Genomic DNA, 56936 nt, shown 5'->3' with positions numbered 1-56936 from the left:
TAGTTTCGATAGAGGCGACGTCGGGATGGTCGTTGAGCATAACGCCGCCGCCGCCATTGACCTGCAGGTCGATGAAGCCCGGCGCAAGCATGCCGCCGCCGGTTTCGATACGCTCGACGCCGGACGGAACGGCTCCGGTGGCAACGATGGCCTCGACGAGACCGTCTCGCACGACAAGGGCGGCGTCGTCGTGCCAGTCGTCGCCGTCAAAAATCCGGGCGCCAGTCAGGGCAAAACGGTCGCTCATATGGTTTCCGTCACCTTGTGAAGATTGGGCGGCGTGTCCGGATCGAGACCGCGATGACGGGCAAAGGCCTCGACGAAGCCATAGAAGGACACGATCAGCGCCAGCGGGTCGGTCAGCGGATGGCCAGTGGCGACATGCGGCAGGTGCTGAGCGCTTGTCGCCTTGTCGGAGGTCACAAAAACCGCCGCACCCTTGCCCGCCAGGCCGTCGGCAGCCTCGGCAACCGATGGCTCGGAAGCATCGCGGGCGGCGAGCGCCAGCACCGGAAAATCGGGCCCGACCAGTGCCAGCGGGCCATGCATCACTTCGGCAGCACTATAGGCCTCGGCATGCATGGCGCAGGTTTCCTTGAACTTCAGCGCCGCTTCATTGGCGATCGCAGCGGACGGACCGCGACCGAGGATGAACAGCGATTTCGGCGTCTCCAACGCACCGGCCAACGCCATCCAGTCGCAGGCGATCGCCTTGCGAAAATGCTCCGGCAAGCGGGCAAGTGCTGCCAGAAGCTTATCGTCGCCGGTGCTATGCGCCATCAAGGCGAGGCCGGCGACGGCCGAATTGACGAAGGTCTTCGTCGCCGCAACGCTGCGTTCCGGGCCGGCCAGGATGTCGATCGCATAATCGGAGGCGCGCGCCAGCGGCGAATCGGCGGTGTTGGTGATGGCGACGGTCAGGGCACCGCCGGCTCTGGCGGCTTGCGCCATGGCGACGATGTCCGGGCTCTTGCCCGATTGCGAGATCGCCAGGCAGGCCGAGCCGGCCAGCTTGAGCTTGGCGCCGTAGATCGAAGCGATCGACGGACCGATCGATGCGACGGCGAGGCCAGCGGTCAGCTCGACGGCATATTTCATGAAGGTGGCGGCATGGTCGGAGGAGCCGCGCGCCACGGTGACGATGAAATGCGGATCGCGCTCGCGAATGCCGCGCCCGGCCTCGGTCAGCACCGCCGCCGAACCGTCGAGCAGGCGGGCAGTGGCTTCCGGGATCTCCTCGATCTCGCGCCGCATATGGGTAATCCCCATTTGGGTGTTTACTGCGCTCATGGCCGGCCCTCTTCGCCCGGCCCGCTCAGCCGGAGCTCGGCGACGAAATCATAGGCGTCGCCCCTGTAGATGGAGCGGGTGAATTCGATCACCTTGCCGCTCGCCAGATAGGAAATACGCTCGATGTGCAGGCCGGCAATACCTGGAGGCACTTCGAGCAGCCGCGCGTCGTCGTCGCCGAGATTGGCGGCGGAAATGCGTTGCACCGCCCGCACCGGCCGCAGCCCCGTCGTTTCAAGCGCCGCGTAGAGCGAGGAACCGATCGCCGCCGGGTCGGGCAGCACGCTGGCAGACAGTGCCGCGCGCTCGATCGCCAGCGGCGTATCGTTGGCAATGCGCAGGCGCGCCACCCGCGCCACCAGTTCGTTCGATGACAGGCCGAGCACCATCATCTCGTCCGGCGAGGGCGCATAGAGGCCGCGGTCGAGCCAGGCCGAACGCACCGCCATGCCGCGCCGCGCCATATCCTCGGTGAAGGATGTCAGCCGCGACAGCGACTGCTCGACGCGCTCCATGCGCGGCGCGACGAAGGTGCCGGAGCCGTGGCGCTGGACGAGGATGCCGCCCTTGACCAGATCCTGCACCGCCTTGCGCACGGTGACGCGCGAAATGTCGGCTTTGCTGGCGATGTCGCGCTCGGAAGGCAGCGCGTCGCCCGGCCCGATCAAGCCGCGATTGACCGCGTCCTCGATGCTCTTCCTGAGCTGCAGATAGAGTGGCGCGCCGCTTTGCGACGACTGTTTCAGCGTGGCGAAAATCTGGTCGGCGGCCTCGCTCATCGTGCTGCCTCCGCCGCTTTGGCGAAGACACGGAGCGCCATCTGCACCGCGCCGCCCAGCGCATCGTCGAGCGGCGGCTTCAGCAGCGCCCGGTAGCGCGACGACAGGCGCGGCGCGTAAAACGGCGCCAGCCCGCCGAGCAGGCACAGCGGATCGTCGCCGCCGAGATCGAGGACGCCAAGTGCTGCCTCGACATCGGCGACCGCCTTGTCGAGGATCCAGTTGGCGACCATGTCGCCTTTTTCGGCATGGTCGAAGACCTTCGGCGCGAAGCCGCCGAAATCGCCGGGTTTGGCATTGGTGGTGAACTCGACCAAATCCTCGGGATTGTCGCGGAAGATGGCGAGCATAGCCTGCGTCAGCGGCGATCCCTGGCGGATGCCGTCATAGGCGAGCAGCGTCTGTTCGAGCAGGTCGCGGCCGATGCGGGCGCCGCTGCCCTGGTCGCCGACCTGGAAACCCCAGCCGCCGATGGCGCGCGACTTGCCTTGTCTGCGCGCCATATAGGCGGTGCCGGTGCCGAGGATGGCCATGGCGCCGTCGCCGGAGCCGATCGCGCCTTCCAGGGCGATCTCGGCGTCGGTCTCGACACGGCTGACGCTGAACGGCAGGATTGCTTCGAGCTGCTGCCTGTAGGTGCCGACATTGGCGCCGGCGAGGCCGAGGATGGCCGGGGTCTGCGGGATCAGTTCGGGGTCTTGTCCGGCGGCGACAAAGGCCTGCCGCGCAGCGTCGACGATGTTGGCCCTGGCGCCGGTTAGATCGGTGCGGATGTTGGCGGCGCCGCTCTTGGCGCAGCCAATGACGGTGCCCTCCACTGTTGCAAGGGCCGCCCTGCAGCTGGTGCCGCCGCCATCGATGCCAAGCACGAATTTCACGCGATTTCTCCTCCGGGCGAATAATACCAATAAAATACCAATAGCCAAGGATTAATTTCTGTTTCAAAAAGATTAAGGCGTATTTGATTGAAAAACCACAGCATTTTGCCTGAACAGCGATTTCTTGGCAGGGAAGTCGCTAATGCGTGTGGACAAGTGGTATTTTTTTGGTATTGTTTTCTGGATTGGAGGGAAAGCGGATGGCCGAAACGCGCACCGAAGCGCTTCACCAGAATGCCGAGGGGCTGGACATCCAGGCTCCGGACGCCATCCTTTCCTCTTTGGCCAACGCGCAGATCGAGGCCGCCAAGGCGGTGCGCGGAGCCATTCCCGCCATCGCCAAAGCAGCCGAAATCATCGCCAGCCGGCTGAACAGCGGCGGCAAGCTCGCTTACGCGGCAGCCGGCAGCTCGGGCCTGATGGCGCTGGCCGATGCGCTGGAACTGCCGGGCACCTTCGGCATTCAGCGCGACCGTATCGCCATCCTGATCGCCGGCGGCGACGACGCCTTCAAAACACTGGCCGGCGGGCCGGAGGATGACACCGAGGAAGCCTTGGCAGCGGTCGCCGCTGCCGGCATCGGCGAGGGCGACTGCCTGATCGCGGTCTCGGCCAGCGGCTCGACGCCCTATGCCGTCAGGGCGATCGAGGAAGCCAGGCGCCGGGGTGCGGCGACCATCGCCATCGCCAACAACAAGGATGCGCCGCTGCTTCGGCTGGCCGATATCGCCATCCTGCTCGAAACGCCGCCGGAGCTGATCGCCGGCTCGACGCGTTTGGGTGCCGGCACCGCCCAGAAGATCGCGCTCAACATGCTGTCGACGCTGGCCGCCATCCATCTCGGCCATGTCCATGACGGCTATATGGTCAATCTCATGGCCGACAACGTCAAGCTGCGCGACCGCGCGGCACGCATTGTCGCCGCCATCAGCGGACGCGACAGGGACGATGCGGCGCGCCTGCTCGAGAAGAGCGGCGGCGTCGTCAAGACCGCCATTCTGCTCGCCGCCGGCGCCGCCAACGCCGACGCTGCCGAGAAGATACTGGAAGGGACCGGCCACAAGCTGCGCCCGGCCCTTTCCGCGATCGAGGGGAGCATGAGGCAGAAAGCCTCTGTTCTCAAAACCGAACCTGAAAAAGGTCAACAGGGAGACTGAGCATGACAACGAAACTACTGACGGCACTTCTTCTCGGCACCAGCATTCTCGGCTCTGCCGGGATGGCCTATGCCCAGGACGTAACGCTCAACATCGAGAGCTGGCGCGGCGACGACCTTGCCATCTGGAAGGACAAGCTGATCCCGGCTTTTGAGGCCAAGAACCCCGGCATCAAGGTGGTGTTCGCGCCGTCGGCACCGACCGAATATGACGCCGCACTCGGCGCCAAGCTCGCCGCCGGCTCGGCGGGCGACCTGATCACCTGCCGCCCGTTCGACAAGTCGCTGGAACTTTTCAAGAAGGGCAACCTCGCCGATCTGTCGGCGCTGCCGGGCATGGAGAATTTTTCCGACGTCGCCAAGTCGGCCTGGCAGACCGACGACGGCAAGGCGACATTCTGCGTGCCGATGGCTTCGGTCATCCACGGCTTCATCTACAACAAGGACGCCTTCGACCAGCTCGGCATCAAGGTGCCGACCACCAATGAGGAGTTCTACGCCGCGCTCGACAAGATCAAGGCCGACGGCACCTACATCCCGATGGCGATGGGCACCAAGGATCTGTGGGAAGCCGCGACGATGGGCTACCAGAACATCGGCCCGAACTACTGGAAGGGCGAGGAAGGCCGCACCGCGCTGATCAAGGGCGAGCAAAAACTGACCGACCCGCAGTGGGTCGCGCCCTTTGCCGAACTCGCCAAATGGAAGCCGTATCTCGGCGACGGCTTTGAGGCACAGACCTATCCGGACAGCCAGAACCTGTTCACGCTTGGCCGCGCCGCCATCTACCCTGCCGGCTCGTGGGAGATCGCGCTGTTCAACACCCAAGCCCAGTTCAAGATGGGCGCCTTCCCGCCGCCGGTGCAGAAGGCCGGCGACACTTGCTACATCTCCGACCACACCGACATCGGCATGGGTCTGAATGCGGCGTCGAAGAATGCCGATGCAGCCAAGACCTTCCTGTCCTGGGTCGCCTCGCCGGATTTTGCCACTATCTACGCCAACGCGCTGCCGGGCTTCTTCAGCCTGAACAACACGCCGGTGAAGATGGAAGACCCGCTGGCCCAGGAATTCGTCTCCTGGCGCGACAAGTGCAAGTCGACGATCCGCTCGACTTACCAGATCCTGGGCCGCGGTACGCCGAACCTCGAAAACGAGACATGGGTTGAATCGGCTAACGTCATCAACGGCACCGATACGCCGGAAGCTGCCGCCAAGAAACTGCAGGACGGCCTCGACAGCTGGTACAAGCCGGCGAAGTAAGAGTACGGCGAAGCGCTATCTCCCCCCTCGAGGGGGAGATGTCGCCGAAGGCGACAGAGGGGGTCGGTTGAGGGAGGCCGCGGCTTCGTCGTTGCTGAAAGGCGCGATCGAAAACACGATGGCGCGCTGCCTTGGCCGACCCCACCCGCCTCGCTTCGCGAGGCACCCTCCCCTCGAGGGGGAGGGAGGCGCCGCGCCCTTGGCGGCAATTGCAAGACCTGATCGGCGGAGACCGAACTCATGGCCGCAGCACCGAAACGACCATTCCGCTGGCACATCGGCGTCTTTCTGGCGCCGGCGGTGCTGGTCTATACTGCGATCATGATCCTGCCGCTGGCCGGCACGCTACAGCTCTCGCTGTTCCGCAACATAGACCAGTCCCAGGTCTTCGTGGGACTGGCAAACTTCCGCACGCTGTTCGGCGATCCTAACTGGTCCGTGGGCTTCTGGAACGCTCTCCGGAACAATGTCTGGTTCTTCGTCATCCACATGCTGGTGCAGAACCCGATCGGCGTCCTGCTGGCCGCACTTCTGTCCAGCCCGAGGCTGGGATTCTCCGCCTTCTACCGTACGGCGATCTTCGTGCCGACGATCCTGTCCTTCGTCATCGTCGGCTTCGCCTGGAAGCTGATCCTGTCGCCGCTGTGGGGCGTGGCGCCGAACCTGATGGATCTTGTCGGCCTCAAAAGCCTGTTCACGCCATGGCTGGGCAAGGAGCAATATGCGCTGACCACTCTCAGCCTGATCTCGGTGTGGCAGTTCGTCGGCATCCCGATGATGCTGATCTATGCGGCACTGCTGTCTATCCCCGACGAGGTGATCGAGGCGGCCGAATGCGACGGCATCACCGGCATGTCGCAGTTCTGGAAGATCAAGCTGCCGCTGATCCTGCCGTCGATCGGCATCATCTCGATCCTCACCTTCGTCGGCAATTTCAACGCCTTCGACCTGATCTACACCGCGCAAGGCGCGCTGGCCGGCCCGAACTATTCGACCGATATTCTCGGCACCTTCCTCTACCGCGCCTTCTTCGGTTTCCAGCTGCAGGTCGGCGATCCCAATATGGGCGCGGCGATCGCCACGATGATGTTTCTCATCATCCTTGGCGGCGTCTGCGTCTACCTGTTCCTCGTGCAGACGCGCCTGCGTCGCTATCAGTTCTGAGGCCCGAGATGAGCACGGCAACCCACTCCCTGCCCCGCACCATCGGTGCCCATGCGGTGCTGTTGACCTACACGGTGATCGCGCTGTTTCCGGTGATCATCGTCATCGTCAATTCGTTCAAGTCGCGCGCGGGCATCTTCGGCGCGCCGCTGGCGCCGCCGACGCCGAAAACCTTCGACCTGATCGGCTACACCACGGTGATCGGGCAGGGCGATTTCATCCACTATTTCCAGAACAGCCTTGTCGTCACCGTCGCCTCGCTGTTCTTCGTGCTGCTGTTCGGCGCGATGGCGGCCTTCGCGCTGTCGGAATACCGCTTTCGCGGCAATTCGATGATGGGGCTTTACCTGGCGCTCGGCATCATGATCCCGATCCGCCTCGGCACCGTCGCCATCCTGCAGCTGATGGTGGCGAGCGGGCTGGTCAACACGCTGACGGCGCTGATCCTGGTTTATACGGCGCAAGGCCTGCCACTCGCCGTCTTCATCTTGTCGGAATTCATGAAGCAGGTGTCCGACGATCTGAAGAATGCCGGGCGCATCGACGGTCTGTCCGAATACACCATCTTCTTCCGGCTGGTGCTGCCGCTGGTAAGACCATCGATGGCGACTGTCGCCGTCTTCACCATGATCCCGATCTGGAACGATCTGTGGTTCCCGCTGATCCTGGCGCCGTCGGAGGAAACCAAGACGGTGACGCTTGGCGCGCAGCTGTTCCTCGGCCAGTTCGTCACCAATTGGAACGCGATCCTGGCGGCACTTTCGCTGGCGATCATGCCGGTGCTGATCCTCTACGTCATCTTCTCGCGGCAACTGATCCGCGGCATTACTTCCGGAGCCGTCAAATGAGTGATGGTCGAGAGATTATCGTACAGGCCCTTGTCGAGACAGCGAGCCGCTATGGATTTCGAGGCGTGCGCGCCACGAATTTCTACCGCGAATGGCCGGAGACCGTCTGCTTGCTAAACCTTCAGAAGTCTTCCTGGGGACCGCAGTTCTATCTCAACGCTGCCATCTGGTTGACGCGGTTCGGGGCGGAGCGCCGGCCGAAGGAATACAACTGTCATATTCGTTGGCGCGTCAATTCCCAGATGGAGGACGAGCAGTCGAAGGCGTTCACCCAGGCGCTCAATCTTGAGCATCCCTTGCCTGACGATCATAGGCTTTCGCTGATCAAGGAAGGAGTCGATGCCTATGGCTTCCGACTTTTGTCCCGCTGCGACAGTGAAGAAGCGGCTCTGCGGGTCGCAGATGAATGCGAGCCACAGGTAATGGTGGCTCTCGCAGCTCGCAGGCAAGAAAAGGCAGATTGAGATGGCCGAACCTCTTCGTGTAGTCGTCGCCGGGCTCGGCAACATGGGCCGCAGCCATGCGCTGGCCTATCACACCAATCCGGGCTTCCAGATCGCCGCACTTGTCAACCGCTCGGATGTGCCGCTGCCGGCCGGGCTTCCCGGCTATGGCATCAGGCGCTCCTTCGACGAGGCGCTGCGCGACGAGAGGCCTGATGTCGCCTGTATCGCCACCTATTCCGACAGCCATGCCGACTATGCGGTCAGGGCATTCGAGGCCGGCTGCCATGTCTTTGTCGAAAAGCCGCTGGCGACGACGGTGGCGGATGCGAAACGTGTCGTTGCCGCAGCCAAGGCCAACGGCAAAAAACTGGTGATCGGCTACATCCTGCGCCATCACCCATCCTGGATCAGGCTGATCGCCGAGGCGCGCAAGCTCGGCGGCCCTTACGTGTTCCGCATGAACCTCAACCAGCAATCCTCCGGCCATAGCTGGGAGACGCACAAGCAGTTGATGCAGACGACGTCGCCGATCGTCGATTGCGGCGTGCATTATCTCGACGTGATGCTGCAGATCACCGACGCCAGGCCGGTCGAGGTGCGCGGCATGGGGCTGAGATTGACCGACGAGATTGCGCCCACGATGTACAATTACGGGCACCTGCAGGTGCTGTTCGACGACGGCTCGGTCGGCTGGTACGAGGCCGGCTGGGGGCCGATGATCTCGGAAACCGCCTTCTTCGTGAAGGACGTGATCTCGCCTAAGGGCTGCGTGTCGATCGTCATGAAAGAGGGCGTCAGATCCGACGACATCGACACCCATACCAAGACCTCGATCATCCGCCTGCACAGTGCGGCGACCGGCGCAGACGGCAAGTTCGCCAAAGCGGACGAGATGCTGTCGATGGAAGGCGAACCCGGCCATCAGGGTCTCTGCGACCGCGAACAGGCTTTTCTGCTCAAGGCGATCCGCGAGGATCTCGACTTGACCCGCCACATGGACGACGCAGTGAAGTCGCTCGCCGTCTGCCTTGCCGCCGACGAGAGCGTTCGCAGCGGCGCCCCAATCAGACTCTAGACCAGTCAAACTCTAGAACAGGGACGAAGCCGTGGGCTCGCTGAACATCGAGAATGTGAAGAAGGCCTTTGGGCCGGTCGAGGTGCTGAAGGGCATCAACCTCGAAGTGACCGATGGCGAATTCGTCGTCTTCGTCGGCCCCTCCGGCTGCGGAAAATCGACGCTGCTCAGGGTCATCGCCGGGCTGGAGGATTCGACCTCGGGGCGTGTTGTCATCGACGGGGCAGACGTCTCCGCAACCCCGCCGGCCAAACGCGGCATCGCCATGGTGTTCCAGACCTATGCGCTCTACCCGCATCTGACGGTGAAGAACAATATGGGCCTCGGCCTCAAGCAGGCGGGCACGCCGGCGGCCGAGATCGACCGCCGCATCGGCATCGCCTCCTCGATGCTGTCGCTGGAACCCTATCTCGCAAGGCGCCCGGCCGAGCTGTCCGGCGGCCAGCGCCAGCGCGTCGCCATCGGCCGCGCCGTGGTGCGCGAGCCCAAGCTTTTCCTGTTCGACGAACCGCTGTCCAACCTCGATGCAGCGCTGCGCGTCAACACCAGGCTGGAGATTGCGCAACTGCATCGCCGGCTGAAGGCGACGATGATCTATGTCACCCACGACCAGGTCGAGGCGATGACGCTGGCCGACAAGATCGTCGTGCTCAACGCGGGAAAGATCGAACAGATCGGTGGCCCGATGGAACTCTACAATTCGCCGGCGAATGAATTCGTCGCCGGCTTCATCGGCTCACCGAAGATGAATTTCGTCGACGGCGCCAGGCTTGGCGAGACGGCCAAGACCATCGGCGTCCGCCCCGAGCACCTGACCGTCGATGCGAAATCCGGCGCTTGGAAGGGCACGGTCGTTCATGCCGAGCATCTCGGCGCCGACACCAATCTTTATCTCGACTGCGAGAAGGCCGGCCTGATCACCGTGCGCATCTTCGGCGTCTACAATGCCGAACCCGGTGCTACGCTCTACGCGACGCCGGATCCGGCAAAGACTTATCGGTTTGGGACTGATGGCAAGGTGCTGAAGTAGCGCCTCTCTTTTCCTTCTCCCCTTGTGGGAGAAGGTGGATCGGCGCGCAGCGCCGAGCCGGAAGAGGGGTGTTGGACGGAGTGCTGTCTGTGCCAAGCTGGAGCACCCCTCATCCGACCTCGCTTCGCGAGGCCACCTTCTCCCACAAGGGGAGAAGGCAGAGCGCCGCTACTCGTCCGCCTTGAACGTCTGCTTCTGCATGCCCAGCCCTTCGATGCCGAGCTCGACGACGTCGCCTGGCTTCAGGAACATCGGCGGCTTCATGCCGAGGCCGACGCCGGGCGGTGTGCCGGTCGAGATGATGTCGCCCGGATGCAGCGACATGAACTGGCTGAGATAGGAAACCAGGTAGGCGACGCCGTAGACCATGGTCTTGGTCGAGCCGTTCTGCATCGTCTTGCCGTTGACCTTCAGCCACATCGGGATGTTCTGCGGGTCCTTGACCTCGTCCTTGGTCACCAGCCACGGGCCGATCGGCCCGAAGGTGTCGCAGGACTTGCCCTTGGTCCACTGGCCCTGACGCTCGGCCTGGAAGGCGCGCTCGGAAACGTCATGGGCGACGCAATAGCCGGCGACATAATCCAGCGCCTCGGCCTCGGTGACGTATTTGGCTTTTCTGCCGATGACCACGCCGAGCTCGACTTCCCAGTCGGTCTTGACCGAGCCGCGCGGGATCAGCACATCGTCATCAGGCCCGACGATGGCCGAACTCGCCTTCATGAAGATGATCGGCTCCGGCGGCACGATGGCGCCGGTCTCGGCGGCATGATCGGAGTAGTTCAGGCCGATGCAGATGAATTTGCCGGTGCCGGCGACGCAGGCGCCGATGCGCGGCTTGCCGGAAACCGCCGGCAGCGAGTTCGGATCGAGCTTCGACAACGTCTTGAGCGATGCCGGGTCGAGCGCCTTGCCGGCAATGTCGGTGACATGGGCGGAGAGGTCTCGGATTGTCCCATCCGCATCGAGCAGGCCGGGGCGTTCGCTCCCCGCCTCGCCATAGCGCAGCAATTTCATGCGATTTTTCTCCCAGTTGCGACCAGAGGCCGTTTGCAAATTCGCTCCGCTGAGGCGAATGGCGTGGTTTCGAGAAACCGGAGCGGAGCGTACTTAAAGTACGAGAGCCTGGGCAAGCGCAGAAAACCGCGTCAGCGCCCGACGGAGCAGAGGTTTCAAATGGCCTCTTAGATCGACCAGCCACCGTCGATATTATAAGCCTGCCCCGACGTATAGGTGGCGCCGGCCAGATAGACGGCGAGATCGGCGATTTCCTCGGGCGTGCCGAGGCGGCCCATCGGCTGGCGGGCAATGAAGGCGGCGCGGGCCGCCTCGTAGTCGCCCTGCGCATGCATGCGGTCCTCCAGCGACGGGCTTTCGACCGTGCCCGGGCAGATGGCATTGCAGCGTATGCCCTTGCCGACATAGTCGGCGGCGACCGATTTGGTCAGGCCGATGACGGCAGCTTTGGTCAGCCCATAGACAAAGCGGTTTGGCACACCCTTGGTCGAACCGGCCAGCGACGCCATGTTGATGATCGAGCCATCGCCGCGCTCGAGCATGCCGGGCAGCACGGCGCGGATGGTGCGGATCATCGAGCGAACGTTGAGATCATAGGCAAAGTCGAGGTCGGCGTCCTTCATCTCGAGGATCGAGCCCGAATGGACGAAGCCGGCGCAGTTGAACAGCACATCGACGGCGCCGATCTCGGCAAAGGCGGTTTCAACCGCCTCGTCGTTCAGCACGTCGAGCTTGCGGGTCTTGATGCCGGGCGTCTTGCCGAGTTCGGCGAGCATCACCTCGTTGATGTCGGTGGCGTGGACGACAGCGCCCGCCTTGGCGAAAGCCAGCGCGCTCGCCCGGCCGATGCCTTGCGCCGCCGCTGTGACGACAACGATCTTGCCTGCCAGATCCGCCATGCTTTTCTCCTCTGTGGCCGCCCGGTTTTTACCGGCACGCGGCCAAGGCGCAATGCGCCAGATAGGCACTCCTATGCCGCCTGTATTGCTGTTCGCTTAGGGGCAAATGTTTTTTCTCGGTAAAGAACATCTTTTGGCCCGTCAAGCCCGAACGCTTCTCGTCCGACGCCGCGCGCAAGGCAACGCTCAGTCGCCGTAGGGCACCCAGACGTTCTTGACCTCGACGGCACGGCGCAGGAAGGCATCGCCGGCGGCCTCGGTCGACGTCCAGTCGAGGCTGCGGCCGTTGCCGGTCCAGACGCGCTTGAGATTGCCGATCGAGTCGGCTTCGGCCCTGGCGCAGGTCTCGGCATCGGCGAACACCCAGAGCCCGTCGACATCGTCATGCTTGGCCAAGACGGCGGCGAGCTCGGCGCTGCGGCCGGTGACGATGTTGATGGCGCCGGCCGGAACGTCGGAATATTCGACGACCTGGTAGAGATCGGTGGCAAGCAGCGGATATTTTTCCGACGGCACCGCGACGACGGTGTTGCCCATGGCGAGCGCCGGCGCCACCAGCGAGATCAGGCCGAGCAGGGGCGCATTGTCGGGCGCCACGATGCCGACGACGCCGACCGGCTCGTGCAGCGCCAGCGTGACGGCGCGGGCCGGCGGCTGGTGGACACGGCCCTCGAACTTGTCGGCCAGGCCGGCATAGAGGAACAGCCGCTCGATCGACTGGTCGACCTCTTCGCGCGCGGCCTTGACGGCGGCGCCGGTAAGCTGGGTGAGGCGCGCCGCAAATTCATCGGCACGACCGGACAGGTTCTCGGCCAGATAGTAGAGCACCTGGCTGCGGTTGTAGGCGGTCGCCTCCGGCCAGCCCTTGCAGGCGCGTGCAGCCGCGACGGCATCGCGGATATCCTTGCGGCTGCCGAGACCGACCTCGCCGGCAAGCTTGCCCTTCGCGTTGGCAATGGCAAGCGAATAATTGCCGTCCGGCCTGACCTGCTTGCCGCCGATGAACAGCTTTGCCGTGCGGTCGATGGCGTCGCTTTCGGCGTGCTCGACGGGTTGTGTCGAAGCCGCTGCCGGCTTGACGACCGGGCCGAGCGGCAGTTTGGCCGAGAGGTATTCGAACATGCCCTCGCGCCCGCCTTCGCGGCCAAAACCGCTTTCGCGGTAGCCGCCGAAGCCGCAGGCGGCGTCGAACATGTTGGTGCCGTTGACCCAGACGACGCCGGCCTTCAGTTGCGGCGCGACGTGCAGCGCGAGGTTGATGTTCTCGCTCCACACCGAAGCGGCCAGGCCGTAGCGCGTGTTGTTGGCGAGCTCGACCGCTTCCTCGGTGTTGCGGAAGGTCATGGTCGCCAGCACCGGGCCGAACACCTCCTCCTGCGCCAGGATGTTGGCCGGCGAAACGCCTGTCGCCAGCGTCGGCAGGTGATAATAGCCGGAGGGCGGCAGCGCCACGTCCGGCTGCCAGCAGACGGCGCCCTGCTTGGCGCCTTCGGCGACCAGCCCCTTGACGCGATCGAGCTGGGTCAAGTCGACCAGAGGGCCGATATCGGTGTTCTTGTCGAGCGGGCTGCCGACGCGCAACCGGCTCATCCGTGTCTTGACCTTGGCGATGAAGGCATCGGCGATGCCTTCCTGCACCAAAAGGCGCGAGCCGGCGCAGCAGACCTGGCCCTGGTTGAACCAGATACCGTCGACCAGTCCCTCGACGGCGCTGTCGAGATCGGCGTCCTCGAGGACGACGAAGGCCGACTTGCCGCCGAGCTCAAGCGATAGTTTCTTGCCAGACCCGGCAGTCGCCTTGCGGATGATCTTGCCGACCTCGGACGAGCCGGTGAAGGCGATCTTCTGGACGCCGGGATGGTTGACGATTGCCGCGCCCGCCTCCGGCCCGCCCTGGACGATGTTGACGACACCCTTCGGCACGCCGGCGCGCTCACAAATCTCGGCGAACAGGATGGCGGTGAGCGGCGTGAACTCGGCCGGTTTCAGCACCACAGTGCAGCCTGCGGCGAGCGCCGGCGCGATCTTCCAGGCCAGCATCAGCAGCGGGAAGTTCCACGGGATGATCTGCCCGACGACACCGACGCCCTTCTGATCCGGAAAATCCTTGTCCAGCGCCTGCGCCCAGCCGGCATGGTGGATGAAATGGCGGATGGCCAGCGGCACGTCGATGTCGCGGCTTTCGCGGATCGGCTTGCCGTTGTCGATCGATTCCAGCACCGCAAACAGGCGCTGGTGGCGCTGCATGGCGCGGCCGATGGCATAGAGCACTTTGGCACGGTTGTAGCCGGAGCTGGCGCTCCATCTCGGCAGTGCTTTTGTGGCGGCCGAAACCGCCGCATCGATATCGGCAGCGCCGGCATCCGAGACCTTGGCCAGCAGTTTGCCGGAGGCGGGATCGCTGGTGTCGAAGGTCTTGCCGCCTGCGGCTGCTTTCCAGTCGCCGCCGACGAACAGCGCTTTGGAAAAATCACGCGCGGCAAGCCAGGCATCGGCCTCGTTGCGGGCCTCCGGCGCCGGGCCGTAGTCCATGGCATGATAGCGTTCGAGAATGTTCATCAGGCGCTCCCGATAGTCGTCTTGGTGGGCGCTCCGTCGCGCCCCCCTCTGTCCTGCCCTCTTTGCCACAACTTGGCATCTCCCCCACAAGGGGGGAGATCGGCCTTCATCTTTGATTTCGCCAACGGCCAACCTCGAAAAAAGAGGCGCTGTCGGCGAAACAGCCAATCTCCCCCCATGTGGGGGAGATGTCCGGCAGGACAGAGGGGGGCGCGAAGGAACTCTACGTTCAAAGCCTTCACCCGCCTCACGCCATCGCGTGGCGATGATTGGCCGAATAGTGACCGGTCAGGTGATGTTCGAGCTGGCGCTCGATGTCGGTCAAAAGGCTCGATGCACCGAAGCGGAACAGGTCTGGCTCCAGCCACCGCCGTCCCAGCTCTTCCTTCATCAGCACCAGCCAGTCGAGCGAAGCCTTGGCGGTCGAAATGCCGCCGGCCGGCTTGAAGCCGATGAGATAGCCGGTCTCCTCGAAATAGGCGCGGATGGCGCGCACCATGGCGAGGCCGACCGGCAGCGTCGCGTTGACGCTTTCCTTGCCGGTCGAGGTCTTGATGAAATCGGCGCCCGCCATCATCGCCACCATCGAGGCGAGCATGACGTTGCGCAGTGTGGCGAGGTCGCCGGTGCCGAGGATCACCTTCAGATGCGCCTCGCCGCAGGCGGCGCGCATCGAGACGATTTCGTTATAGAGTTCCTGCCACTTCGCCCCGAAAACCAGCCCGCGCGGAATGACGACGTCGATCTCGTCGGCGCCGTCGCTCACCGAGGCTTCGATCTCCTGCAGACGCGTCGAAAGCGGGGTGAGGCCGTGCGGGAACGCGGTGGATACGGCGGCGACGTGGATGCCGCTGCCGCGCAGCGCATCGACGGCGGTGGCGACGAAGGGATGATAGACGCAGACCGCCGCCGGGCGGATCTTTTCACCTGATATGCCGAGACCTTCGACGATGTCGCGGCGGAACGGATTGACCGCCTTGGCGCAGAGCCGGCGGACGCGCTCTTCGGTATCGTTCGAGTTCAGCGTCGTCAGGTCCATGCAGGCGACGGCGCGCAGCAGCCAGGCTGCCTGGTTGTCGGCCTTGATCGAGCGCCGCTTGGTCAGGCTGGCGACACGCCGTTCCAGCGCCGAGCGGTTGACGCTGCGCATCGATTCCATGAAGCCGAGATCGAGTTTCATGCCGGGATTGCGGGCAATGCCGTGCGCTTGCGGCGCCGGCGCGTTGGCGGCGGAGCGCGCCGGCAGCGGCGTGATCTTGGAAGGTCCCAATCTGTCGGCACTAAGATCGGCTTCGCGGATTGTGCTGCTCATCTCCTGCCCTTTCGTTCGACGACTTATGCCGAAGATAGACCGTGAAGCAGCGCTTCACGAGTCCTTCAGGCGGTCATAGCGGAAAAAGCCTGCGAAAGCAGCTGATTTTGACCGCATGGTCAAAATCAGAGTCTGAATGCAGCAAACGCTGGACTGCGTCTCAGCCGACGAAGGCGCGCTCGACGACGAAGCTTGCCGGATGATGCAGCGAGCCTTCCTCGAACCCGAGGCTTTCGGCCAGCTCCTTGACATCCCTAAGCATGTGCATCGAGCCGCAGATCATGATGCGGTCGGTCTCGGGGTCGAGCTTGTCGATGCCGAGATCGGCATAGAATTTTCCCGAGCCGATCAGCGCGGTGATGCGGCCCATGCGCTCGGAGCTTTCGCGCGTCGTCGAATTGTAGAGCGTGACGCGGCCGCCGGTCAGCTCGCCGATCAGCGGGTCGTTCTCCAGCTCTGCGACCAGTTCCTGGCCGTAGGTGAGTTCGGCATTGTCGCGGCAGGTGTGGGTCAGGATCACCTGGTCGAATTTCTCAAACGTGTCGGGGTCGCGCAGCAGGCTGGCGAACGGTGCTATGCCAGTGCCGGTCGAGATCATGAACAGGCGCTTGGCCGGGGTCAGCGCGTCGACCACCAGCGTGCCGGTCGATTTCTGCCGCATGATGACGGTGTCGCCGATCTCGATTTTTTGCAGCTGCGAGGTCAGCGGGCCGTCCGGCACCTTGATCGAAAAAAATTCCAGCTCGTCGTCCCAGGCAGGGCTGGCGATCGAATAGGCACGGAACACCGGCTTTTCGGCATTGGGCAGGCCGATCATGACGAACTCGCCGGAGCGGAAGCGCAGCGACTGCGGCCGGGTGATGCGGAACGAAAACAGCCGGTCGGTATAGTGCTTCACCGAGACGACGGTTTCGGCATAGACATTGGCCGGTATCGGGAACTGCAGCGGCAGGGCGCCGGCGGTGTTGAGCGTTGATATGGTGTTCATCAAACCTAACCTTCTGGCCCAACCGAGGGCGCTGACGCCAAACCTTCTCCTGCGCGCCCGAACCGATCAGGTCCCGGCGTGCCGTTTGCACACTGCCAAGCGGTAAGCTCTTGTGTCCGGAATTTATTAGTATACAAATGATATTTGCGTCAAGACGCCAGCGTGAAACACCTTTCCAAACTGAGACATATCTGTAGTCCTGACATTTCGGGTTTCGACAATGGAAGAGAATTTTTCGGCGCAGACGCTGGATTCCTCGGGCAGCGTCGTCGCCGGCATCGACGTCGGCGGAACTTTTACCGACCTGCTTCTGATCGACGGCCGTCACAGTGGCAAGGTGCATATCGCCAAGACCCCGACCACCATCGACAACCAGGCCTTCGGCGTCGTTTCGGCGCTCGACGCCACCGGTTTTCCCATCCGCGGCATCGACCTCATCGTGCACGGCACGACGACCACCACCAACGCAGTGCTCGAACGCCGGCTGGCCAAGACCGGCATGATCACCACGCGCGGCTTTCGCGACGTCATCGAGCTGGGCCGGCGCACGCGGCCGCAGGCCTATGGCATGACAGGCAGCTTCGTCCCGATCATTCCGCGCAATCTGCGACTTGAAGTGTCGGAACGCGTCGAAGCCTCGGGCGCGGTGCGCGTCCCGCTCGATGAAGCCGAGATGCGCGCGGCGGTGACGGCACTGATCGACGCCGGCTGCGAATCGCTCGTCATCCATTTCCTGCATTCCTACGCCAATCCAGCGCATGAGCGGCGCGCCGCCGAGATCGCCGCGGAGCTTTGGCCGAACAGCTACATCACGACAGGCCATGCGCTGCTGTCGGAAGCGCGTGAATTCGAGCGCGGCGTCACCGCTTCGGTCAACGCCTCGGTGCAGCCGATCCTCGAACGCTATGTCGAGCGGCTGCGCAAGGAATTGGGAGCAAAAGGCTACGCCCGCGACTTCCTGATCATGAACGGCAATGGCGGCATGATCTCGGCCCGCTTTGTCACACGTGAATCGGCCAAGACTGTGATGTCCGGCCCGGCCTCCGGGGTTATCGCCGCCGCCTATACGGGAAAACGCGCCGGCTTCGAAAACCTGGTCACCTACGACATGGGCGGCACCTCGACCGACGTGGCGCTGATCCGCAATGCCGAACCCGCAGTGTCGAACGAGATCGAGATCGAATATGCAATGCCGATCCATGTGCCGATGGTGGCGGTGCACACGGTCGGCGCCGGCGGCGGCTCGATCGCCCGCGTCGATGCGGCCGGCCTGATCCAGATCGGTCCGGAAAGCGCCGGCGCCAATCCCGGCCCGATCTGCTACGGGCGCGGCGGCAGCGAGCCGACCATCACCGATGCCAATCTGGTGCTCGGCCGGCTGGCGCCGAAAAAGCTGCTCGCGGTCGAAAATCCGGTCACCGTCGAACACGTCACCGGCATATTCGAGGGCAGGATCGGCCGCCCCACCGGCTTGTCAGGCGTCGAGGCGGCTGGCGCGGTGCTGCGGCTCGGCAACATCAAGATGGCTGGCGCCATCCGCATGGTCTCGGTGTCGCGCGGCCACGATCCTCGCGATTTCGCGCTGTTCGCCTTCGGCGGCGCCGGGCCGCTGCATGCGACCGCACTGGCGCGCGAGCTCGGCCTGCCAAAAGTGCTGGTGCCGGCGCGGCCAGGCATCACCAATGCGCTCGGCTGCGTCGTCGCCGATCTCAGGCACGATTTCGTTAACACGGTCAACCAGCCGGTGGCGCGGCTCGATGAAGCCAAGCTCCACGCCGTATTGGAACGGCACCGAAACGAAGGCGAAGAGCTGATCGGCAAGGAAGCGGTGAAGCCGGAGACGATCCGCGTCACGCATTCCGCCGACATGCAGTTCGTCGGCCAGACCCACATCATCAACGTGCCGCTGCCGTCGTCTTCGGTGACGCGCGAGGTGCTGCAGCAGCTGTTCGAAAAGGCCTATTTCGCCCGCTTCAAGGTTGAGCTGCCGGAAATCCGCGCCAATCTGGTCAACCTCAACACCTCGGTGACTGGTGTCAGGCCGGCTATCGACCTGTCGCGGCTGATCGACCCGGCTGGCTGCGCCAGAACGCTTGATGAGGCGCGCCGCGAAATCCGGCCGGTCTGGTATGGCGGGCGCTGGCACGACACGCCGGTCTACAGCAGGGAAAAGCTGCCGCTCGACGCCGTCATCGAGGGGCCGGCGATCCTCGAACAGATGGACGCCACCACCGTGCTCGAGCCCGGCGACCGGGCGCGCTCGGATGGCGACGGCAATATCATCATCGACATCGGTGAGGCCTGATATGGCAAAGCTCGACGCCATCACGCTTTCGGTCATCCAGGCGGCGCTGCAGCAGGTCTGCGACGAGATGGACCTGACCTTTTCGCGCGCCGCCTTCTCGCCTGTCATCGCCGAGGCCAATGACCGCTCCGACGGCATCTATTCGGCCGTCGATGGATCGCTGATCGCGCAAGGCAGCCAGGGCCTGCCGGTGTTCGTCGGCGTCATGCAGTATTCGACCAAAACGGTTATCGAAATGATCGCCGACGGTCGCTGCCTGCCGCCCGAGCCCGGCGATATCTACATCGTCAACGATCCCTATCTCGGCGGCACCCATCTGATGGACGTGCGCTTCGCCATGCCGGTCTACAGGGATGGCAAGATTTTCTGCTGGCTGTCGAACACCGGTCACTGGCCCGACATCGGCGGTTCGGTGCCGGGCGGTTTTTCTGCCTCGGCAACGGCGGTCGAGCAGGAAGGCTTGCGGCTGCCGCCGGTAAAACTGTTCAAGAAGGGCATGCTCGATCCTGAGATCTACGCCATCATCTGCTCGAACATCCGTGTCGCCGACCAGCGCATCGGCGACATTCGCGCGCAAGCGGCGGCACTGCTGATCGGCCAGGACCGGCTCAGTGGAATCCTGGATCGTTACGGACATGAAACGGTTGTCGGGGCGATCGCCGAACTGCGCCGCCGCGCCGCCGAACAGATGCGCGCCAACATATCAGCCATTCCCGACGGCATTTACCATTCCAAGGCCTTTGTCGATTCCGACGGGGTGGTGAACGAGCCGCTGACCATCGCGCTGGCGGTGGAGAAACAGGGCGACACGCTCAGCTTCGATTTTTCAGGCTCGTCAAAACCTTGCGCCGGGCCGATGAACAGCGTGCTGGCGACGACCTTGTCCTCGGTCTACCTCGCTATGCGCCATATTTTCCCTGACGTGCCGATCAGCGCCGGCGCCTTCGAGCCGCTGATCGTCAAGCGGCCGGAAGGCACTTTTCTCGACGCCAAGTATCCGCGCCCGGTCTCCGGCTGCGCGGCCGAGGTTTCGCAGCGCATCGCCGAGGCGGTGTTCGCGGCGATGGTGCAGGCGCTGCCGGACAAGGTGACGGCCGCTCCGGCCGGTTCCAGCGGCAATTTCGCGCTCGGCGGCAACGACCCGGCGCGCGGCCGCGACTACGTCATGTACCAGATCTCCGGCGGCGGCTATGGCGGCAATGCCGGTCATGACGGCCTGACCAATGGCTGCTCGACCATCGGCATTTCAAAATCGCCGCCGGTCGAGATCATGGAGCAGGCCTTTCCGGTGCTCTACCGCCATTACGCCTTGCGCGAAGGCTCGGGCGGCGCCGGCAAGCATCGCGGTGGTTTTGGCCTCGCCTATGAGGTCGAGATCCTGCGTGGCGACGCCCGCGCCTCCTTCGTCATGGACCACGGCCGCTTCGGCCCGCAGGGCGCGCTCGGCGGCAACGACGGCGCGGTCAACACGGTGACCGTGTTCCGCGACGGCAAGGAACATGTGCCGCCGCACCTCTCCAAGGAGCAGGACATCGCGCTGAAGGCCGGCGACCGCGTGCGCGTCGGCACGCCGGGCGGCGGCGGCTATGGCGATCCCCTGGCGCGCGATCCGGAACTGGTGCTGAGAGATGTCGCCTTGGGTTACTACACGCCCGAGGACGCTGGCGAAAAATTTGGTGTCTCCCTGTCGAAGGATGGGCTGGCGATCGACCGGGCGGCGACGGACGAGAAACGCGCCCACCGCTGAGATAGGACGAATTCTCGGCGAGGCCTCTCGCGCAACCAGACGCAACGCGGTCGCTTTCCCCGCTCTCACTTTTCCCGCTTGACTGACCCGCCGTACCGAATACGCTAATGGGGAAAATACCGGCTCCGACCGCCGGGCGGCAAAAATGCCTCGTATGCCTCGCCTTCCGCGGCGGCGGCTGCGGGGCATTATTATTTTTGGGGATTTGCTTGGGACGGCGTATCGAAATCGGCATCCTTTACTCGCGGTCGGGCAACTACCGCCTGCTGTCCGAATCCTGCCGTTCCGGTGCGATGACGGCCATCGCCGACATCAATGCCGATCCCGCCATCCCGATCGAATTCGTTCCGGTGGAGCGCGACCCGCAAGGCAACATCGATGGCTACGCGACGGGCTGCGCCGACATTCTCGCCAACAGCAGTGCGCGCCACATCATTGGCTGCATCACGTCGTGGAGCCGCAAGGAGGTCATTCCGATCCTCGAGCGCGCCGGCGGTACGCTCTGGTACGCCTGCCCTTATGAGGGCTTCGAAGCGAACGAGCATGTCGTCTACATGCACGCTTGCCCGAACCAGCACCTCGTCCCGCTGCTGGCCCATGTCGTGCCGCGCTTCGGTGCCAACGGCTTCCTGCTCGGCTCGAACTATATCTGGGGCTGGGAGACCAACCGTGTCGCCCGCGACCTTATCGCCGACGCCGGCGGCAAGGTTTTGGGCGAACGCTATCTGCCGCTCGGCGAGGTCGATGTCTCCAGGCTGATCGCCGAGATCCAGGCTACCCGACCGGAGTTCGTCCTGAACAACCTGATCGGCTCCTCGTCCTATGCCTTCATCGCGGCCTATGCTGAGCTCGCCGAACGCGACCCGCATTTCAGGCCGGAGCGCTGCCCGATCCTGTCCTGCAATCTCACCGAATGTGAGTTGCCGGCGCTCAACGAGGCGGGCAATGGCCACCTTTCCGTCGGGCCGTACTTTCACGATATCTCGGCAGCGGATCGCCAGGGCGATTCGGCGCCCTCCATCATGCCTGCCTCGTCCTTCGAGGCGGCGGCCTATGCCTCGGTGCGGACGCTTGCCGAGGTTCTCGCCCGAAATCCCGGCGCACAATGGCCGGACCTTCCCCAGGCCTTTGCCGGAACCTCGTTTCGAACCCCGCTCGGCGACATCTCCATCGATCCGCAAACCCAGCACGCCACCTTGCCGGTGCAGATCGGGCGCATCGAGGGGACCGCGTTCAGGACCGTCACGCTGACCAAGGGAGTGGCGCCCGATCCCTATCTGTCCCGCTATGACCGGACCGAGACGTTCGGCCGCCCACGCCTGAGGGTGGTGTCGTGAGCAAGGTCCCGCGCATCCCGAATCTCGGCGGCGCCAGGGCCTTTGTCCTGCATCGTCCGCATCCGACGGTGCAGGCGATCACGCGGCAATTGTCGGCCATCGGCCTCGAGACGGTCGGCTGCTGGCCGGAACTGCCGGCCGAGGCGCTCGTGGCGGACTTCGTCTTCTTCGACGCCGATCTCGGCTTCGACGAACAATTCCCATGGGCGCCGGGTGAGGCGCCGATGCCGCTGGTGGCGCTGATCGGCTCCGAAGCGCCGGGCCGCATCGAATGGGCGCTGTCGCACAAGGCCGACGCCCAGTTGCTGAAGCCGGTCGGCAATGCCGGCGTCTACAGCGCCCTTTTGATCGCGCGGCAGAGTTTCGAGTCACGCAAGCTTTTGGCAAGCGAGATATCGTCGCTTCGCCTGCGCGTCGCGGAGCGCCAGACCATCGTGCGCGCGGTCGAGGCCTTGTCGAAAGGCGCCGAGGACGGCCGCGCCTATGCGCAGCTGCGGTCGCTGGCGATGAGCTGGCAGATCAGTGTCGAGGAGGCCGCGCGCAGGATCGTGGCGATGACGGAAGAAGGCGGCGATGACCAGTCCCATCGCGCCTGATCTTCCGGCAACCGGGCGCATGCCGGTCAAGCCACGCGCCGGCGTCTGGCGGCGCCTGGTCAAGCGTCCTCTGGCATTGATCGGCCTGGTGATCGTTGCCGTCGTCGTGGCCGGCGCCATCCTGGCGCCGTGGCTGACGGGCTACGATCCGAACGAGCAGATGTTTGACGGGCTGACGCTTGAAGGCGCGCCCTTGCCGCCGAACGCCAGCTTCTGGCTGGGCACGGATCTGCTCGGCCGCGATCTGCTGACCCGCATCCTTTTCGGCGCGCGCACCTCGCTGATCATCGGCATCGTCGCCAACGGCGTGGCGCTTCTGATCGGCACGCTGGTCGGCGTCACCGCGGGCTATTTCCGCGGCTGGATCGGCAGCGCGCTGATGCGCTTCACCGATCTGATGATGGCCTTTCCGGCGCTGCTGCTCGCCATCTGCCTGGCGGCGGTGCTCCAGCCGAGCCTGTGGATCGTTGCCATGGTGATCGCACTGGTGAACTGGGTGCAGACCGCGCGGGTCATCTACACCGAGACCAGCTCGCTCGCCGAGCGCGAGTTCATCGACGCCGAGCGTACGATCGGGGCCAGCGCACCACGCATCCTGTTTCGCCATATCCTGCCGCATCTGCTGCCGACGATCATCGTCTGGGGCACGCTCGGCATCTCGACCACCGTGCTGCTCGAAGCGACGCTCAGCTATCTCGGCATCGGCGTGCAGCCGCCGACCGCATCCTGGGGCAACATCATTTTCGAGAACCAGACCTATTTCCAGGCAGCGCCCTGGCTGGTCTTCTTTCCAGGTGCGGCGATCCTGGCGCTGGCGCTGGCCTTCAACCTCATCGGCGATGCGCTGCGCGACATCCTAGATCCGACGCAAAGGGGCCAGGCATGATCGCCTATCTCGGCCGCCGGGTCGTTCAATCGCTGCTCATCCTGCTCGGCGTGTCGCTGATCACCTTTGCGCTGCTCTACCTGCTGCCCGCCGACCCCGTTCGCCAGATCGCCGGCCGCAGCGCCACGCCCGAGACGGTCGAGAACATCCGCCGGCAGCTCGGCCTCGATCAGCCCTTCTTCATCCAGTACTGGCACTATCTGACCAGCCTGCTCAGCGGCGATCTCGGACGCTCCTACATCCAGCGTTCCGAGGTCACTGAGCTCATCGTCTCGCGGCTGCCGGCAAGCCTGCTTTTGATGGTCGGCGCCATCCTTTGCGAGCTGGCGATCGGCCTGACGATGGGCCTGCTTGCCGCCGTCAGGCGCGGAACCGCCACCGACCAGACGCTGATGGTCGCGTCCTTTGTCGGCGTCTCGGCGCCGCAATTCGTCGTCGGCCTGCTGCTCCTTTATGTATTCGCCGTGCGGCTCGGCTGGTTTCCGATCGGCGGCTACGGCACCTGGCGCCATCTGGTGCTGCCCTCGCTGACCATGGGCATACTCGGCGCCGGCTGGTACGCCCGCATGATGCGCTCGTCGATGATCGACGTGCTGCGCCAGGACTATATGCGGACCGCCCGCGCCAAGGGCCTTGCACGCGGCGCCATCATCTTCCGCCACGCACTGCCCAACGCCATCCTGCCGGTCATCGCCATGATCGGCATCGACATCGGCATCTTCATGGGCGGCATCGTGGTGGTCGAAAGCGTGTTTGGCTGGCCCGGCATCGGCCAGCTTGCCTGGCAGGCCATCCAGCGCGTCGACATTCCGATCATCATGGGCGTCACCCTGGTTTCGGCCTTCGCCATCGTGCTCGGCAATCTCCTGGCCGACACCGTCGCACCGTTCATCGACCCGCGCATCAAGCTCAGATGAAAACCAAAAAAAGACCGGTAACAACCAGAGAAAGGGAACATGAGATGAAGAAATTCTTGACCTCCACTGTTGCGGTATCGGCGCTCGCGCTGATGCTCGGCATGGCAAGCGCCCGCGCCGAAGACGCCGTCGATCCGAACGCCAAGCCGGGCGGCGCGATCACCATCACCTACAAGGACGACGTCGCCACGCTCGATCCGGCCATCGGCTATGACTGGCAGAACTGGTCGATGATCAAGAGCCTGTTCGACGGGCTGATGGACTACGAGCCGGGCACCACCAACCTGCGGCCCGACCTCGCCGAGAGCTACGAGATCGCGCCCGACGGCAAGACCTTCACCTTCAAGTTGCGCCAAGGGGTGAAGTTCCACAATGGCCGCGAGATGACTGCCGACGACGTGAAATATTCGCTTGATCGCGTCACCAATCCGAAGACGCAGAGCCCGGGCGCCGGCTTCTTCGGCTCGATCAAGGGCCATGAGGATGTCGCTGCAGGCAAGGCGGAAAGCCTGGCGGGCGTCACCGTCGTCGACCCCTACACGATCAAGTTCGAACTGACCCGGCCCGACGCCACCTTCCTGCATGTCATGGCCATCAACTTCTCGCATGTCGTGCCGAAGGAGGAGGTCGAGAAATACGGCGCGGACTTCGGCAAGCATCCGGTCGGCACCGGGGCTTTCAAGCTCGCCGAATGGACGCTCGGCCAGCGCGTCGTCTTCGAGCGCAACCCGGATTACTGGCACAAGGGCCTGCCGTATCTCGACAAGGTCAGCTTCGAGATCGGGCAGGAGCCGATCGTGGCGCTGCTGCGGCTGCAGAAGGGCGAGATCGACATTCCCGGCGACGGCATCCCGCCAGCCAAGTTCCAGGAGGTGATGGCCGATCCCGAGCAGAAGGCCCGCGTCGTTGAGGGCGGCCAGCTGCACACCGGCTACATCACCATGAATACCACCATGGCGCCCTTCGACAATGTGAAGGTGCGGCAAGCGGTCAACATGGCGATCAACAAGGACCGTATCGTTCAGCTGATCAACAACCGTGCGGTGCCGGCCAACCAGCCGCTGCCGCCGTCGATGCCCGGCTACAACAAGGAATTCAAGGGCTATCCCTATGACGTGGCCAAGGCCAAGGCTTTGCTTGCCGAGGCCGGTCATCCCGATGGTTTCGACACGCAGCTGTTCGCGATGAACACCGATCCAAACCCGCGCATCGCCCAGGCGATCCAGCAGGATCTGGCGGCGGTCGGCATCAAGGCCAGCATCCAGTCGCTCGCGCAGGCCAACGTCATCGCAGCCGGCGGCGACAAGGCCGGCGCGCCGATGATCTGGTCCGGCGGCATGGCCTGGATCGCCGATTTCCCCGATCCGTCGAACTTCTACGGGCCGATCCTCGGCTGCGCCGGCGCGGTTCCGGGCGGCTGGAACTGGTCGTGGTACTGCAACAAGGATCTCGACGCCAAGGCGGCGGAGGCCGACTCGGTCGTCGACCCGGCCAAATCAGGCGAACGTGCCAAGATGTGGAGCGCGATCTACGACAAGATCATGGAAGACGCGCCCTGGGCGCCGGTCTTCAATGAGCAGCGCTTCACCATGAAATCGGCACGGATGGGCGGCGCCGACAATCTCTATGTCGACCCCGTCCATATCCCGATCAACTATGACAATGTGTACGTGACCGATGTGCAATAACTGCGACTACACCATCCATGGGCGCCATCACCATTTCGGCTGGGACAATTCCTTTGTCCCGGCTGAACGGGTGGCGCCCGGTTCGACGATCGAGTTCCAGTGCCTTGATTCGTCGGGTGGCCAGCTTGAGGCCGACAGCACCGTTGCCGATGTCGCCAAGCTCGACTTTGACAGGATCAACCCGGTGACCGGGCCGATCTTCGTCGACGGTGCTGAGCCGGGCGATGCGCTGAAGGTAACGATCGAGATGTTCAAGCCGTCCGGCTTCGGCTGGACGGGGAACATTCCGGGGTTCGGCCTGCTCGCCGACGACTTCCCGGAACCGGCACTGAACATCTGGACATACGACGCCGTCTCGCTCGAGCCGGCGCTGTTCGGCAGACAAGCCCGCGTGCCGCTGAAACCGTTTGCCGGCACCATCGGCAACGCGCCGGCTGAAATGGGCCTTCACTCGGTGGTGCCGCCAAGGCGCGTCGGCGGCAATCTCGACATTCGCGATCTTGCGGCCGGCACCACGCTCTATCTGCCGGTGGAGGTGGCGGGTGCGCTGTTTTCGGTTGGCGACACGCATGCCGCGCAGGGCGACGGCGAAGTGTGCGGCACGGCGATCGAAAGCCCGATGGATGTCGTGCTCAAGCTCGACCTGGTCAAGGATGCGCGGTTGAAGACGCCGCGCTTCACCACGCCAGGGCCAGTGACGCGCCATCTCGATGCCAAGGGTTACGAGGTGACGACCGGCATCGGACCGGACCTGATGACGGGCGCCAGGGAAGCGGTCTCCCAGATGATCGACCTGCTTGCCGGCCGCTACGCAATGGACCCGGTCGAGGCCTACATGCTGGTCTCGGTCTGCGGCGATCTCCGGATCAGCGAGATCGTCGACATGCCGAACTGGGTGGTGTCGTTCTACTTCCCGCGCTGCGTCTTCGAATGAGCAAAGGCGCAGGCAGCAAGCGGGCCGGGGCTGCCGCTCCGGTCGCTTCGACCACGGCCAGACCTGTGCTGGAAATCTCCGGCCTGACCGTCAGCGTGCGTAGCGAAGACGGCGAGCGGCCGGTTGTGTCAGACCTATCGCTGACGCTTGCGCGCGGCGAGACGCTTTGCATTGCCGGTGAATCCGGCTCCGGCAAATCGATGACCGCGCTGGCGATCATGCAGTTGCTTCCGCAGCCCGCCGCCCGGATAGAATCCGGCGCGATCCGGCTTCGCGATATGGATCGGGGCGACATCGATCTGGCTTTGCTCGATGAGCGCCAGATGCGCCACATTCGCGGCGACCGCATCGCGATGATCTTCCAGGAGCCGATGACATCGCTCAATCCGGTGCTGTCGATCGGCCGGCAGCTGGTCGAGTCCATCGAGGCCCATACCGGTCTGTCTCGCGCCGAGGCGCGCCGGCGCGCCATCGAGGCGCTGAAGGCCGTCCGCATCCCGGAAGCCGAAAGCCGGCTAAAACAGTTTCCGCACGAACTGTCCGGCGGCATGCGCCAGCGCGTGATGATCGCCATGGCGCTGGCGCTGAAACCGGATGTGCTGATCGCCGACGAGCCGACGACGGCGCTCGATGTCACCGTGCAAGGCGAGGTGCTGGAACTGCTGCGCGATCTGCAGCGCGAACACGGCACCAGCGTCATGCTCATCACCCACGACATGGGCGTGGTCGCCGAAATGGCCGATCGCGTCGTCATCATGCGGCACGGCCGCATGGTCGAGGAGGGAACAGCCGCCGATATTTTCGCCAGGCCGCAAGCCGACTATACGCGTGAACTGCTCGCTGCCGTGCCGCGCATTGGTACCGGCGTCGGCCGCCAAAAATCCGCCGAACAAAAATCCGTCGAAGCGGAAATGCCCGCAAGCGTGGCGGTGGTCAACGATCTGCATGTCCATTTCGACCTGCGCGGTGGCTTCTTCGGCCAAGTGAACCGCCGTGTCCACGCCGTCGAAGGCATCAGCTTTTCGATCGCGCCGCACGAGACGCTGGCGCTGGTCGGAGAATCCGGCTGCGGCAAGTCGACCACCGCCAAGGCGCTGGCCGGGCTTGTGCCCTACCACGGCGATATCGTGATCGGCGGGCGCAATCTGGCGGGCCTTGGCCGTGACCAGCGCACGGCGGTTCGCCGCGACGTGCAGATGATTTTCCAGGATCCCTATGCCTCGCTTGACCCGCGCATGCGCGTCGGCGACCTCGTTGCCGAGCCGCTGTTGATCCATGGCATCGCCTCGAAGGAAGAGCGCAGCCAGCTTGTGGCGGCGCTGTTCGAGCGCGTCGGCCTGCCGGCCGACCAGATGGAGCTCTATCCACACGAATTCTCGGGCGGCCAGCGCCAGCGCATCTGCATCGCGCGCGCTCTGGCGCTCAGACCCAAACTCATCATCGCCGACGAAAGCGTTTCAGCGCTCGACGTGTCGGTGCAGGCCCGCGTGCTCGACCTGCTGAAGGAACTGCAGCGCGAATTCGGCATCGCCTATCTGTTCATCTCGCACGACATGGCGGTGGTCGAGAACATTTCCGATCGTGTCGCCGTCATGTATCTCGGCCAGATCGTCGAAATGGGCACCCGCGACCAAGTCTTTTCGAACCCGCGCCATCCCTACACGAAGCGCTTGATCGAGGCCGTGCCGGTGCCCGATCCGGCAAAGCGCCGGCCGCGTTTCGCGCGTCTCGATCAGGAGATCCCGAGTCCGACCCGAAAAATCGGCGAAGACCCGCCGAAACTGGCCCTGAAGGATCTTGGCAACGGTCATCTCGTTGCTGTTTCCTAGAGCATTTTGCAGCCAAACGTCTTCGTTTGGCGTCCGACAAAATGCGTTAAAACAAAGAGTTAATGCATGTCGCGCAAAAGTGTGCAGCGGTTTTGCGATAACGACATGCATAAAACAGCAACCTTAAGCGCGTCGCATGAGGCCGGTCGAACGCGACGCGCTTAAGGGCGCCGTTTTGGTTCCACCAAAACGCAAAGCGCTCTAACGCCAGCGAGGGCTGTCACCTCAAACCTGATCTGCGATCAGCCGATATTGGTCGGGCCGACGATATTTGGCGAAATCGAAATTCACCTTGCGGCAGACGGCGATCAGGTCGAGATCGGCGCGATGGACGATCACCTCATCGTCGAGCGATATCGCCTGCGCCGCGATTTCGCCGGTTGGGGCGATGATGCAGGAGCCGCCGATCAAGGCCTGGCCGTCCTCGACGCCGGCCTTGGCCGCTGCCGCGACCCAGACCGTGTTCTGATAGGCGCCGGCCTGCATCGGCAGATGATTGTGGAACATGCGCAGATGCGCCAACGCCGGCGCCTCATCGAGCAGCAGCGGCGTGTTGTAGCCGATCAGGACAATTTCGGCGCCGTTGAGACAGAGCATCCGGTAGGTCTCCGGCCAGCGCCGGTCGTTGCAGATGGCCATGCCGACGCGCACGCCGCGATAGACGAAGACCGGAAAACCGAGATTGCCGGGCTCGAAATAACGTCGCTCGAGATGGACGGTCGTGCCCGGTTCCGGCTCACTTGATCCCGGCACATGGATTTTGCGATAGCGCCCGACAAGCTTGCCGTCCGGCCCGACCAGATCCATCGTGTTGAAGCGGCCCCCGTCGTCACGCGTCAGCTCGGCATAGCCGAGCGCGAAGCCTATCTTGAGCCGCGCCGCGGCGTCGTAAAGGCGCTGCGTCTGCCGACCCGGCATGGCGGGCTCGAAGAACGCCTCGATCTCGGCCTGGTCGTCGATCCGCCAACGCGGAAAGAAGGTCGTCAGCGCCAGTTCGGGAAACACCGCGATTTCCGCGCCGGCGGTAGCCGCTCTTTCCAGAAGCGCGATGAGCCGGTCCACCGTTTCGGCACGTTGCGCGCTTTTCTGTATCGGGCCGGTCTGGCAGACCGCGATGGTCAGGTCTCGAGCCATGGCGTCGTCTCCCCAATAGATCGCAGTTCAGGCTGCGGCGGTCACCATGATCTCGACGCGGTAGCCGTCGCCGGCGAGCCGGGCCTCGACCGTCGCCCGCACCGGCATGGCGCTTTTGTCGATCCAGGCATCCCAGGCGGCGTTCATCTTGTCGAAGTCGGCAATATCGCGCAGCCATACCGTGGCGCTCAGGATCCTGGACTTGTCGCTGCCGGCCTTCGCCAGATAGCTGTCGATCTTGGCGAGCACGTCGCGCGTCTGCTGCGTGGTGTCACCCGACAGATCGTCGGCCGTCATCCCGGCCAGATAGACAATGCTGTTATGGCTGAGCACGCGGCAGAAGCGTGGTCCATTCTCGAAGCGTTCGATTGTCATGCGGTCATCCCTTCCTCACGGTGCTTTCTCCTCCGACGCGGAAGTCGCCCCGATCCGGCCAGGCGCAAGATCGCCCGGCTCGATGCCTTGACGCAACAGGTCATCCGGCAAACGTCCGGTGTGGATCAGGTCGCGACATGCCTTGGCCAGCGCCGGCGATGTCTTGATGCCGTAGCCGCCCTGGCCCGCCAGCCAGAAAAAACCCTCGGCCTTGGCGTCGAAGCCGACCACCGGCGAGGCGTCGCTGACAAAGCTGCGCAGTCCCGCCCATTGATGTTCTATCCGGCGCACGTCGATCGTCGTCGCGCGCTGCAGGCGATCGACGCCGACGGCGACGTCGAAATCGTCGGGATAGGCGTCCATCGGCTCGCTCGGGGTCGCATCCGCCGGCGAGACGAAAATCCGGCCGGCGTCCGGCTTGAAGTAGAATTCCTCGCCGACATCGTTGACCAGCGGCCAGCCGGCAATGGAGACGCCATCCGGTGCCGCGACATGGAACGCGGTGCGTCGCTTCGGCACCAGGCCGATCGGCGCAATTTTGGCCAAAGCGGCGATCCTGTCCGCCCAGGCGCCGGCTGCATTGACGAGGATCGGCGCTGCGAACAGTCCCTGGCTGGTCCGCAGGATCCAGCGATCCTTGTGCCGCTCGATCGCGTCGACGCCTGCATTGGTGACGATCCGGCCGCCACGCTTGCGCGCATTGCGCAGGAAGCCCTGATGAAATTCGTTGACGTCGATCTCGCGACAACCCGGTTCGACGATCGCACCGGCGACATAATCGGCTCGCAGCACCGGCACGCGCGCCAACGCCTGTTCGGGGCTGACCCGATGGATCGACGGCACAAGTTGGCGGGCCTTTTCGAGTTCCTCTTCAAGCCGGCCGAGCTGATCCTGGCGCGCGATGGTCAGCATGCCACGCGGAAGCATCAACGGATGATCGCAAAACCCCTCGGGCGGCGCTTCGAGAAAAGACCGGCTGGCGATCGCCAGCCGTCGGATGACGGCGTTGCCGTAATTCTCGGTATAACTCGCGGCCGACCGGCCGGTGGAATGGTAGCCGCAATGGCTTTCCCGCTCGAGCAGGATGACCGACGAGACGGCCGCCAGTTCGTAGGCCGCACTCGCTCCGGCAATGCCGCCGCCGATGATCGCGATATCGGCTTCCTGTACCGAGGCGCCGTTGGGAAACTTCATCGTCAATAGCCGCGCATTGGATCGACAACGCCGAGCAGCTTTTCGCCGCGCCGATAGCGGCTGAGATTGTCTGCAAACATATCAAGCGCTTTCTCCTCCCAGCCTTCATAGACCGACGAGCAATGCGGGGTGACGATCACGTTCTCATACTCCCAAAGTGGATGATCCGCCGGCAGCGGCTCGGTCGAAAACACATCGAGCGCGGCGCCTTTGATGCGGCCGCCGTCGAGCGCCGACAGCAGCGCTGCCTCATCGACGACGCCGCCGCGCGAAACGTCGATGAGCACCGCTGACGGCTTCATCGCGGCAAACGCCGCAGCGCCGATCAGCCCGCGCGTCGCCTCCAGCAGCGGCACGCAACAGGTGATGAAGTCGGCCCGGCCGCAAAGCCCCGGCAAGGACTCGATGCCGTGAACCTCGTCGACATCGGCGGTTGGCCCGGGATGCGCACGCACGCCGAGCGTCGTCAGCCCCAAGGCTTTGGCACGCCGGGCCAATGCTTGCCCGGTCCTGCCGAGGCCGAGCAGCAGCAAGGTCTTGCCCTGGATCGGCTCGACCGCCCCAGTGATCCATGTCCGGGCGCGCTGATGCCTGGCGAAATTTCGAAGACCCAGCGAGAACGACAGCATCGCCCCCAGCGCGTATTCGGCCATCATGTCGGCCGCGACACCGGCGGCGTTGGTCACCGTCACCTTTTCGGAGTTCCAGGGACCCAGATGATCCGTCCCCGACCCGCCGACCGACACCCATTTCACCGTCGGGCTTTCCAGGAGAGCGGAACGCGGAAAGCGCGCTGTGCCGTCGAAGCGCACCGAGTAGACGATCTCGGCTTTTGTCTCTTCGATCAGGGCGGCCAGACCGGCGTAGCTGTCACAAGGGTAGACCGACAGCCCCGGATGCTTGTCCCGCAACACCTTCATCGCCACGGCCGGCGCGTTGGTGTGGAGGATTACGGCAGGATCGGCTGTCATAGTCACGCTGGGGGGCCGGTGCGCGGCGCTGCTCCTGCCGAGATACGCCGATGCACGCCATCCAGGCTTTCTGCGAAGGCATCAAATACATTCCGCGCCGTAAGCTCGCGCAAAACCTGTTCGTTGAGCCCGCCGCGCGTTGCATAATCTTCCGCCAGATCCATGAAGCCGGTATCCGGCGCTGTTTCCGGTGCGTTGGCCAGCGCCTTGTAAAGCGTGACGACATAGTCGCGCGCTTGCGCGTCCGCGACGCCATGCTCTGTCAGCCAGCCATGGATCGTATCGAGATATTTGAAATAGCTGGCAAATGTCGCGGTGACGACGCTCAGCGCGTCGAACTCGCTCGGATCATCGACCTCGATCACCTTTCCCAGCCTGCCGAACAATGCCGCCATGCGCCGATCGTGCGGGCAGATGATTGTCGCTCCCTGCCTGTGAGCGATCATCGGCATGGGAAGTGCTTTCGTCACGTGCTCCACGGGAGCGATCAACGCGGCTATTTCCTCGCGCGACAGGGTGGCGATCAAGCTGACGACGTGATGGTCACGACGAAACTGCAATCCTGCAAGCACGTCATGCGCAATCTGCGGCCGAACCGCGAGCATGATCGTATCGCAACTGTTGAGGACGGCCTGATTATCGGGTGCAACGCGTACATCCGGGTAGCGAAGCGCCAGGCTGGCAGCGATTTCTTGATTACGGGGCGACAGGAGCACCGATACGGAATTGTCCGCGACTGATTTAAGCCCGGTGACAATCGCGGCTGTGAGCGCGCCTGTGCCGATGAAGCCGAGTTTCATTTGAAATCCCTAAGCGTTGGTTCTGGATCGTCGTCAGCCGACAAAATAGTACCAGCTCGGCGAGGCTTTGGGATCAGAGCAACGCGATCGGCATTCTTGCGACGCTCAGAGCCACCGCCGCACGCTTTGCCTGTAGTCGAGATAGGCATCGCCGAAGCGCCGCTCGAGATAGGCCTCCTCGCGGGCGACGACGCCGTAGCGGATCAGGATTGCAAGCGGCAGCGTGAGGACAAGGATCCAAATATTCTGCGCGGCCACGCCGATGCCGCCGTAGATGAGGAACATGCCGAGGTAGATCGGATTGCGCGTCCAGCCGTGGATGCCGGTCGTCACCAGAACGCGCGTCGGCTCATTCGTCGGCACCGGCGTCGCGGCGCGCGAGAAGTTGCGAATGCCCGCGGCGAAAAGCGCAAAACCGATCAGGATCAGCGAGCCGCCGACGACCCAGGTGACCTGGTCATTCCCCATTCCGGGGAACGGCAAACGCAGCAGGCGATCCAGCACAAAGCCAATCAGAAAAGCGGCGAGAAAGAGCAGGGGCGGTCTCGCGATAACGCCTGCGGTTCCGCTGTCGATTTGCCCAGCCATTTCCATGTCTGCTCCCGCAGGCGCCTAGGCTACGAAGCCCTACAGCCGCCTAGAAAACGACAACTAAGGTGTCATTCTAGAAGTTGACAACGGAAGTGTCAATCGCAGAGATTGGCACAGACAAAAGGAACGGAAGCGATGGCGTCGGCACGACACGGGACTGACCGAACGAAGGGGGCGGACCCCATCGTTGACGGCAAGGCCGAGGCGATCACCGAGCTGATGCTCGAAGTGGCCCAGTGCTTCTTCAGGATACGGGCTCTCGGCCAGAAGACAGGGCTCATCACCAGTTGGGGCGGTGGTGCGTTCGGCTTCATGCGCAGCCTCGCGCTGCTTGGTCCGCTCACCGTGCCGCAGATCGCCCAGATGCGGCCCACCAGCCGCCAGCGCATGCAGCGGCTGGCGGATGAGCTTGCCGCAGAGGGACTGGTCGAATTCATCGACAATCCAAAACACCGGCGCTCGAAGCTTGTGCAGCTGACGCGCAAAGGCGCCGCGCGCTATGGCGAGCTGAACGCCCAGCTGATAGCGATCGCCTCGACCATGGGCGCTGCTCTCGGCGAAGCCGACATCCGCAAGACCGCCGAGGTCGTGCGGCAGCTGAGCGACGATGTGAGAGTGCGGTCGGAGCAGCTGTCGTAGCGCCGATGCGATGGCTGCGGCAGCGCCATTGATGGGAATCCTGCTTGGGCGACGCCCCGAACTCGTGCCGTTCAGCCTGGATGCGCTTGGCTGTTTGCCGCTTCCGTCCGCGCCCGCCGGCGACGATTGCCAACCGGAACCTCTGCGGAGCTGAGGCGTTCGAAGCGCAGAAGCTGAGAGCTGCGCCACCGCAAAAGAGTACTGCAATGGCTCAGAAGATAACGACAGGCACCAACGACCGGCCGCGCAACGAAACTATCGGCCAATCCGGCGAACCCGACGACAGCAGCACGCCGCTTGAAGTCGACGAGACCGCCCGGCTAGGAAAGCAGCTGCAAGGCAAACCCGAGCAATTTCGGGAAGCCAATGCCGACGCGGCAGGCATTGCTGGCGCCGGCGAGCATATGTGTCACCGCTGCGCCGGGACAGGCATGATCGACGGCCGCACCTGCCCCGAATGCGGCGGAACCGGAAAGGTGACGACGCCGGTAGGCTAAGGCGACCAGGAGAGCGATCACGCTTGGCGGCAAAGCGCCAAGGGGCCCATGGCAATTGCGCGGATCAGATCGCCGGCACCCACTTCCAGAACACGCCCTCCATCCGTTCGGGATAGTGCTTGAACTCGCATTCGAAGCGCCATCCGTAAGTCTTGGCGGCCGCCAGCGCTGCCGGGCTGACCGGGTTCATGCCCGTTCCCGGCGCGAACCAGTCTTCCAGCAAGTCGTCGGGTATGTAGGCGCCGATCCTCAAAGGCAGCTTTTCGAGGACGACATCCATTTCCTCAGGTGCGGACAATGGCCTCTCCCTTCAAGAGCTATCAACGAACAAGTCATCTGAAACCGATTGGGTTCCAGACAATGGCAGAGTGGAAGGGAAACGTGATGGGCGACTGTCTCTCGATCTGCACATTTCAGGCGGCCCGCCGCCGCCGGTTGGTCGAACGCCGGCTAGCGTGTTCTCACAAGGTTGCAGATGGAGCTATGGGGCATACTTGACGACCGCTTGTGGGCGCCTTGCCGTCCGGCAGGACCGGGGCCGGAAGCAGACCGGCAACTTCTGGTGTCCGAAAAACGATAGCGGACATTCGGACGGCCGCGATGCGTGCGAACGGCGACCTTGTCGCTTATTGTCGTGAACGGTGTGGAGGTCTGCACAGCATGGCATGGGCTGACCGGCTTCGGGGGCGGCGTTGCACCTCACTTCGGGAGAGGCTAAAGTCGAGACAGGCTGCATAATATGCCGAGGAGCACCTGATATGGCGGAGGGCGCGACGGTCCGCTGGCTGGTTCGTCTCACTCCAGTTGCGGGTCGCAAAGTCGACGATCTCCTGAAGGTTCCACTGAGCCTTGATGTCTGGGAACGGGAAGCTGACGCCGTCGTGGCGGTTGCCTCAGAGCAGACGATTGCCGAGCTCGAGCGCCGACGAATAGCTGGCGTCGAGCGCCTCCGCACGATCGCCGACCTGGAAAGTGGAGCACCCAGCTCCGATCACCTCGACGGGCAATCCGAGGGTCCTTGATCAGGCTCGCTTTATCGAAGGAAGGAGATGGTCGCATGAACCTGATCGCCAAGGTCACGTCTTCGGGACTGCAGAAGCCGCTTGGGGACGTTCTTCGAGTGCCGCTGGGCATCGACGTTTGGGAGGTCAAGCCGGATCACCTGATCCTTCGTGCAACCGAGGCTCAGCTGGACCGCCTGTCCAGCATGGGCTACCTCGTCGAGCAACTCGAGGATGTGGCGCGGCACCTGTCCACCTTCGCCAGCGCCGAGGCGGCGGAGCAGTATCATTCGGCAGCCAGCCTGGAGGAGGAGCTGCGGCAGCTTGCGGAAGCGAAGCCGGACATCGCCCAATTGATCGAGATCGGCCGAAGTATCGAGGGCCGGCCCATCCTTGCCTTGCGGATCGGGGACCGTCGCGGCGGTGTTCCCAAGGTTCTCTTCATGGGCTGCCACCACGCGCGCGAGTGGATCGCCGTGGAAGTGCCCTTCCTGCTCGCCAAGGAACTCGTCGAGCGGGCTGACGAGGCGCCGATCGCAGGTTGGCTTACGAGCGGAGAAGTCTGGGTCGCCCCGCTGGTCAACCCGGACGGCCATGAACACAGCCGGGCACAAGAGCGGCTTTGGCGCAAGAACCGCCGCAGGAACGACGACGGCTCGTTCGGCGTGGACCCGAACCGCAACTATGGCTACATGTGGGGCATTCTTGACGTGCCCACTTCCAGCCACGTGCCGAGCGACGAGACCTATGTCGGCCCGCGCGCTTTCTCCGAGCCGGAGACCCAGGCGGTCCGCGATCTCATAGGCTGCGAACGCTTCGCCGGCGTGATCACCTATCACAGCTACTCTCAGCTCATACTCTACCCCTGGGGCTACACGGAGAAGCCCATACCGGACGTTCAGCATCGGGAGCAGATGGTGGGGATGGCCCAGGAGATGCAAACCCTGATTAAGGGGGTGCATGGCAAGACCTATGTCCCGCAGCAGTCTTCCGAGCTCTACTCAACCGCGGGCGATACAACGGATTGGACCTACGGGACCTACGGCATACCGTCGTTCACGGTCGAACTCAGGCCGCGCACCTTCGAAGAAGGCGGGTTCATCCTGCCGCCAGACCAGATCCTGGCGACCTGGGAGGAGAACCGTCCGGCTGCATTCCGGTTCGTCGAACAGCTCCTGGCGGCGCCTGTGGCAGCATAGGAGGCGGAGGACGACCGGTCCTGGAATTCCGGAACGAGTTCGGAGGAACCGGTTGCGATCATCGAGCTAACCGAAGGAGAACGCGCGTTCCGCGTAAAACGCGCGCGATCAAGATGCTTGGGGTTCGGCCGGTGAGCCCATCTGGGCCGCATTTTCGGTTGCTGCCGAGAGACCGTCTGCCGCCCCTTGCACTGTTCGGCGGCGGCTTGATCGTCCCCGGGTGCTCGCCAGCGAGTTAAGCTTCAGGCCAAAGAAAGGCTCGGGGCACGACTCGCGCAAGGGAGCAAGGGTGGCCATCGCTATAAGCGATGGCTCGTTTGTCCGCACCCCGGTCATTCAGCGCTTTGCTCACGACCCTCTGCTTGCCACCCCTTCTACGACGTTCGCCACTGCTGAAGGCTAAGGCTGTTCAGGGTCAAGGGTTGCCTATCAGGGCCGGAGCGTCAGGGTCCTGATTGGGGTCGTAAGCTGAAATTCAAGCTGACACGATTTCGGACCAGCGCACAAAATGATGTGTACCGATCATGATACGTCACGTCGGCAAAGACCCTCACAAATCTGTCGACCTCGGCGCGCATCCGCTGCCTCGAGAGCCTTGCGGCGAAGCCTGACGATTGGTTGGCCGCCGACAAGGATGCCACGATCGCGCATCGGCGTCGGCTTATCCTGGCGGTACGGCCGTCACCTCGTCAGTGATCTTTGAATCAGATTTCGTCGCCCCGATAGCGCGGTCGCCGGTGAGAAGCGAAACGTGCTCGAAGACGACCGGTTTTGTCGGATAATCGCGGGAAACGGCAGCGAACAGGAGCTTGTCACGGGTTCGTTGCGTCTCCTTTTTGGCGAGGCGCCCGGCCTTGAGCCGCTGCACCACGATCTGGCTTTCGCCCACCCGAATATTGTCAGCCTGGAGCAGAACCCTCCGTGTGCCCACCAGGGCCTCGCGACTTAGATCAAGGTTTTCCCCCATCAACTCGCGCTGAGCCATGCGCAACATCTGCCGAGCCGCCGAACGGTAAACTGGGTTGTGCGGATGATCGACAGGGCCCTGCTCGGCCCACCTCAACTCGAATTGCTCGTCGAACTCGCTGGTGCGTGCCGCCGGCGCCGCCGCGTTCATCCATTTGAGCGTCGACCGGATGACCGAAAGGCCCGGTCGGACCGTGATCGCAACCGCAACACATCCTCATAATAGAAGCGTCTCGGACATTTCTCGTAGCGTTCGATGGCCTCGACTGCGATGCCTTGGGATGAGTCGAACTCGCCAGAGAGTGGCGGATAGGCGGGCTAGTCTTCCGGATGAGTTCGTCCAGAGCGCTGATTGCCGCCTTGTCGACCAGGCTATCGAGAGGGTCCAAGTCGTTCATGGTCGTTGAGGCGCTGGCGACCATGCGCGGCTTGGGTTTGTCTTTGAGCTTTGCACGCTGCTTGGTGGTCTGGCTGGCGATCGAACCACTGAGGTCGATCTCGAGGTATTCCGACATCCGGGTCGGCGTCTCGGTGAGTATCAGCTTCACCAGGTGAGTCCTGACCTCGCCGGCGATTTCGTCGACGTCGGTTGGACTGAACCCGCGGCAGTTCAACGCCACGATCTTGCCGGCGCGGGTCATGACCTCGCGCACCAGGCGACCAGTCGGCTCGCGCCGCTTGCCGCCGTTGCGGGCGAAGTAGACGAGCGTCTGGGTTTTCCATCTCGAGGGCGCCTCAAGCAGCATGGCGCCCGACCTGTCAGACTGGAGGACCTCGGCGATTTCCTCTTCGACGTCGGCAAATCGCGTGTACGGACGGCCGTCTCTCTCCCGTACCGAGGTTAGTGGCACGGGGCGAAGCATGAGTGCATCTGGTGTCGACGAGTCAATCATATCCCCCTCAAGCCGGCATTATGCTGAGTCGGAAAAAGCGCAGGAAGGATTTTTTTGAAGAATTCGCGAAAATCTTTCGGCTAGCAATCAAACAGCGCCCGGCCCGGCTTGGACGGTCACTCAGCCTAGGATTGTCGCGACGAGGCTATCGCGGACGGCGGATGAGCGGGATATGAGCAAAGCCGTTATGGCGCTGTTCGTTGTTTGTTCGCTGAAGGTCGCATAAGATTGCAGAGAGGAATGCGTTCGGAACGGATCTAGCCGTAACGGACCTTTCCATTCGGCCAACCTCAATGACTGAAAACGGGCGAGTTGCAGACGTTCGGCATCAGCCGCCCGAACCCAGATAGCGGAGTGATATTGAGCAACACCCCATCTCGGCCTGTGATCGTCGCAATGCCGGCTGGGAGTAAGGGCGGCGCGCTAACGGTTCTAGGGATCTATCTCGCGGGATTGCCACGTATGTTTTGATCGGCCGCCGTGGGTCTCAGTGGTGCCGGATCGATAGCAATGTTCGGCCGACTACCCTTCAGGTCGCCCTCACGCCAATTCGACATGCCACCGAAAGAAACTATTGGTACGTGTTGGCTCGTGGTTCGATGTTGGCAATCACCTTGAAAGGGTGGGCTTCCTGCCGCGCTTCATCGAGCAGCTTCCCGAGCAACTCCCGCTCCACTTCCGTCACCCGCTCATCGACTTCGAACCGGACGGCTTGCTGGTCGCGCACTATTCCAACACCATGGACGCCGCACTTGCCGAGGTACTTGGCACTCAGCTTTGATTTGGCATCTTCAAGCGATTGCGGCAACATCCGCTCCGTCGACTAACTCGATCTCAAGTTCAGACAGCACATCACTTATTTGGTTTGCGACCCCATAATTTCCAGATGGAGGACCGGCAAAATACAATCCAACACCCCGCTTCTGGCCCAATTCGACCACTAATGAGCCACTGTCGCCGCCAAGCCCGAATGCCGGCGCGCCAGAGACGGATTCAATACGAATTTGATTCTGGAACAATCCTACGATGCTTGCATCACTGTGATCCATCCCAATCAAGGCGTCGTAGGCGATGTCGGTAACGATGCCTTCAGTATAGCCCGTCGTCCGCCCATGCTTGCAAACGCTCATCCCAACAGCTGTAACCGCTGTTCCATTGATGCTTCCGATTGTACATATCTCGGGCCGCCATTGGATATCAGGCGCAAACTTCGCGATCGCCCCGTCCACTCTGTTCGGCGCGCCTGACAGGTCGATGGGAGTAAATCGCACTAAGTCAGCCACATAGGCCTGGCTATCGCCCCCATCCGCTGGGCCAGGCTGATAAATATCGTCGCCCGGATAGCCTTTGTTCACGTTGGCTAAGACGTGATTGTTGCTAAGAATATAAACTTGCTGTGCACTATCGCCTTGTCGACGCGAGCGACAAAAGTAACCGAGTGTCCCTGCAGTGATATCACGGTGGGCCACGCTTATGCCTGCAACGAGAGGCCTCTGTTTCCCTTTCCGTGAGTCAGAACACGTCGGAGCAGCCGACGCTGAAGCAGCCTGTCCCGCTGCCGTTTTGGGTCTGCGCGCCAATGCAAATGCAGGAGCGGATTCAATAATGTCGGTGGGGATACCATCAATTGTTTCGGGAATCCGATCCCTGGGGGACAACAGGCTCGGCGCGATTTTCTGAACAACGTGAACACGCACAACCATATCGTCTGTCGTAGCCTGCCCGTTCACAAACTTGTGCCCTATACCGACTGCGTGGACATTGAGGCGCGCTCCGGCCACCGCCTCATCCACACTCATCGTTTGAACACGTGCAACAACCTTGCTCCGAAAACCCAGCGGAAGATAACGCGCGCTTAAAGACTGTTTAGCCTCGAGTACGTCCATCTAAGCTATCCTTATTCGGGCACGGCTTTGTTTAGAACTGACAACGCGCCAGCGGCGCGGCGGTTTCAGGCTTCGCCCTAAATGGTATCGACCATAGGAAATCTGTCTGAACGTAGAAGGGCTTGCTGTCTTTCTCGAATTTCTTCCCGCGCCAGAGGATGCGTACGCTTCGACAGCCCGGCAACGCGGCGTCGAGGCTACGCAATTCTTCCTCCATTTCCGCCTTGAGCGCGGCGGTGAAGGCGCGGGCATCCATCGACAGACCCAGATCGGCGTAATATTCGGCCCGGCGACGATCGAAATCCTTCGGCAAGTCATCGTCCGGATTGCGGTGACGATCGGCGCCAACCACCCAGATCTCCTTGGCTCGGATGCGCTCGCGCAACGCCTGCAGGACGCAAAGCTCGTAATCGATCAGGTTGATCCGTCTGCCGCCCGCAATCATGAAACCCCGCCATTTAGCCGGAACCACGCCGTCAACTGGAACGCCGTCCCCGATGCTGAGCAACCGGCGGCCCTCGCGTCGCGCCCGACGAATCCATGCCAACGCATTCAAAACGGGCCGGTGCGCCGCATTGTTCGAACGGACCCACCTCGGCGAGAGAAGCGACGGAGGATATCTGAGCCATCCCGGGGACGCATTCGCTCCAGTAATTGTATCCCGTACCGCTCGTGTTTGCAGCGTCGCGCGCGGTTGGCAAAGCAACGCGCGATCCGAGCCGAATTACCGCAATGTTGCTGGCTGGAGCCGTCTATGGATCAAAATTCTGATGTGCCGACCTTATGTCAAGCATTGTTTCCCTGTGGCGTCTGCGAGGCGCTCGATCCGCGGCAACTGGTGGGATTCCCCAAGACATCCTCGAAGGCGCGCCGTCGCTGCGGACGTTCAAGCGAAGGGCGAGACTCCGAACAGCCAGCCGTGCAGCCAGAGCCCGAACAATGCGAAAGCCACCAAGCCGATGCCCACAGCAATCAGGTCGCTACGCGGTCGCACGACCGCGGGTGCCGGATCGCCGCGTGGAATGACGGCAATGAGATCGACAATTGCGTAAACCAGAAATGCTCCGAAGACTAGGAGCGAGGCAAGGTCGCCATTGGCCAGGAGGTGGCCGATGGCCCAAAGGATGATGCCCACCAGCGTCGGGTGCTTCAGCCGATGCTTGATTGAACCCGTGGGCAAGTAAGCGGCTGCCAGAAAGACGAATGCGGCGAGCACCAACACCGACGCGACATGGCGGCCCCAAGAGGGCGGCTCGTAGATCTCAGGCGCATTGGGCCGATAAAGACTCCAGCCCCAGACGATCAGCACGAAGCCGATGATCGATAGGAGCGAATAAAGTCCCTTCCAGCGCCGCTCGTTTGTGGCGATTTGCTCATCACGAAAGCTGCCGGCGGCGATCCGAACAGAATGGATTCCGAAGAAGACCACGAGGCCGAAAACCAGTACTAGCATAACACCTCCGAGGTTCGGCGCGTCGGCGGGAAGGAAGGCTTGCTTACGCTCTCGCTCGAGTTGCCGGCTGCATATGCGCAAAACGGATCCTGCGAACGAGATGGTCAGAGTAATATATCAGGGACCCGCAATCTTGGAATGGGCTAAGCTGCCGATTGGCACGGCACCGCACGTTTGACACCTGCCAGTCGCCGCCTTCGCGCGGCGCCACTCGGCCGTCGGTCTTCAAAGATTCGGCTGTGCGCCACCTTTCGGGTCCTTCGCCCAATACGGGATCAGACCCCACCGCCAGGGCAGTGACAGACACCGCTATGACAATCGTTCTGGCTGGTGGCGAAAGCGTGTGTAAGTCTTGTCCTCCAAGTGGCCGTCGATCTCGGCTACAGTCCCTCGACGGTCTTCCTACACTTGGGCCGGCTGCGAGGAGTTGGACGACGTCGCAGGGATGGCTTCGCCGAACTGCTGGACCACGGCTCGATCGAGATCACATTCGCATCACAATGGCGACGAGGCCATCCTCCAGGCCAAACGTGATCCTTCTTCAACGGCCTGCTAGGGCCTTCCGCCCACTGTTCCCGAGCCAAGGGCGTCATAAGGGAGCCATTCTTGCAATCGGCCTTAGCAATGGGACGCAGTTCGCGTGACGTGCTATGCTTTGAGGCGGGAGATGCGGCGGTCGCCGAAGCGCCCGCACGCCTCCTTGTCTATGGGAGGATAACATGGCTTACTATGTGCTGCTCACCAACTTCACGGATCAAGGGGCTAAGACAGTCAAGGACACCGTTAAGCGTGCTGAAGCATTCAAGGAGATGGCGGCCAAAAGCGGGGTCAAAGTGCATTCGCTTTACTGGACGCTCGGTCAGCACGACGTGGTTGCGATTGCCGAAGCCGACGATGATATTGCCGCGACCGCGCTCAGCTTATCGATAGCTTCGCTCGGCAACGTCCGAACGCAGACCCTAAGGGCTTTCGACGCCAACGATATGGCAAAGATCATTGCCAAGATGGGCTGAAAAAAGAAGCGACAATAAAGATCGCGCCGACCGTTGGCGCAAGCAAACGGCCGACGCGACCGCGCCGATCCACAGTTCCGGGTTTCAGGCACGTGACCTGTGGGCGCGGGCTTCGGAAGAGATGGTTTACGTGGTTTGTGACTCAGTGCTTCCGGGAGGCTTCCCTGGAATGTCTGAGCCGGCGGCGACCGTGTCCTCGACGTCGGCGATCTCACCGTCTTGGCCGTGGCGCCGGGTAGGCGATGCAGCGAGAGCGTTCATCGTTCTTCATCGTTCAATGGAGGGGTGAGGAGGACCGGGCGGGACCAAGGAGAATCATATGTTCAGCCATGTAAAATTCGCCCATCTGCCAGTGCGCGACCAGGATCGCGCGATCGCATTCTATCGCGACAAGGTAGGGCTTAAGGTCGCGACGGATGCTCCCTATCGGGACGGTCTCCGCTGGATCGAGCTGGCCGTCGGGGAGTCGCCCACCCATCTGCTTTTCACAGAGCGGCCCGACGACACGCCCGGCGAGACGCCACCTACAGCGGGGGCTCGACGGCGCTTCCATGCACGCGGCGAGCGGTGAGCGAACCTTTTCGAGTTGACCCCCGACCTCCTGGTTAAGCCGGTCCCAACTTGCCTGGGACGGCCATTCATAGCTGAGCCGGTCGATGATGGCACTGCGAACCTCATGCTCGAAGTCCTCTTGCTGCCGAGTGCAATTCTAATTACACCCGATGTCGGGGCGGCCTATGAACGGCTGACAGAGCGCGGCGTGGAGTTCACGCAACCGCCGTCGCCGGCACCTTGGGAGCCAGGCTCTCCCGCCTTCCAGAGCTCGACGATCTTGTCGGCGAGATCCGCATCTTTGTAGGCTTCACTGTAAGTCCCGAGCGCTTCATTGAGTGGAAACACCGCGACCAGATGATCTGATTTCTCGCAGAAATCCTTCCAGGCCTTGTCCTGGGCGATGCACATGACCAGCTTCTTCCGCTGCTTTGCATAGGCCTCCAGGCACAGTAGTGCGGCTGCGTCGGGAAATTCCTTTTTGCGGGGTTGGTTCTTCGCGAAGGGCGTCTCGACTGCGAAATACCGGCGGAACAGTTCCGTCAGCCCGTCCGGCGTATCGGCGACCTTGATCACCTCCGCCCCCACGGTCGCGACGAAATCATCGAACTCGGACTTTGCGAATTCCGCCGGATCCTTGTCCAGAAACAGGGTCGCTTGTTCACCGCCGGCGCTTTGGCGATGCCATTTGAGATTGTGGTTACGCAGTGCGGTCTTCAGAGCCCGCTGCGTGTCCGCCGCCTCGACCTCGAGGTGAGACATCATCTCGCTCGCAATCACGTCGGTTATCAGGATCGGTGTTTTCCTGGTCTTGATCTGCGCGATCGACCGGAAATCCGTGCGCCTGAAATCTTTTTGTTTGCTGTCGAAGACGGTGGTGTCAATCGTTACTGCGCCGCAATCCGACCCTCACCGATCGCAACAATCAATTCCTCGCGAGACATTGTTGGCATCTAGAGTTCTGCTTTCTTTCCTCATACGAGGGAATCCGCCTATCGCACCATCACTGCGCCGCTCATGGTCTGGAGCCTCGAACCCCGCCTTGGCATCATCCACGGAAAGATGAAGATGCCAATGCCATGCGCCATTCGCGGTCAAGAAATCAGCGCATCGAGCGCAACGGTGGATGCCAACGACTCCTATGGCGCGGAAGGCAACGAGACCTCGTTGCCCAGACGATGTCTACTTTCAAACAGAGGCAACGACTTCCTCTATGACCGACTGTGGGGCGCGAAGTGACCGTTCCGAGTGTCCGGCGCAAAGTCCGTTTCCAGGCGAAGGCAAAGCTCGTCTGAACGACCGAAATGATGGCGCATTGCTGCGTGTGGCTCGTTTGACTCAAGGGTTATCCGATAGACACCCACCGGTTATTTAGTGCGCCGTTTCAAGTCATCCCTCGTCACGCGGACTTCGGCCTCTACATCGTCGCCTCGATAGATGTAACTGGTTTCATGACGTGCATATTGGCCTTCTCGATCGGCACTTAGCCAGTTGAATGACCCTACGCAGAGAAGGTCATCCTCGACGGCGACAATCTTGCTGTGAAGCTTCTCAAGACGGTGCAGCGTGACGCCAATCTGTCTCAGCGCCCCGTCAGCTTCGTCTATCTGCTTGGCGCCACCAGGCGTCAGGTCGGCGTTCAACAAGGGGTCGGCGTAGATGTCGATCTTGGCACCCCGGGCGGCGGCTAACTCCAAGGCCTTCAAAATGCCTGTACGCTCCATCGTTCGCAGCTTGATCCAAGGGCTTACGATCAGATAGCGGCGCGCGTCGGCAGACAACACATCCAACAGGAACGCGTCATGTTGTGCAGCGTCACGCAGACTTTGCAACTCTCTTTGGCTCCCGTGTAGATCGGCGCGCGGCACCGGATCGAAATTGAGCTCTCGACCAGGTTTATCAAGGAAGGCCGACAACAATGCACGAGGCGAACCAGGTACCGCGCTCGCCAGCACATCCATGTCTCCGAATACTAGAAAACTGTCTTTGGCGCGTGACACGGTTACGTTCAGCATGCTGGGAGAAGCGTCGATGAAACCACCATCGGCATGTTTGGAATAGACAGGAGAAAAAATTACCACCAGGCGCTCGGCACCTTGAAGTGCGTGGACGGTGCCGATTGTTATACCCAAGCGCCCCGAGACTAGGATCTTTTGTGCGGAGCAAGCCCGCTGTAACTCGCGGACCTGAGCTCCAAATGGTGTAACAATGCCGACGATTTCCTCTATTGGGCGATTGTACCGCGCCTCCAAAGAGAGACGGTTTTGAGAGATCCAATTCGCGATGGTGTGAGCTTCGGTGGGGTTTGAGCGGCTACTGCTCGCACGAACCGCCTTTCCGTCGATGTGAACGTATCCCATGGCAGGCAAGAGCGCATCGCTTGGCACGGGCCCGCGACGGGGGCGAAGCTTGCCCTGGTAGCAAAGGGCATTGCTGTACTCAATGATCTCATCATAGCAACGGCGGTGTTCAAACAGCCAAAGGCCCGGACCTAGGTCTGGCCAAGGCGAAATGCGACAGGCTTGTTGGGCGAGCCCCATAGCGCTGCCTGATGTGCTGCAAAGGCCCGTGGCACTGATGCTTTGGATGTCTGCATCCGAACGGAGCAAACCAGCCTCGCGTAAATTCCCAACGTCGACGGGGCGAGGTATGGCGGAGATCGGCTCTATCTGCCTCAAATCGCCGATAACCAGGGCGCGCTTGGCCAAAGCGAAGGCAGCGCCCGCGACCTCGGGCAAGGCCTGGCCCGCCTCATCGATGATAAGTAGGTCGATAAAATCGTAAAGGAACTCATTGGACCATTCGCTTCCGTCTCGGCGGCTGTAAGAAAGCTTCGAAGCGAGGCTGGCGAAGGTTGAAACTGCGCAAGGGGTCAGCATCATGCGCCGATGCCAGCGAAGGACCAAAGCGGATCGGCCTCTTTTCGCGGCAGAGCCGACGATCGCTGCCAAGTCGGCTTCCATCGCCATCAACCAGCGGCCTTCCCAATAATGGGTGGCAAGTCGGAAAAGCTCGAAACGTTGGTTGACGTCAATACGATCCTCCAAGCCCTCCTCCAGCCCATCCCCTCCGTGGAGCGACATCAACGCCTGTTTTCGAGCGGATTGGGCGGCGCTGATCTCCGCCAGCACCTTCCTGATGCGAGTCAAAGCTTTATTTGCCGAGGCATGTTCGCCCTCGGCCTTTCGGAGCGTCTGACCTAGGAGTTGGTCAATCTCAGAGACACGCCTCAGCCCCTCAAACCCGGAAAGACCTCCCAGCGTCAAGCGCGCCCTGAGAACTCGCTTTCGTTCAATGCCCGGGAGAAAGCTGAACAGCGCCAGGAGGCTGGATTCCTGGGCTTGTTGGCGGGCGAACGCAGCGCGGTGGCGTTGCATGCTTTCGACCACAAGCGCCCAGTCGCTGACACTTGCCTGTGCACGCGCTTCTGCTACCGCCGGGTCGGCTCCAAGTAGCTGCGCTTTGTCCATCGCCAAAGATTGATGTTCGAGGCTGCGGTCAGCCTCCTCAAGTTTTGCCACCTGATGGGCAATAGCTCGCTGAATGGCAGCGACATAGTCGGCGACCTCTCCCTGAACGTCAGGGAAAGCCGCTCTGGCAGAAACTAGCCACGCATCTTTCCCTGCCTGAAAGCCATCGATGGTTTCAATCCGAGTTTGGAAGTCCTCGGTTTGATATTTCTCTGCCGCCTCCTGCCGTCGAGAATTTGCAGGCAAGAATATACCAAAGCTGCCGACTTCGGGCAGCCAACGCCCCGCGATCGGCCCGTCGCCAGAGGCGAAATCCTTACCAAAAGCGTCGATGATGTTCGTGACTGCTTGATTGTTGGACGACGTAGCCACTATCACAGGTGGATCACCGCCATTCAATGCTGCACGAACCCAAAGTCCGGCCACCGCCGAAAGAAGGAGGGTCGTCTTACCCGTCCCCGGCGGACCGTTGACGGCGACTACATCGCCTGGCGCTGCAGCGTCCAGCCAGGCGAGAACCTGTCGCTGCTGCTCAGCCAATGGGAAATGGGGATTGGAATGACCCAGACGACGGGCAAGTGCTTTCTCTATCTTGCGGTCAGCGAGCGAAGCCTTCGCTGGTGAGACAATCTTGGCGAGGAGCGGCGCGCCCGGACGATCGGCTAGGATTTTGTCGTATAGGTGCAAGATATTACGCACTGTCGCCGAAGCGTCCTCGGCTAGCTCCAGCAAGCCAAAACCGGCTGCGCGGTAATATTGATCTCCTTCTGGCCAGCCCTTGGCCACGGCGTCCACCATTTTGCGACAATGCGCCAAATAGGCCGCCCAATCCGAAGTGTCGCCCGCTTGCAGCGGCTCCGCAGTCAGGAAGCTATCTAAGGCATCTACAGCACCGATAGTGAACTCGTCAGAAGGTAGCGGCGTCAGCAAGTCACGCGCAATCGCGTTGCGTCGCGGCGAGATCTTGCCCTCGCGGTCAAGCAGTGCCTCGGTAACCACAGGCGCGCCCAATTCGGGAAGGCCGTCGATGCTCACCGCACCATGTGACACGCGCCTTGCCACTACTAGCGGCCAAAAGCGGACCCCAACAGTCTTAGCTTTTGCTTCCCCCTTGAATAGTCGATTGACCGACTCCCTAGGCAGCAGGCCATTCCTGAGGGTCTCCGGAGAGAGTTCGATAAACCGTTGGCGATCCCGTTGGCTGAACTTGCCCTCTCCCAGGGCTCCGTCAGCCAAAGAAGTGCGCCAATAACGCAGTACGGCATCCACGCTTCTATTCACAAATGTGGCCCCTTGGTAGCGAGTGATGATTGAAATTGATCGGTCCCCGACACCCGATCGTGTATCCAGATACGGTCAAGCTGTACATGCACTTTCCGAGCGTCTGCACGGCCTTCTCGCGACCAGATCGTGGAGGACTTCGCATGTATTCTGACCTACAATGTTTCAGAACCTTCCGAGTGATTGCGCTTCGCCTTTTGGCACGATGAGGGCGACGCCAGACAATCCGTGTCGGAGTTGAGGATCGCTAAGCTAGCGTTGAGCTCTGAGTAAATTCAGCAACCGGTACTGGCCGAACCCGAAGGTTTGAGCCCACTCCAGGCGCTCCGCGTTGTCCAACACTTTTTCCATGGAGCCTTCCGTCGGCCCCGGCGTCTGCAATCGGTCATGGTGGAGGCGCGCAACCGGAAGATCTCGGATAGTCTCGGGGATAAATGCTCGCGCCCGTGGTCCGTAGCAAACGGATTAGCCGTCGCTAAGCAAGGGGCGGACCGTCAGCTACTAGGAAAGCACCGGCGGTTTTAAATGTCCGAGAGTGGGCGCTAAGCGGTCGCGGCACGAGGAACGAAGGTCACCAACGGATCATTGTCGACTACGAGCTTTTAGAGGTGCAGACTGGCAGGCCGGCGACAAGTTAGTTCATGAGGTCCTTCTCCAAGGCTCGCACGGTAGCAATTGGTCCGATTCAATATTCGGTTCGGCTGAGCATGGCGCGGAAGGCGGCCGCGGAGAGATGGCGGCATAGTCGCTTTAACTCGGGAGGTCGCCCAGCCAGCTTTTATTTATTTATTTGGTTGCGAAGAGTCCAATGATCTGTGTCGTTGTCCAAACTTCTGTGTCGTCCGACATTAATGGCGCACCCGACAGGATTCGAACCTGTGACCTCTGCCTTCGGAGGGCAGCGCTCTATCCAGCTGAGCTACGGGTGCTTTCAGAATCGACGATCCGGAAAACGAACCAGCCGGGTAACCGGCCAGCCACGGCTTCTTAGCGGAAGCAGGCGCAGGCTTCAACGGGCAAGTGGCGGGCGGCAGGCTGCGAACTCGGAATAACGCATTTTTCGGATTCCACGGAGGGCCACGATCTGGGAGCCTGCCATGACCCTCGAAGGTCCGAGAAGCAAGCGAAGGCCGGCAAACCTGCGGTTTTGTCGGACCTATGAAGAATGGCGCCGAAGCCTGAAATGAAAAACCCGCCCTCGGCGGGCGGGCGCAAATCAGCACTGTGAATAAATTCCTAGTATAATTGCCGTCACCTGTCAAGTTGAAACCACCACACCGATCAAGAGCTCGCCCCACATCACTGCCGAACGTCCCCCTCACTGCTCCCCGGCATACAGCAACCTTGTCGTCGTGTTCGATGCCGGCGACAGGTTGCGCTGGATCAGCGCCTCGACGTGGTCATTGCGCTGGCGCGCGCTGTCGGCGCCCATCACCACGAGGATCAGCCGGCGGCCGTCGGCATCGTAGGAGGTGACGATGTTGAAGCCTGAGGCTCTGATGTAACCGGTCTTGATGCCGTTGACGCCGCGGACGCGGCCGAGCATGTCGTTGTGGCCGCGCACCAGCCTGCCGCGGAACATGAAGTCGCTTTCGGAGAAATAGTGGAAATGCTGCGGGAAGCGGGCGCGCAGCGCCGTGCCGAGCACCGCCATGTCGCGCGCCGTCGTCAGCTGGCCGGCGTCCGGCAGGCCCGACGCGTTGCGGAAGACGGTGCTGCGCATGCCGATCTGGCGCGCTTTGGCCGTCATCATTGCGGCAAATGCGTCTTCGCTGCCGCCGAGATATTCGGCGACGGCGACCGCCACGTCATTGGCCGATTTGACGGTGATCGCCCGGATCGCCGATTCGACGTCGATCGTCTCGCCGCGCCGGAAGCGCAGCTTGGTCGGCGGCTGCCTGGCGGCGTTGGCCGAGACCGGGATCAGCGTCGTCTTGCTGATGCGGCCCTGCTCCAGCGCCTCGAACAGCAGGTAGAGCGTCATCATCTTGGTCAGTGACGCCGGATAGCGCGGCGCCGTCGAATTGGCCTCGAACAGCATCTTGCCGCTGCTGCCATCGATGACGATGGCTGCATATTTCTGCGCCGGCGCCGGCACCGCCAGCATGGTCTCCGTCGGCGTCGTCGCGCAGCCGGCGACGAGCACCAGCAGCGCCAGCGCCGCGGCAAATTTCTGGATGAGCGGAAAGTGGCGCGGTTTGGACACTGTTCTGAAGGTAAGCTGTTGCTGAAACGAATGGGAAACTAGCGTAACCCGATTGCCCCGTCTATTTCGTTAACACCGGTCTTCAGGGTAATCGCTTCAGGTTTGAATTCGCCCCGCTCCTGGCGTTGGCGCCGCCCCTCACCTGCCTGCCGGCATCCTCTCCCCGTATAGCGACGGGGAGAGGGCGCTGTCATCGACGGTTTCGCCAATCACCGGCGTTTGCAAGAAGGGCGCCGGCATTGCGGCCAGCTTCTTTCTCCCCGTTTACGGGGAGAAATGCCCGGCAGGGCAATGAGGGGCAGCGCCGCCAGCCGGCAATGATCGCTCCCACAGGGTGCTCCGGCGTCTTTGATGTGAAATGCCCATCACCCAGCTTGCGCTGCCGGCGTCATGCGGGTTTGCTGGCGCCGGCAGAATCAGCAGGTGCGCCATGGATACGCTCACGATCAAGGCAAAGGGCATTTCGGTAACGGTCGATCTCACCGTCGGCCATCTCGCCGACATGACGGTCGATATCGACGGGCGCCGGCTAAAACCGCTGCATCGCGCGCCGTGGATCGACGAGCCGCGCGAGACGCTGCCGCAAGACCTGCCCGCCGGCACCGTTCGCCTGTCCGGCGATTTCCTCTGCGCGCCGTTCTCACGCAGCGATGTCGAGGAAGCACCCCTGCATGGCTGGCCGGCCAACAGCCGCTGGGATGTCGTCGCCTCCGAGGCGACTGCCGAGGGCTGGCGGGCCGTTTTCAGGCTGCAGCACAAGGTTATGGGCGCGACGGTCGAGAAAATCCTCACCTTGCGCGACAACCATCCCTTTCTCTATCAGGAACATGTTTTTTCCGGCGGTTCGGGCGCGATTTCCGTCGCCCATCATCCGATGACGGCGATGAAGGACGGCGGCAGGCTGGCTTTTTCGCCGAAGCGGTTTGCGGCGACGCCGGACGACCCGCTCGAGCCCGATCCGGCCCGCGGCCGTTTCCGCTTCGCCTGTCCCGCGCGTTCCGCCGACTTGACGCGTTTTCCCGCCGCCGATGGCGGCACGCTCGACCTGACCGACTACCGCATGGACCAGAGCCGAGAGGATTTCGTCACGCTGGTCGAGGCCGACCATGGCGGACCGGGCTGGACCGCGCTGGCGCGCCAGGCGGAAGCCGATCTCGTTGTGGTGCTGAAGAACCCGGCCGAGCTGCCGGTCACCATGCTGTGGATCAGCAATGGCGGTCGCGACTACGCGCCGTGGAGCGGCCGCCATCGCGGCGTGCTCGGCATCGAGGACGGCCGCACGGCGCTCGGCCATGCCGCGTCGCTGGGTGACAACTGGCTGAAGCGGGAAGGGGTGGCGACCGCCTTTGCCCTTGGCGAAGGCCGCAATGTCTCGTTCCGCCACGTCATCGGCGCCTTGCCTCAAGAAACCGGCGGCGAGCCGCCGCGCGACATCGCCACCGCGCAGGGGCACATGCGCATTGCGGCTGCCGACGGTTCGACGCGAGATGTCGCTTTCGACGGCGATTTCCTGCGGATTGGCCAATCGGTTCCTGTCTGATTGGTCTGTGCGCAGGCAGTCATTGCGGGCGCTTGCGCTGCCCCTCACCTGCCTGCCGGCATCCTCTCCCCGTATAGTGACGGGGAGAGGGGCGCTCTCATCGCCGGTTTCGCCAATCACCAGCGTTGCAGGAAAGGCTCCAACGCCTCGGCCAGCCCTTTCTCCCCGTCACTATACGGGGAGAAATGCCCGGCAGGGCAATGAGGGGCGGCGGCGACCTCGACAACTGGTCGATCTTTCTCCCGTATAGTGACGGGGAGAGGGGCGCTCTCATCGACGGTTTCGCCAATCACCAGCGTTGCAGGAAGGGCGCCAACATCGCGGCCAGCCCTTTCTCCCCGTCACTATACGGGGAGAAATGCCCGGCAGGGCAATGAGGGGCGGCGCCGACCTCGACAATTGGTCGATCTTCCCGCGTTTGAAATTCCCGCGAACTATCGCCAAGATGCGATCCAAACACCCAGCCAGAAGGGCCCCGATGTCCGAGATTGCCCACCTCGCCGCCACCATCTTCAAGCGCGCCGGCAAGGCGCGGCGTTTTGTCGTTGCCATCGCCGGTCCTCCGGGCGCCGGCAAGTCGACGCTTTCGGCCCGCCTGCATGAACTGCTGCCGGAAGGTGCGGCCGAAATCGTGCCGATGGATGGCTTCCATTACGACGATATCGTGCTCGAGCAGCGCGGCCTGCGCGCGCGCAAGGGCGCTCCGGAGACCTTTGACTTTGCCGGTTTCGAAACCTTGCTGAAGCGCATCCGCGCGGCCGAGCCCGACATCGCCATTCCGGTGTTCGACCGCAGCATGGAGCTCTCTCGTGCGGCCGCTTCGATCATCGCCGCCGACACCAAGTTCATCCTGGTCGAAGGCAATTATCTCTTGCTTGACGAGGAACCCTGGTCGCGGCTGGCGCCGCTGTTCGATTTCTCGATCTTCGTCGATGTGCCGCGCGCCGAGCTCGAGCGCCGGCTGTTGGAGCGGTGGCATGAGCATGGCCGCTCCGACGAGGACGCCCGCGCCTGGATAGCCTACAACGACATGCCCAACATCGACCGCGTGCTTGCCCGCCGCCGCCCCGCCGATCTGGTGATCGGCGATCACGCCTGATTTGCGGGACAGCCCGCGCCGGAACCTTAGGACTTTCCGGCCGTTATGTCAGATACGGCAATGATGCTGACATGAGGAAAACTGTCCAATGGCAACTCCGATGGCAACCAACGCAAGAAAGCCTGCGCCCCGCAAGGGCAGGGCAACTCGATCAAAGGCAACTGAATCAAAGACAGGCGCTGGCCCGGCGGTCGCCGCCCGCTCCAAGGATGCGGCAAAGCCCACCTTTGGCAAGGCAGCACCGAAGAAAGTGACACCGACCGCAGCTAAGGCCACGGCAAAACCCGCCAAGCCGAGGAAATCGGCAAGCGGTGGCAGCTCGATGGCAGATAGTGCAATGCGCACGGTCAAAACGACGGCCAATGTCGCGGCCGGTGCGGTTGTCGCCACCGCCAGGAGCGCTGCATCCCTTGCCGCTTCCGTCATGGGCAAGGGCGGCTCAAAATCCAAAGCCAAGACAAAGTAGGCCCAGCCTTTTCTCGGCGCCTGCGGCCCGTTGAGCTAGCCCCGGGCGGGGATACTAAGACCCTTTTGCACCGCCGGCCGGGCAAGGCCGCGTTCCAGCCATGCCGCGACATTGCGAAAGTCGTCGAAGCCGACAAGTTCCCTTGCTTCGTAAAAACCAATCAGATTGCGCACCCAGCCCAGCATCGAGACATCGGCGATGGTGTAATCGTCGTCCATGATCCAGCTGCGGCCTTTCAGCCTCGTCTCGAGCACACCGATCAGCCGCCGCGATTCGTCGCGATAGCGCGCCAGCGGTCGCTTGTCGGCGATCTCGCGTCCGGCGAATTTGTGGAAGAAACCGACCTGCCCGAACATCGGCCCAATCGAGGCCATCTGGAAGAACACCCACTGGATCGTTTCGTAACGCCGCACCGGGTCGGCCGGGACCAGCTTGCCGGTCTTGTCGGTGAGGTAGAGCAGGATGGCGCCGGATTCGAATAGCCCGATCGGCCTGCCGCCCGGGCCGTTTGGATCGATCATCGCCGGGATCTTGCCGTTGGGGTTCAGCGACAGGAATTCCGGCGTCCAGCTTTCTTTCTTGCCGATGTTAACCGCATGCGCCTCGTATGGCAGGCCGAGTTCCTCCAGCGCGATCGACACCTTCACCCCGTTCGGTGTCGGGAACGAATAGAGCTGGATGCGGTCGGGATGGCTGGCCGGCCAGCGCGTGGCGATCGGAAAGGCGGAAAGGTCGGTCATCGAAACTCCTGGGCGGGGATTTTCGCGCGGAATCGCGCGGTCGTGGCGAGTGGCAACAAGTCTCGCCGTATCTGGGGAACCGGTTGCGGTCAGACCGCCTTGAACGCCAGCACCGCATTGGTGCCGCCGAAGGCGAAGCCGTTGCTGATCGCCGCGCGCACCTTGCGCTCGCGCGCCACATTCGGCGTGATGTCGAGATCGCAATCGGCGTCGGTTTCGCGAAAATTGGCCGTCGGCGGCACGATGCCTTCGCGGATCGCCATCACGCAGGCGATCAGCTCCAGCGCGCCCGAAGCGCCGAGGCAGTGGGCATGCATCGATTTGGTCGAGGAGATCGAGAGCCTGTGGGCATGGTCGCCGAAGACGCGCTTGATCGCCGCCGTCTCGATCTGGTCGTTGGCCTTGGTGCCGGTGCCATGCGCATTGATATAGTCGATGTCTTCCGGGTTGAGCCTGGCATCGACGAGGCAGAAGCGCATCGCCGCCTCCGGCCCTTCGATGGTCGGCGCGACGATGTCGGACGCATCGCCGGAAAGGCCGGCGCCGGCAATTTCGGCGAGAATCGTGGCGCCGCGCGCCATGGCATGCTCGTAGGTCTCCAGCACAACCATGCTGGCGCCTTCGCCGAGCACCAGACCCTGGCGATCGGCCGAAAACGGCCGGCACGAGTCGGGCGCCAGCACCCGCAGCGCCTCCCAGCCTTTCAGGATGCCCCAGACCAGCGGCGCATCGGTGCCGCCGGCGAGCATGACATCGGCGCGGCCGAGCCTGATCTGGTCGACCGCCGAGGCAATGGCGTGATTGGACGAGGAGCAGGCCGAGGTGATGCCGAAGACCGGCCCGCGCAAGCCGAGATTCATGCTGACATGGCCGGCCGCAGCGCCCGGCATCACTTTCGGCACGGTGAAGATGCCGGTGCGGTTCTTGCCTTCGAGCAGGATGGCGCGATAGCTCTCTTCGATCGCCTCCCAGCCGCAGACGCCGACGCCGACGATGGCGCCCATCCGGTAGGTGTTGGCTGCGTGCGGGTTCAGCCCGGCTTGTTGCGCGGCCTCCCGCGCGGCGATCGTCGCCAAAAGGCTGAAACGGTCCATCGACACGACCTGCTTGCGCTCGATGCCGTGATCGGGAAGCGTCCTGATTTCGCAGCCGACCCTGATTTTCAGGTCATGCAGCTCCGAATTGACGATCGGGCCGATGGCCGAGCGGCCGGCGCGCATCTCGCCCCAGATCGCAGGCACATTGGTGCCGAGCCCGCATAAGCCGCCGATGCCGGTAATGACGACGCGCTTGTGCATTCAGTCAGGCTTTTTTCGCGATCAGCGCGCGAACCGCCTCGACCATGTCGCCGACGTTCTTCAGGTTGCTCCAGGCATCGACCGTGTTCATCTCGATCTCAATGCCATACTGTTCCTCGAGGTCGAAGATGATCTCCGTCAGTTCCAGCGAATGAATGCCAAGTGAGGTCAGTTCGGTGCTGGTGGTGATTTCTTCGCCACCGGGCTCGGCATGAGCCTTGATCTTCGCGATGATGTCCGTTGCCAGCTGGTCAGCCATTCGGTTCCTTCCCCAACCTTGTCGTTTCTCGACGCCAACTGATCAGCGCCTCTTTTTCCCCAGGCTCAAATCGTCATCATCGCCTTTTATCCCGCCAGGCGCTGTGTGACCGTACCAAGACGGCTCCTCTATAGAAACCGAAACGTTGTCAAGCAACAAGCTATATGTCGACAAAGCCGGCGGTGTGGTCTGGATTTGAGGTTCCTACGACTTTGATGGCACCGGCGGTTAGAAACCTCAAATCCAAACCACACCAGAATGCTATAAGTTGCTCATATGGCTTTGAATCCGAAATTCGTTCATTACGCTGCTCCAAAGTGATGCGAATTTCGGATTCAAACCATATGAGTGTGGTTATCGTTGGCGCCATGGATATGATCGAACGTGGCCTGACCTTTGTGCCGCCGGCCCAGCGCGTCGCCGGAACGGCGCAGCTCGGCTGTGACAAGAATGGCGGCCGCACGCGTCTTCGG

The 56936-nt window shown here is 62.7% G+C and carries 54 protein-coding genes, 1 tRNA gene and 1 pseudogene (2 of these 56 cut by a window edge); 26 read left to right on the top strand and 30 right to left on the bottom strand.

Annotated features, from left to right (window positions below; genetic code table 11):
- The 4 genes in view from nagA to AC0L3N_RS14595 are tightly spaced (at most 32 nt apart) and all read right to left on the bottom strand, a layout consistent with a single transcriptional unit that may run on beyond the window.
- Nucleotides 1-247: the beginning of an N-acetylglucosamine-6-phosphate deacetylase gene (gene nagA, locus AC0L3N_RS14610; RefSeq protein ID WP_123146050.1), read on the bottom strand. The gene continues 932 nt to the left of window position 1, outside the view; 247 of the gene's 1179 nt are visible here — the first part of the coding sequence; it begins with the start codon at nt 245-247; its stop codon lies beyond the left edge, outside the window.
- Nucleotides 244-1254, bottom strand: a complete 1011-nt coding sequence (locus AC0L3N_RS14605) for an SIS domain-containing protein (protein ID WP_473548309.1) — start codon at nt 1252-1254, stop codon at nt 244-246. The genes nagA and AC0L3N_RS14605 overlap by 4 nt, the downstream gene beginning before the upstream one ends.
- A 32-nt stretch (nt 1255-1286) precedes the next feature.
- Entirely contained in the window at nt 1287-2069 is a 783-nt protein-coding gene (locus AC0L3N_RS14600) for a GntR family transcriptional regulator (protein ID WP_473548241.1), read from the bottom strand.
- On the bottom strand, nt 2066-2947 hold the full coding sequence (locus AC0L3N_RS14595) for a glucosamine kinase nucleotide-binding domain-containing protein (RefSeq protein WP_473548239.1): 882 nt from the start codon (nt 2945-2947) through the stop codon (nt 2066-2068). Before AC0L3N_RS14595 ends, AC0L3N_RS14600 begins: the two co-directional genes overlap by 4 nt.
- Before the next feature lie 200 nt (nt 2948-3147).
- Between AC0L3N_RS14595 and AC0L3N_RS14590 the strand changes: the two genes are divergently transcribed.
- The 7 genes from AC0L3N_RS14590 to AC0L3N_RS14560 all read left to right on the top strand — a co-directional run bounded on the left by AC0L3N_RS14590 (nt 3148) and on the right by AC0L3N_RS14560 (nt 9929).
- Nucleotides 3148-4104: an N-acetylmuramic acid 6-phosphate etherase gene (locus AC0L3N_RS14590; protein WP_473548238.1), complete on the top strand. Its 957-nt coding sequence runs from the start codon at nt 3148-3150 to the stop codon at nt 4102-4104.
- Nucleotides 4105-4106: 2 nt separating this feature from the next.
- Nucleotides 4107-5366 carry an ABC transporter substrate-binding protein gene (locus AC0L3N_RS14585; RefSeq protein WP_473548237.1) on the top strand — a complete coding sequence of 420 codons (1260 nt, stop codon included), beginning with the start codon at nt 4107-4109 and terminating at the stop codon, nt 5364-5366.
- Between the two features lie 240 nt (nt 5367-5606).
- A complete protein-coding gene (locus AC0L3N_RS14580; RefSeq protein WP_473548236.1) occupies nt 5607-6530 on the top strand; it encodes a carbohydrate ABC transporter permease in 924 nt (307 codons plus the stop codon).
- 8 nt (nt 6531-6538) lie between these two features.
- The gene (locus AC0L3N_RS14575) at nt 6539-7378 is read left to right on the top strand and encodes a carbohydrate ABC transporter permease (RefSeq protein WP_473548235.1); all 840 of its coding nucleotides are present in this window, start codon (nt 6539-6541) and stop codon (nt 7376-7378) included.
- Entirely contained in the window at nt 7375-7842 is a 468-nt protein-coding gene (locus AC0L3N_RS14570) for a DUF4304 domain-containing protein (protein ID WP_473548233.1), read from the top strand. The genes AC0L3N_RS14575 and AC0L3N_RS14570 overlap by 4 nt, the downstream gene beginning before the upstream one ends.
- Nucleotide 7843: 1 nt before the next feature.
- On the top strand, nt 7844-8899 hold the full coding sequence (locus AC0L3N_RS14565) for a Gfo/Idh/MocA family protein (protein ID WP_473548232.1): 1056 nt from the start codon (nt 7844-7846) through the stop codon (nt 8897-8899).
- 31 nt (nt 8900-8930) lie between these two features.
- Nucleotides 8931-9929: an ABC transporter ATP-binding protein gene (locus tag AC0L3N_RS14560; protein WP_473548231.1), complete on the top strand. Its 999-nt coding sequence runs from the start codon at nt 8931-8933 to the stop codon at nt 9927-9929.
- Nucleotides 9930-10097: 168 nt separating this feature from the next.
- Here AC0L3N_RS14560 and AC0L3N_RS14555 read toward each other — a convergent pair whose 3' ends face one another.
- The 5 genes from AC0L3N_RS14555 to AC0L3N_RS14535 form a co-directional block, all read right to left on the bottom strand.
- On the bottom strand, nt 10098-10943 hold the full coding sequence (locus AC0L3N_RS14555) for a fumarylacetoacetate hydrolase family protein (RefSeq protein ID WP_473548229.1): 846 nt from the start codon (nt 10941-10943) through the stop codon (nt 10098-10100).
- 167 nt (nt 10944-11110) lie between these two features.
- A complete protein-coding gene (locus AC0L3N_RS14550) occupies nt 11111-11842 on the bottom strand; it encodes an SDR family oxidoreductase (protein WP_473548228.1) in 732 nt (243 codons plus the stop codon).
- A gap of 186 nt (nt 11843-12028) precedes the next feature.
- Nucleotides 12029-14401: an aldehyde dehydrogenase family protein gene (locus AC0L3N_RS14545; RefSeq protein WP_473548227.1), complete on the bottom strand. Its 2373-nt coding sequence runs from the start codon at nt 14399-14401 to the stop codon at nt 12029-12031.
- 247 nt (nt 14402-14648) lie between these two features.
- Nucleotides 14649-15713 carry a deoxyribose-phosphate aldolase gene (gene deoC / locus AC0L3N_RS14540; protein ID WP_473548226.1) on the bottom strand — a complete coding sequence of 355 codons (1065 nt, stop codon included), beginning with the start codon at nt 15711-15713 and terminating at the stop codon, nt 14649-14651.
- Between the two features lie 160 nt (nt 15714-15873).
- Entirely contained in the window at nt 15874-16701 is an 828-nt protein-coding gene (locus AC0L3N_RS14535) for a ferredoxin--NADP reductase (protein ID WP_473548225.1), read from the bottom strand.
- Between the two features lie 220 nt (nt 16702-16921).
- On the opposite strand from AC0L3N_RS14535, the gene AC0L3N_RS14530 reads away from it, so the two are divergent.
- From AC0L3N_RS14530 to AC0L3N_RS14490, 9 genes are all read left to right on the top strand, one after another.
- Nucleotides 16922-19006, top strand: coding sequence for a hydantoinase/oxoprolinase family protein (locus tag AC0L3N_RS14530; protein WP_473548224.1), 2085 nt, complete (start codon nt 16922-16924; stop codon nt 19004-19006).
- A 1-nt stretch (nt 19007) separates the two neighbouring features.
- Nucleotides 19008-20753 carry a hydantoinase B/oxoprolinase family protein gene (locus AC0L3N_RS14525; protein ID WP_473548223.1) on the top strand — a complete coding sequence of 582 codons (1746 nt, stop codon included), beginning with the start codon at nt 19008-19010 and terminating at the stop codon, nt 20751-20753.
- 209 nt (nt 20754-20962) lie between these two features.
- Nucleotides 20963-22090, top strand: a complete 1128-nt coding sequence (locus AC0L3N_RS14520) for a transporter substrate-binding protein (protein ID WP_473548222.1) — start codon at nt 20963-20965, stop codon at nt 22088-22090.
- Nucleotides 22087-22686: an ANTAR domain-containing response regulator gene (locus tag AC0L3N_RS14515; RefSeq protein ID WP_473548221.1), complete on the top strand. Its 600-nt coding sequence runs from the start codon at nt 22087-22089 to the stop codon at nt 22684-22686. Before AC0L3N_RS14520 ends, AC0L3N_RS14515 begins: the two co-directional genes overlap by 4 nt.
- Nucleotides 22664-23572: an ABC transporter permease gene (locus AC0L3N_RS14510; protein WP_473548220.1), complete on the top strand. Its 909-nt coding sequence runs from the start codon at nt 22664-22666 to the stop codon at nt 23570-23572. Before AC0L3N_RS14515 ends, AC0L3N_RS14510 begins: the two co-directional genes overlap by 23 nt.
- The gene (locus AC0L3N_RS14505; protein ID WP_473548219.1) at nt 23569-24489 is read left to right on the top strand and encodes an ABC transporter permease; all 921 of its coding nucleotides are present in this window, start codon (nt 23569-23571) and stop codon (nt 24487-24489) included. The genes AC0L3N_RS14510 and AC0L3N_RS14505 overlap by 4 nt, the downstream gene beginning before the upstream one ends.
- Nucleotides 24490-24581: 92 nt before the next feature.
- Nucleotides 24582-26177: an ABC transporter substrate-binding protein gene (locus tag AC0L3N_RS14500; protein WP_473548308.1), complete on the top strand. Its 1596-nt coding sequence runs from the start codon at nt 24582-24584 to the stop codon at nt 26175-26177.
- Nucleotides 26167-27111 (top strand): acetamidase/formamidase family protein, encoded by a 945-nt coding sequence (locus AC0L3N_RS14495; RefSeq protein ID WP_473548218.1) that lies wholly within the window; start codon nt 26167-26169, stop codon nt 27109-27111. The genes AC0L3N_RS14500 and AC0L3N_RS14495 overlap by 11 nt, the downstream gene beginning before the upstream one ends.
- Nucleotides 27108-28940, top strand: coding sequence for an ABC transporter ATP-binding protein (locus AC0L3N_RS14490; RefSeq protein ID WP_473548217.1), 1833 nt, complete (start codon nt 27108-27110; stop codon nt 28938-28940). Before AC0L3N_RS14495 ends, AC0L3N_RS14490 begins: the two co-directional genes overlap by 4 nt.
- Before the next feature lie 225 nt (nt 28941-29165).
- Here AC0L3N_RS14490 and AC0L3N_RS14485 read toward each other — a convergent pair whose 3' ends face one another.
- The 6 genes from AC0L3N_RS14485 to AC0L3N_RS14460 all read right to left on the bottom strand — a co-directional run bounded on the left by AC0L3N_RS14485 (nt 29166) and on the right by AC0L3N_RS14460 (nt 34002).
- The gene (locus tag AC0L3N_RS14485) at nt 29166-30074 is read right to left on the bottom strand and encodes a nitrilase-related carbon-nitrogen hydrolase (protein ID WP_473548216.1); all 909 of its coding nucleotides are present in this window, start codon (nt 30072-30074) and stop codon (nt 29166-29168) included.
- Between the two features lie 27 nt (nt 30075-30101).
- Nucleotides 30102-30449, bottom strand: a complete 348-nt coding sequence (locus tag AC0L3N_RS14480) for a RidA family protein (RefSeq protein ID WP_473548215.1) — start codon at nt 30447-30449, stop codon at nt 30102-30104.
- 15 nt (nt 30450-30464) lie between these two features.
- On the bottom strand, nt 30465-31643 hold the full coding sequence (locus AC0L3N_RS14475; RefSeq protein WP_473548214.1) for an NAD(P)/FAD-dependent oxidoreductase: 1179 nt from the start codon (nt 31641-31643) through the stop codon (nt 30465-30467).
- 2 nt (nt 31644-31645) lie between these two features.
- Nucleotides 31646-32614, bottom strand: a complete 969-nt coding sequence (locus AC0L3N_RS14470) for a D-2-hydroxyacid dehydrogenase (protein WP_473548307.1) — start codon at nt 32612-32614, stop codon at nt 31646-31648.
- Nucleotides 32615-32616: 2 nt separating this feature from the next.
- Nucleotides 32617-33414, bottom strand: coding sequence for a pyrroline-5-carboxylate reductase (locus tag AC0L3N_RS14465; protein ID WP_473548213.1), 798 nt, complete (start codon nt 33412-33414; stop codon nt 32617-32619).
- A 105-nt stretch (nt 33415-33519) separates the two neighbouring features.
- Nucleotides 33520-34002, bottom strand: coding sequence for a methyltransferase family protein (locus tag AC0L3N_RS14460; protein WP_473548212.1), 483 nt, complete (start codon nt 34000-34002; stop codon nt 33520-33522).
- 138 nt (nt 34003-34140) lie between these two features.
- Here AC0L3N_RS14460 and AC0L3N_RS14455 point away from each other — a divergent pair, with 138 nt between their 5' ends.
- On the top strand, nt 34141-34644 hold the full coding sequence (locus AC0L3N_RS14455) for a MarR family winged helix-turn-helix transcriptional regulator (RefSeq protein WP_473548211.1): 504 nt from the start codon (nt 34141-34143) through the stop codon (nt 34642-34644).
- A gap of 206 nt (nt 34645-34850) precedes the next feature.
- Nucleotides 34851-35141 carry a hypothetical protein gene (locus AC0L3N_RS14450; RefSeq protein WP_473548210.1) on the top strand — a complete coding sequence of 97 codons (291 nt, stop codon included), beginning with the start codon at nt 34851-34853 and terminating at the stop codon, nt 35139-35141.
- A gap of 64 nt (nt 35142-35205) precedes the next feature.
- Here the strand turns inward: AC0L3N_RS14450 and AC0L3N_RS14445 are convergent, their stop codons facing one another.
- The gene (locus AC0L3N_RS14445; protein ID WP_258121066.1) at nt 35206-35439 is read right to left on the bottom strand and encodes a hypothetical protein; all 234 of its coding nucleotides are present in this window, start codon (nt 35437-35439) and stop codon (nt 35206-35208) included.
- Nucleotides 35440-35899: 460 nt separating this feature from the next.
- Here AC0L3N_RS14445 and AC0L3N_RS14440 point away from each other — a divergent pair, with 460 nt between their 5' ends.
- Nucleotides 35900-36163 (top strand): hypothetical protein, encoded by a 264-nt coding sequence (locus tag AC0L3N_RS14440; protein ID WP_128169785.1) that lies wholly within the window; start codon nt 35900-35902, stop codon nt 36161-36163.
- A 35-nt stretch (nt 36164-36198) separates the two neighbouring features.
- Nucleotides 36199-37341 (top strand): M14 family metallopeptidase, encoded by a 1143-nt coding sequence (locus tag AC0L3N_RS14435; protein WP_473485626.1) that lies wholly within the window; start codon nt 36199-36201, stop codon nt 37339-37341.
- Nucleotides 37342-38002: 661 nt separating this feature from the next.
- On the opposite strand, the gene AC0L3N_RS14430 is transcribed toward AC0L3N_RS14435, so the two are convergent.
- From AC0L3N_RS14430 to AC0L3N_RS14405, 6 genes are all read right to left on the bottom strand, one after another.
- A complete protein-coding gene (locus tag AC0L3N_RS14430) occupies nt 38003-38326 on the bottom strand; it encodes a hypothetical protein (protein WP_473548208.1) in 324 nt (107 codons plus the stop codon).
- Complete coding sequence (locus tag AC0L3N_RS14425; protein WP_473548206.1) at nt 38292-39200, bottom strand: hypothetical protein; 909 nt, start codon at nt 39198-39200, stop codon at nt 38292-38294. Before AC0L3N_RS14425 ends, AC0L3N_RS14430 begins: the two co-directional genes overlap by 35 nt.
- 571 nt (nt 39201-39771) lie before the next feature.
- Nucleotides 39772-40008: a hypothetical protein gene (locus tag AC0L3N_RS14420; RefSeq protein ID WP_473529296.1), complete on the bottom strand. Its 237-nt coding sequence runs from the start codon at nt 40006-40008 to the stop codon at nt 39772-39774.
- Entirely contained in the window at nt 39992-41086 is a 1095-nt protein-coding gene (locus AC0L3N_RS14415) for a chymotrypsin family serine protease (RefSeq protein WP_133254689.1), read from the bottom strand. The genes AC0L3N_RS14420 and AC0L3N_RS14415 overlap by 17 nt, the downstream gene beginning before the upstream one ends.
- Before the next feature lie 31 nt (nt 41087-41117).
- Nucleotides 41118-41531, bottom strand: coding sequence for a hypothetical protein (locus AC0L3N_RS14410; RefSeq protein ID WP_473548205.1), 414 nt, complete (start codon nt 41529-41531; stop codon nt 41118-41120).
- A 441-nt stretch (nt 41532-41972) separates the two neighbouring features.
- A complete protein-coding gene (locus AC0L3N_RS14405; RefSeq protein ID WP_473548204.1) occupies nt 41973-42539 on the bottom strand; it encodes an NnrU family protein in 567 nt (188 codons plus the stop codon).
- A gap of 719 nt (nt 42540-43258) precedes the next feature.
- On the opposite strand from AC0L3N_RS14405, the gene AC0L3N_RS14400 reads away from it, so the two are divergent.
- The 3 genes and pseudogenes from AC0L3N_RS14400 to AC0L3N_RS14390 form a co-directional block, all read left to right on the top strand.
- Nucleotides 43259-43552 (top strand): GYD domain-containing protein, encoded by a 294-nt coding sequence (locus tag AC0L3N_RS14400; RefSeq protein WP_473548203.1) that lies wholly within the window; start codon nt 43259-43261, stop codon nt 43550-43552.
- Nucleotides 43553-43871: 319 nt separating this feature from the next.
- Complete coding sequence (locus tag AC0L3N_RS14395; RefSeq protein WP_473548202.1) at nt 43872-44123, top strand: VOC family protein; 252 nt, start codon at nt 43872-43874, stop codon at nt 44121-44123.
- A 105-nt stretch (nt 44124-44228) separates the two neighbouring features.
- Nucleotides 44229-44318: pseudogene (locus AC0L3N_RS14390) on the top strand (hypothetical protein); the annotation flags it as partial.
- Here AC0L3N_RS14390 and AC0L3N_RS14385 read toward each other — a convergent pair.
- The 4 genes from AC0L3N_RS14385 to AC0L3N_RS14370 all read right to left on the bottom strand — a co-directional run bounded on the left by AC0L3N_RS14385 (nt 44288) and on the right by AC0L3N_RS14370 (nt 51061).
- Nucleotides 44288-44989, bottom strand: coding sequence for a PIN domain-containing protein (locus tag AC0L3N_RS14385; RefSeq protein WP_473548306.1), 702 nt, complete (start codon nt 44987-44989; stop codon nt 44288-44290). The pseudogene AC0L3N_RS14390 and the gene AC0L3N_RS14385 overlap by 31 nt on opposite strands.
- 482 nt (nt 44990-45471) lie before the next feature.
- Nucleotides 45472-48843: an AAA domain-containing protein gene (locus AC0L3N_RS14380; protein ID WP_473548200.1), complete on the bottom strand. Its 3372-nt coding sequence runs from the start codon at nt 48841-48843 to the stop codon at nt 45472-45474.
- Between the two features lie 864 nt (nt 48844-49707).
- A tRNA-Arg gene (locus AC0L3N_RS14375) sits at nt 49708-49784 on the bottom strand.
- A gap of 389 nt (nt 49785-50173) precedes the next feature.
- Nucleotides 50174-51061, bottom strand: a complete 888-nt coding sequence (locus AC0L3N_RS14370) for a D-alanyl-D-alanine carboxypeptidase family protein (protein WP_473548199.1) — start codon at nt 51059-51061, stop codon at nt 50174-50176.
- Nucleotides 51062-51491: 430 nt separating this feature from the next.
- On the opposite strand from AC0L3N_RS14370, the gene AC0L3N_RS14365 reads away from it, so the two are divergent.
- Together AC0L3N_RS14365 and AC0L3N_RS14360 are read left to right on the top strand one after the other, a co-directional pair.
- Nucleotides 51492-52601, top strand: a complete 1110-nt coding sequence (locus tag AC0L3N_RS14365) for a hypothetical protein (protein WP_473548197.1) — start codon at nt 51492-51494, stop codon at nt 52599-52601.
- Nucleotides 52602-53079: 478 nt separating this feature from the next.
- Nucleotides 53080-53700 (top strand): nucleoside triphosphate hydrolase, encoded by a 621-nt coding sequence (locus AC0L3N_RS14360; protein WP_473548196.1) that lies wholly within the window; start codon nt 53080-53082, stop codon nt 53698-53700.
- 48 nt (nt 53701-53748) lie between these two features.
- Here AC0L3N_RS14360 and AC0L3N_RS14355 read toward each other — a convergent pair whose 3' ends face one another.
- The 4 genes from AC0L3N_RS14355 to AC0L3N_RS14340 form a co-directional block, all read right to left on the bottom strand.
- Nucleotides 53749-54126, bottom strand: coding sequence for a hypothetical protein (locus AC0L3N_RS14355; protein WP_473548195.1), 378 nt, complete (start codon nt 54124-54126; stop codon nt 53749-53751).
- A 75-nt stretch (nt 54127-54201) separates the two neighbouring features.
- A complete protein-coding gene (locus AC0L3N_RS14350; RefSeq protein ID WP_473548193.1) occupies nt 54202-54906 on the bottom strand; it encodes a glutathione S-transferase family protein in 705 nt (234 codons plus the stop codon).
- An 89-nt stretch (nt 54907-54995) separates the two neighbouring features.
- Nucleotides 54996-56204: a beta-ketoacyl-[acyl-carrier-protein] synthase family protein gene (locus AC0L3N_RS14345; protein WP_473548191.1), complete on the bottom strand. Its 1209-nt coding sequence runs from the start codon at nt 56202-56204 to the stop codon at nt 54996-54998.
- Between the two features lie 4 nt (nt 56205-56208).
- The gene (locus tag AC0L3N_RS14340) at nt 56209-56463 is read right to left on the bottom strand and encodes an acyl carrier protein (RefSeq protein WP_095491223.1); all 255 of its coding nucleotides are present in this window, start codon (nt 56461-56463) and stop codon (nt 56209-56211) included.
- 368 nt (nt 56464-56831) lie between these two features.
- Between AC0L3N_RS14340 and AC0L3N_RS14335 the strand changes: the two genes are divergently transcribed.
- Nucleotides 56832-56936, top strand: partial view of an urease accessory protein UreD gene (locus AC0L3N_RS14335; RefSeq protein WP_473548305.1) — the start only. Its footprint extends 738 nt past the window's final position; only the first 105 of its 843 coding nucleotides appear in the window; the start codon lies at nt 56832-56834; its stop codon lies off the right edge, out of view.

Source organism: Mesorhizobium sp. WSM4807 (genome assembly GCF_055811615.1).
Note: the sequence above shows the minus strand (reverse complement) of the source record. Positions and strands in the feature narration are given on the sequence as shown.

Coding starts and splice junctions, on each gene's coding strand:
- AC0L3N_RS14605 (WP_473548309.1), bottom strand. CDS start 1,254: ATGCGGCGCGAGATCGAGGAGATCCCGGAAGCCACTGCCCGCCTGCTC.
- AC0L3N_RS14600 (WP_473548241.1), bottom strand. CDS start 2,069: ATGAGCGAGGCCGCCGACCAGATTTTCGCCACGCTGAAACAGTCGTCG.
- AC0L3N_RS14590 (WP_473548238.1), top strand. CDS start 3,148: ATGGCCGAAACGCGCACCGAAGCGCTTCACCAGAATGCCGAGGGGCTG.
- AC0L3N_RS14585 (WP_473548237.1), top strand. CDS start 4,107: ATGACAACGAAACTACTGACGGCACTTCTTCTCGGCACCAGCATTCTC.
- AC0L3N_RS14580 (WP_473548236.1), top strand. CDS start 5,607: ATGGCCGCAGCACCGAAACGACCATTCCGCTGGCACATCGGCGTCTTT.
- AC0L3N_RS14575 (WP_473548235.1), top strand. CDS start 6,539: ATGAGCACGGCAACCCACTCCCTGCCCCGCACCATCGGTGCCCATGCG.
- AC0L3N_RS14570 (WP_473548233.1), top strand. CDS start 7,375: ATGAGTGATGGTCGAGAGATTATCGTACAGGCCCTTGTCGAGACAGCG.
- AC0L3N_RS14565 (WP_473548232.1), top strand. CDS start 7,844: ATGGCCGAACCTCTTCGTGTAGTCGTCGCCGGGCTCGGCAACATGGGC.
- AC0L3N_RS14555 (WP_473548229.1), bottom strand. CDS start 10,943: ATGAAATTGCTGCGCTATGGCGAGGCGGGGAGCGAACGCCCCGGCCTG.
- AC0L3N_RS14550 (WP_473548228.1), bottom strand. CDS start 11,842: ATGGCGGATCTGGCAGGCAAGATCGTTGTCGTCACAGCGGCGGCGCAA.
- AC0L3N_RS14545 (WP_473548227.1), bottom strand. CDS start 14,401: ATGAACATTCTCGAACGCTATCATGCCATGGACTACGGCCCGGCGCCG.
- deoC (WP_473548226.1), bottom strand. CDS start 15,713: ATGAGCAGCACAATCCGCGAAGCCGATCTTAGTGCCGACAGATTGGGA.
- AC0L3N_RS14535 (WP_473548225.1), bottom strand. CDS start 16,701: ATGAACACCATATCAACGCTCAACACCGCCGGCGCCCTGCCGCTGCAG.
- AC0L3N_RS14530 (WP_473548224.1), top strand. CDS start 16,922: ATGGAAGAGAATTTTTCGGCGCAGACGCTGGATTCCTCGGGCAGCGTC.
- AC0L3N_RS14525 (WP_473548223.1), top strand. CDS start 19,008: ATGGCAAAGCTCGACGCCATCACGCTTTCGGTCATCCAGGCGGCGCTG.
- AC0L3N_RS14510 (WP_473548220.1), top strand. CDS start 22,664: ATGACCAGTCCCATCGCGCCTGATCTTCCGGCAACCGGGCGCATGCCG.
- AC0L3N_RS14505 (WP_473548219.1), top strand. CDS start 23,569: ATGATCGCCTATCTCGGCCGCCGGGTCGTTCAATCGCTGCTCATCCTG.
- AC0L3N_RS14500 (WP_473548308.1), top strand. CDS start 24,582: ATGCTCGGCATGGCAAGCGCCCGCGCCGAAGACGCCGTCGATCCGAAC.
- AC0L3N_RS14495 (WP_473548218.1), top strand. CDS start 26,167: ATGTGCAATAACTGCGACTACACCATCCATGGGCGCCATCACCATTTC.
- AC0L3N_RS14490 (WP_473548217.1), top strand. CDS start 27,108: ATGAGCAAAGGCGCAGGCAGCAAGCGGGCCGGGGCTGCCGCTCCGGTC.
- AC0L3N_RS14485 (WP_473548216.1), bottom strand. CDS start 30,074: ATGGCTCGAGACCTGACCATCGCGGTCTGCCAGACCGGCCCGATACAG.
- AC0L3N_RS14480 (WP_473548215.1), bottom strand. CDS start 30,449: ATGACAATCGAACGCTTCGAGAATGGACCACGCTTCTGCCGCGTGCTC.
- AC0L3N_RS14475 (WP_473548214.1), bottom strand. CDS start 31,643: ATGAAGTTTCCCAACGGCGCCTCGGTACAGGAAGCCGATATCGCGATC.
- AC0L3N_RS14470 (WP_473548307.1), bottom strand. CDS start 32,614: ATGACAGCCGATCCTGCCGTAATCCTCCACACCAACGCGCCGGCCGTG.
- AC0L3N_RS14465 (WP_473548213.1), bottom strand. CDS start 33,414: ATGAAACTCGGCTTCATCGGCACAGGCGCGCTCACAGCCGCGATTGTC.
- AC0L3N_RS14460 (WP_473548212.1), bottom strand. CDS start 34,002: ATGGCTGGGCAAATCGACAGCGGAACCGCAGGCGTTATCGCGAGACCG.
- AC0L3N_RS14455 (WP_473548211.1), top strand. CDS start 34,141: ATGGCGTCGGCACGACACGGGACTGACCGAACGAAGGGGGCGGACCCC.
- AC0L3N_RS14450 (WP_473548210.1), top strand. CDS start 34,851: ATGGCTCAGAAGATAACGACAGGCACCAACGACCGGCCGCGCAACGAA.
- AC0L3N_RS14440 (WP_128169785.1), top strand. CDS start 35,900: ATGGCGGAGGGCGCGACGGTCCGCTGGCTGGTTCGTCTCACTCCAGTT.
- AC0L3N_RS14435 (WP_473485626.1), top strand. CDS start 36,199: ATGAACCTGATCGCCAAGGTCACGTCTTCGGGACTGCAGAAGCCGCTT.
- AC0L3N_RS14430 (WP_473548208.1), bottom strand. CDS start 38,326: ATGGCTCAGCGCGAGTTGATGGGGGAAAACCTTGATCTAAGTCGCGAG.
- AC0L3N_RS14425 (WP_473548206.1), bottom strand. CDS start 39,200: ATGATTGACTCGTCGACACCAGATGCACTCATGCTTCGCCCCGTGCCA.
- AC0L3N_RS14415 (WP_133254689.1), bottom strand. CDS start 41,086: ATGGACGTACTCGAGGCTAAACAGTCTTTAAGCGCGCGTTATCTTCCG.
- AC0L3N_RS14410 (WP_473548205.1), bottom strand. CDS start 41,531: ATGATTGCGGGCGGCAGACGGATCAACCTGATCGATTACGAGCTTTGC.
- AC0L3N_RS14405 (WP_473548204.1), bottom strand. CDS start 42,539: ATGCTAGTACTGGTTTTCGGCCTCGTGGTCTTCTTCGGAATCCATTCT.
- AC0L3N_RS14400 (WP_473548203.1), top strand. CDS start 43,259: ATGGCTTACTATGTGCTGCTCACCAACTTCACGGATCAAGGGGCTAAG.
- AC0L3N_RS14395 (WP_473548202.1), top strand. CDS start 43,872: ATGTTCAGCCATGTAAAATTCGCCCATCTGCCAGTGCGCGACCAGGAT.
- AC0L3N_RS14365 (WP_473548197.1), top strand. CDS start 51,492: ATGGATACGCTCACGATCAAGGCAAAGGGCATTTCGGTAACGGTCGAT.
- AC0L3N_RS14360 (WP_473548196.1), top strand. CDS start 53,080: ATGTCCGAGATTGCCCACCTCGCCGCCACCATCTTCAAGCGCGCCGGC.
- AC0L3N_RS14355 (WP_473548195.1), bottom strand. CDS start 54,126: ATGACGGAAGCGGCAAGGGATGCAGCGCTCCTGGCGGTGGCGACAACC.
- AC0L3N_RS14350 (WP_473548193.1), bottom strand. CDS start 54,906: ATGACCGACCTTTCCGCCTTTCCGATCGCCACGCGCTGGCCGGCCAGC.
- AC0L3N_RS14345 (WP_473548191.1), bottom strand. CDS start 56,204: ATGCACAAGCGCGTCGTCATTACCGGCATCGGCGGCTTATGCGGGCTC.
- AC0L3N_RS14340 (WP_095491223.1), bottom strand. CDS start 56,463: ATGGCTGACCAGCTGGCAACGGACATCATCGCGAAGATCAAGGCTCAT.